The organism is Azospirillum sp. UFLA03-27, from assembly GCF_059803775.1.
The window spans coordinates 1-45,617 of record NZ_JAUQTX010000014.1; the positions used below are offsets into that span (position 1 = coordinate 1).

At 69.3% G+C, this 45,617-nt stretch carries 40 protein-coding genes, 1 tRNA gene and 1 pseudogene; 21 read left to right on the plus strand and 21 right to left on the minus strand.

Translation table 11 applies throughout. The features are described 5' to 3' along the window. The first annotated feature begins 93 nt into the window (after positions 1-93). The 7 genes from Q4I23_RS03760 (at position 94) to Q4I23_RS03790 (ending at position 6,435) form a co-directional block, all read left to right on the plus strand. Positions 94-1,017, plus strand: a complete 924-nt coding sequence (locus tag Q4I23_RS03760) for an ABC transporter permease (RefSeq protein WP_498525350.1) — start codon at positions 94-96, stop codon at positions 1,015-1,017. Positions 1,018-1,020: 3 nt separating this feature from the next. After that, positions 1,021-1,860 carry an ABC transporter permease gene (locus tag Q4I23_RS03765; protein ID WP_498525351.1) on the plus strand — a complete coding sequence of 280 codons (840 nt, stop codon included), beginning with the start codon at positions 1,021-1,023 and terminating at the stop codon, positions 1,858-1,860. 17 nt (positions 1,861-1,877) lie between these two features. After that, positions 1,878-2,624: an aspartate/glutamate racemase family protein gene (locus Q4I23_RS03770; RefSeq protein ID WP_498525352.1), complete on the plus strand. Its 747-nt coding sequence runs from the start codon at positions 1,878-1,880 to the stop codon at positions 2,622-2,624. 14 nt (positions 2,625-2,638) lie between these two features. Continuing rightward, a complete protein-coding gene (locus Q4I23_RS03775; RefSeq protein WP_454017789.1) occupies positions 2,639-3,481 on the plus strand; it encodes a GNAT family N-acetyltransferase in 843 nt (280 codons plus the stop codon). Between the two features lie 132 nt (positions 3,482-3,613). Beyond that, positions 3,614-4,006: an RcnB family protein gene (locus tag Q4I23_RS03780; protein WP_498525353.1), complete on the plus strand. Its 393-nt coding sequence runs from the start codon at positions 3,614-3,616 to the stop codon at positions 4,004-4,006. Positions 4,007-4,109: 103 nt separating this feature from the next. Next, positions 4,110-6,068: an O-linked N-acetylglucosamine transferase, SPINDLY family protein gene (locus Q4I23_RS03785; RefSeq protein ID WP_498525354.1), complete on the plus strand. Its 1,959-nt coding sequence runs from the start codon at positions 4,110-4,112 to the stop codon at positions 6,066-6,068. 112 nt (positions 6,069-6,180) lie between these two features. Continuing rightward, complete coding sequence (locus tag Q4I23_RS03790; protein ID WP_237905971.1) at positions 6,181-6,435, plus strand: hypothetical protein; 255 nt, start codon at positions 6,181-6,183, stop codon at positions 6,433-6,435. Here the strand turns inward: Q4I23_RS03790 and Q4I23_RS03795 are convergent. From Q4I23_RS03795 to Q4I23_RS03840, 10 genes are all read right to left on the minus strand, one after another. Then, complete coding sequence (locus Q4I23_RS03795; protein ID WP_498525355.1) at positions 6,405-7,475, minus strand: response regulator; 1,071 nt, start codon at positions 7,473-7,475, stop codon at positions 6,405-6,407. The genes Q4I23_RS03790 and Q4I23_RS03795 overlap by 31 nt on opposite strands. 230 nt (positions 7,476-7,705) lie before the next feature. Further along, entirely contained in the window at positions 7,706-8,455 is a 750-nt protein-coding gene (locus Q4I23_RS03800; protein WP_498525356.1) for a response regulator transcription factor, read from the minus strand. Between the two features lie 49 nt (positions 8,456-8,504). Further along, entirely contained in the window at positions 8,505-11,243 is a 2,739-nt protein-coding gene (locus tag Q4I23_RS03805) for a response regulator (protein ID WP_498525357.1), read from the minus strand. 577 nt (positions 11,244-11,820) lie between these two features. Next, positions 11,821-12,582 carry a hypothetical protein gene (locus Q4I23_RS03810; protein ID WP_454017783.1) on the minus strand — a complete coding sequence of 254 codons (762 nt, stop codon included), beginning with the start codon at positions 12,580-12,582 and terminating at the stop codon, positions 11,821-11,823. 148 nt (positions 12,583-12,730) lie between these two features. After that, positions 12,731-13,504: a hypothetical protein gene (locus Q4I23_RS03815; RefSeq protein ID WP_498525358.1), complete on the minus strand. Its 774-nt coding sequence runs from the start codon at positions 13,502-13,504 to the stop codon at positions 12,731-12,733. Between the two features lie 21 nt (positions 13,505-13,525). Further along, positions 13,526-14,779 carry an ATP-grasp domain-containing protein gene (locus tag Q4I23_RS03820; protein ID WP_498525359.1) on the minus strand — a complete coding sequence of 418 codons (1,254 nt, stop codon included), beginning with the start codon at positions 14,777-14,779 and terminating at the stop codon, positions 13,526-13,528. Continuing rightward, positions 14,776-15,561: a GNAT family N-acetyltransferase gene (locus Q4I23_RS03825; RefSeq protein ID WP_237905964.1), complete on the minus strand. Its 786-nt coding sequence runs from the start codon at positions 15,559-15,561 to the stop codon at positions 14,776-14,778. Before Q4I23_RS03825 ends, Q4I23_RS03820 begins: the two co-directional genes overlap by 4 nt. A gap of 1 nt (position 15,562) precedes the next feature. Continuing rightward, the gene (locus Q4I23_RS03830) at positions 15,563-16,615 is read right to left on the minus strand and encodes an ABC transporter substrate binding protein (protein ID WP_454017779.1); all 1,053 of its coding nucleotides are present in this window, start codon (positions 16,613-16,615) and stop codon (positions 15,563-15,565) included. Next, positions 16,612-18,588 (minus strand): MFS transporter, encoded by a 1,977-nt coding sequence (locus Q4I23_RS03835; protein ID WP_498525360.1) that lies wholly within the window; start codon positions 18,586-18,588, stop codon positions 16,612-16,614. The genes Q4I23_RS03830 and Q4I23_RS03835 overlap by 4 nt, the downstream gene beginning before the upstream one ends. Then, a complete protein-coding gene (locus Q4I23_RS03840; protein WP_454017777.1) occupies positions 18,585-19,424 on the minus strand; it encodes a hypothetical protein in 840 nt (279 codons plus the stop codon). The genes Q4I23_RS03835 and Q4I23_RS03840 overlap by 4 nt, the downstream gene beginning before the upstream one ends. Before the next feature lie 343 nt (positions 19,425-19,767). On the opposite strand from Q4I23_RS03840, the gene Q4I23_RS03845 reads away from it, so the two are divergent. The 4 genes from Q4I23_RS03845 to topA all read left to right on the plus strand — a co-directional run bounded on the left by Q4I23_RS03845 (position 19,768) and on the right by topA (position 26,197). Beyond that, a complete protein-coding gene (locus Q4I23_RS03845; protein WP_498525361.1) occupies positions 19,768-20,751 on the plus strand; it encodes a response regulator in 984 nt (327 codons plus the stop codon). 148 nt (positions 20,752-20,899) lie between these two features. Continuing rightward, on the plus strand, positions 20,900-22,087 hold the full coding sequence (locus Q4I23_RS03850) for a helix-turn-helix domain-containing protein (RefSeq protein WP_498525362.1): 1,188 nt from the start codon (positions 20,900-20,902) through the stop codon (positions 22,085-22,087). 85 nt (positions 22,088-22,172) lie between these two features. Then, entirely contained in the window at positions 22,173-23,294 is a 1,122-nt protein-coding gene (dprA, locus tag Q4I23_RS03855) for a DNA-processing protein DprA (protein ID WP_498525363.1), read from the plus strand. Between the two features lie 53 nt (positions 23,295-23,347). After that, positions 23,348-26,197: a type I DNA topoisomerase gene (topA, locus tag Q4I23_RS03860; protein WP_454017773.1), complete on the plus strand. Its 2,850-nt coding sequence runs from the start codon at positions 23,348-23,350 to the stop codon at positions 26,195-26,197. Positions 26,198-26,319: 122 nt separating this feature from the next. On the opposite strand, the gene Q4I23_RS03865 is transcribed toward topA, so the two are convergent. Further along, positions 26,320-26,667: a hypothetical protein gene (locus Q4I23_RS03865; RefSeq protein WP_454017772.1), complete on the minus strand. Its 348-nt coding sequence runs from the start codon at positions 26,665-26,667 to the stop codon at positions 26,320-26,322. 106 nt (positions 26,668-26,773) lie between these two features. Then, a complete protein-coding gene (locus Q4I23_RS03870) occupies positions 26,774-27,232 on the minus strand; it encodes a hypothetical protein (protein WP_454017771.1) in 459 nt (152 codons plus the stop codon). 156 nt (positions 27,233-27,388) lie between these two features. On the opposite strand from Q4I23_RS03870, the gene Q4I23_RS03875 reads away from it, so the two are divergent. Then, on the plus strand, positions 27,389-28,240 hold the full coding sequence (locus Q4I23_RS03875; RefSeq protein WP_498525364.1) for a fumarylacetoacetate hydrolase family protein: 852 nt from the start codon (positions 27,389-27,391) through the stop codon (positions 28,238-28,240). 32 nt (positions 28,241-28,272) lie between these two features. Then, complete coding sequence (locus tag Q4I23_RS03880; RefSeq protein WP_498525365.1) at positions 28,273-29,556, plus strand: hypothetical protein; 1,284 nt, start codon at positions 28,273-28,275, stop codon at positions 29,554-29,556. 205 nt (positions 29,557-29,761) lie between these two features. Here Q4I23_RS03880 and Q4I23_RS03885 read toward each other — a convergent pair whose 3' ends face one another. From Q4I23_RS03885 to Q4I23_RS03895, 3 genes are read right to left on the minus strand one after another with little or no spacing between them, the layout of a single operon-like run. Then, the gene (locus Q4I23_RS03885) at positions 29,762-30,775 is read right to left on the minus strand and encodes a TRAP transporter substrate-binding protein (RefSeq protein WP_498525366.1); all 1,014 of its coding nucleotides are present in this window, start codon (positions 30,773-30,775) and stop codon (positions 29,762-29,764) included. A 30-nt stretch (positions 30,776-30,805) separates the two neighbouring features. After that, positions 30,806-32,086: a TRAP transporter large permease gene (locus Q4I23_RS03890; protein ID WP_145623786.1), complete on the minus strand. Its 1,281-nt coding sequence runs from the start codon at positions 32,084-32,086 to the stop codon at positions 30,806-30,808. Positions 32,087-32,120: 34 nt separating this feature from the next. Beyond that, a complete protein-coding gene (locus Q4I23_RS03895) occupies positions 32,121-32,660 on the minus strand; it encodes a TRAP transporter small permease (RefSeq protein WP_454017768.1) in 540 nt (179 codons plus the stop codon). A gap of 459 nt (positions 32,661-33,119) precedes the next feature. Between Q4I23_RS03895 and hexR the strand changes: the two genes are divergently transcribed. After that, a complete protein-coding gene (hexR, locus tag Q4I23_RS03900; RefSeq protein WP_454017767.1) occupies positions 33,120-34,004 on the plus strand; it encodes a transcriptional regulator HexR in 885 nt (294 codons plus the stop codon). 289 nt (positions 34,005-34,293) lie between these two features. Continuing rightward, entirely contained in the window at positions 34,294-35,283 is a 990-nt protein-coding gene (dusA, locus tag Q4I23_RS03905; protein ID WP_498525367.1) for a tRNA dihydrouridine(20/20a) synthase DusA, read from the plus strand. On the opposite strand, the gene Q4I23_RS03910 is transcribed toward dusA, so the two are convergent. Then, on the minus strand, positions 35,264-35,722 hold the full coding sequence (locus tag Q4I23_RS03910; RefSeq protein ID WP_498525368.1) for a DUF3429 domain-containing protein: 459 nt from the start codon (positions 35,720-35,722) through the stop codon (positions 35,264-35,266). The genes dusA and Q4I23_RS03910 overlap by 20 nt on opposite strands. Positions 35,723-35,726: 4 nt before the next feature. Further along, positions 35,727-36,341, minus strand: coding sequence for a glutathione peroxidase (locus tag Q4I23_RS03915; RefSeq protein ID WP_454017764.1), 615 nt, complete (start codon positions 36,339-36,341; stop codon positions 35,727-35,729). A 178-nt stretch (positions 36,342-36,519) separates the two neighbouring features. Here Q4I23_RS03915 and Q4I23_RS03920 point away from each other — a divergent pair, with 178 nt between their 5' ends. Both Q4I23_RS03920 and Q4I23_RS03925 read left to right on the plus strand, forming a co-directional pair. Beyond that, on the plus strand, positions 36,520-37,671 hold the full coding sequence (locus Q4I23_RS03920; RefSeq protein ID WP_454017763.1) for an MFS transporter: 1,152 nt from the start codon (positions 36,520-36,522) through the stop codon (positions 37,669-37,671). A gap of 362 nt (positions 37,672-38,033) precedes the next feature. Next, the gene (locus tag Q4I23_RS03925) at positions 38,034-38,267 is read left to right on the plus strand and encodes a hypothetical protein (protein WP_237905945.1); all 234 of its coding nucleotides are present in this window, start codon (positions 38,034-38,036) and stop codon (positions 38,265-38,267) included. 1 nt (position 38,268) lies between these two features. Here Q4I23_RS03925 and Q4I23_RS03930 read toward each other — a convergent pair whose 3' ends face one another. Beyond that, positions 38,269-40,914, minus strand: coding sequence for a DUF3772 domain-containing protein (locus tag Q4I23_RS03930; protein WP_498525371.1), 2,646 nt, complete (start codon positions 40,912-40,914; stop codon positions 38,269-38,271). 277 nt (positions 40,915-41,191) lie between these two features. Between Q4I23_RS03930 and Q4I23_RS03935 the strand changes: the two genes are divergently transcribed. After that, on the plus strand, positions 41,192-41,374 hold the full coding sequence (locus Q4I23_RS03935) for a hypothetical protein (RefSeq protein ID WP_237905943.1): 183 nt from the start codon (positions 41,192-41,194) through the stop codon (positions 41,372-41,374). A gap of 428 nt (positions 41,375-41,802) precedes the next feature. Here Q4I23_RS03935 and Q4I23_RS03940 read toward each other — a convergent pair whose 3' ends face one another. After that, entirely contained in the window at positions 41,803-42,006 is a 204-nt protein-coding gene (locus tag Q4I23_RS03940) for a hypothetical protein (protein WP_498525369.1), read from the minus strand. A gap of 200 nt (positions 42,007-42,206) precedes the next feature. Here Q4I23_RS03940 and Q4I23_RS03945 point away from each other — a divergent pair, with 200 nt between their 5' ends. The 3 genes from Q4I23_RS03945 (at position 42,207) to Q4I23_RS03955 (ending at position 44,965) form a co-directional block, all read left to right on the plus strand. Further along, positions 42,207-42,413 carry a hypothetical protein gene (locus Q4I23_RS03945; RefSeq protein WP_041812279.1) on the plus strand — a complete coding sequence of 69 codons (207 nt, stop codon included), beginning with the start codon at positions 42,207-42,209 and terminating at the stop codon, positions 42,411-42,413. Beyond that, positions 42,410-42,721: a hypothetical protein gene (locus Q4I23_RS03950; protein ID WP_454017759.1), complete on the plus strand. Its 312-nt coding sequence runs from the start codon at positions 42,410-42,412 to the stop codon at positions 42,719-42,721. The genes Q4I23_RS03945 and Q4I23_RS03950 overlap by 4 nt, the downstream gene beginning before the upstream one ends. 66 nt (positions 42,722-42,787) lie before the next feature. After that, the gene (locus tag Q4I23_RS03955; RefSeq protein ID WP_498525370.1) at positions 42,788-44,965 is read left to right on the plus strand and encodes a hypothetical protein; all 2,178 of its coding nucleotides are present in this window, start codon (positions 42,788-42,790) and stop codon (positions 44,963-44,965) included. 116 nt (positions 44,966-45,081) lie between these two features. Here the strand turns inward: Q4I23_RS03955 and Q4I23_RS03960 are convergent. Both Q4I23_RS03960 and Q4I23_RS03965 read right to left on the minus strand, forming a co-directional pair. Next, positions 45,082-45,168 (minus strand) — tRNA-Leu (locus Q4I23_RS03960). Positions 45,169-45,425: 257 nt separating this feature from the next. Beyond that, positions 45,426-45,617: pseudogene (locus Q4I23_RS03965) on the minus strand (alpha/beta hydrolase); the annotation flags it as partial.

The following is a 45,617-nucleotide window of genomic DNA, read 5'->3' on the forward strand; positions in this document are numbered from 1 at the left end:
CCCTGACCCTCCCCCGCCCAGCGGGGGAGGGTCAGGGTGGGGGCAAGACTCTCCCACACCACGCACTCCCCCACGGCACCGGACCCCTGCGCCATGACCGTCTCCGCCGTCCCATCCGAAGCGTCCAGCGCGTCCGCGGCACCGCGGGGCAGCGGGGTGCGCCGTTCCGTGCTGCGCCGGGTCGCCCCCTATCTCCAGGCCGGGCCGCTGGCGCTGACGCTGCTGGTCTTCCTGCTGATCCCCATCCTGACCATCGTCGCGGTCAGCTTCTGGGACTACGACAGCATCCGCATCTACCCGGACTTCGTGCTGACCAACTACGAGGAGCTGCTGACCTCCCCGGTCACCTGGAAGACCTACCTGAACACGGTGAAGTTCGCGGCGCTGACCTGGGTCATCACGCTGCTGATCGGCTTCACGGTGGCCTATTTCCTGGCCTTCCACGTCCAGTCCACGACCTGGCAGATGGTGCTGTTCCTGGTCTGCACGATCCCCTTCTGGACCTCCAACATCATCCGCATGATCTCGTGGATTCCCTTCCTCGGGCGCAACGGACTGCTGAATTCCGGGCTGATCTCCGCCGGGCTGATCGACCAGCCGCTGGAGTTCCTGCTGTTCTCGGACTTCGCGGTGGTGCTGGCCTTCGTGCACCTCTACGCGCTGTTCATGGTGGTGCCGATCTTCAATTCGATGATGCGCATCGACCGCGCCCTGGTCGAGGCGGCGCGCGACGGCGGCGCCAGCGCGGCGCAGGTGGTGTGGAACGTCATCCTGCCGCTGGCCAAGCCGGGCATCGCCATCGGCTCGATCTTCGTGGTCACGCTGGTGATGGGCGACTTCATCACCGTGCGCCTGATGAGCGGCGGGCAGAGCGCCTCCATCGGGCTGATGATCGCCAACGAGATTTCGCTGCTCCAGTACCCCGCCGCCGCCGCGAACGCGGTCGTGCTGCTGGCCGTCGTCCTCATCATGGTCGTGGCGATGCTGCGCATCGTCGACATCCGCAAGGAGCTGTAAGCGATGACCGGCACCGGCACCCGGCGCGGCCTGTCCTTCTACCTGCTCGCCGCCTTCTTCGGGCTGTTCGTCCTGTTCCTCTACGGGCCGATCGCCACCATCACCATCCTGTCCTTCCAAGGGCCGGAGGGTGGGTTGACCTTCCCGATGAACGGCGTCTCCCTCCACTGGTTCAGGAACCTGTTCGAGCAGCAGGCGGTCGGCGATTTCGGCGGCTCCTTCCGCCGCTCCATCGCGCTGGGGCTGACGGTGATGGTGCTGACGGTGCTGTTCTCGCTGCTCGCCGGCTTCGCCTTCCGCCGCCGTTTCCTGGGCAGCGGGGCGCTGTTCTATCTGGCGGTGGCGAGCCTGATCGTGCCGTCGATCCTGGTCAGCCTGGGCATCGGCCTGCTCTTCAACATCCTGGGGATCGAGCCGACCTGGTACGGCTCGGCGCTCGGCGCGCATCTCACCTGGACGCTGCCCTTCGGCCTGCTGATCGTCTTCGCCATCTTCAACCGCTTCAACCCGGCCTACGAGGAGGCGGCGCGCGACCTCGGCGCCACGCCCTGGCAGACGGTGCGCCATGTGGTTCTGCCCATCCTGCTGCCCAGCCTGATCGGCGTCGGGCTGTTCGGCTTCACCCTGTCCTACGACGAGTTCGCGCGCACGCTGATGACCGCGGGGTCCTTCAACACGCTGCCGCTGGAGATCTACGGCATGACCACCAACGTCACGACGCCGGTGCTCTACGCGCTGGGCACGCTCACGACGCTGTTCTCCTTCGCCGTCATCGGTCTGTTCCTGGCCGGGGTGATGATCCTGCGCCGCCGCCGGCTGCGGCGGACCGGCGCCGCCGCTTGAGACGCAGAGAGCCAACCATGCGCATCCTGGTCGTCAACCCGAACACCACCGCCTCGATGACCGAGAAGGCCGGGGATGCCGCCCGCGCCGTCGCCGCGCGGGGGACGGAGATCGTCGCCGCCAACCCCGCTATGGGTCCCGCCAGCATTGAGGGCTATTACGACGAGGCGCTCGCCGTTCCCGGCCTGCTGGAGGTGATCGCCGCCCACGGGCGCGCCGCACCCGGCATCGACGGCGTGGTGATCGCCTGCTTCGACGATGTCGGGCTGGACGCCGCGCGCTGCCTGTCCGCCGTCCCGGTGGTCGGCATCTGCGAGGCGGCGATGAAGACCGCCACCTTGCTCGGCGGGCGGTTCAGCGTGGTCACCACCATGCAGCGCTCCGTCCCGGCGCTGGAGCATCTGGCGGAGCGCTACGGTGTCTCCGGACGCTGCCGGGTGCGCGCCGCCGGGGTGCCGGTGCTGGCGCTGGAGGACCCGGCGTCGGGCGCCGTGGAGCGGGTGCGCGACACCATCCGCCGGGCCATCGCGGAGGATGGGGCGGAAAGCGTCGTTCTGGGCTGCGCCGGCATGGCCGATCTGGCGCGCGCCCTGACCGCCGAGATGGGCGTGCCGGTGGTGGACGGCGTCACCGCCGCGGTGAAGCTGGTGGAGGGATTGGCCGTGCTGGGCTTGCGCACCGGCAAGACCGGCGGTTACGCTTTCCCCCTGCCCAAACCCTACGCCGGGGAGATGGCGCGCTTCGCCCCCGCCCCGCAGCCCTGAACCGGAGGGACGCCATGGAAGGCTACCGCGTGCGCGTGATGAGCCGGGCCGAGTTGGATCTGGCAGTGGAATGGGCGCGGGCGGAGGGCTGGAACCCCGGCTTGCACGACGCCGGGGCCTTCCACGCCGTGGACCCCGAAGGATTCCTGATCGGGGAGCTGGACGGCGAGCCGGCGGCCTGCCTCTCCGTCGTCCGCTATCCCGAGAACTTCGGCTTCCTCGGCTTCTACATCGTGCGGCCCGGGATGCGCGGGCGCGGCCTCGGCTGGGACCTCTGGCAAGCCGGGCTGAGGCATCTGGAGGGCTGCACCGTCGGGCTGGACGGGGTGGTGGCGCAGCAGGACAATTACCGCAAGTCCGGCTTCGCGCTGGCCTACCGCAACATCCGTTACGGCGGCGCGCCGCCCGCCGGGACCTCCTCCGCCGCGGCGCTGGTGGACGCGCGGACGGTGCCCTTCGACCGGTTGCTGGACTGGGACCGCGCGCTGTTCCCGGCGCCGCGCGCCGGCTTCCTGTCCAACTGGATCGCCCTGCCCGGCGCCTCCGCGCTGGCCGCCGTGGTCGACGGGGAATTGCGGGGCTTCGGGGTGATCCGCCCCTGCCACAGCGGCAGCAAGATCGGCCCGCTCTACGCCGCCGACCGCGGCACGGCGCGCGATCTCGCTCTGGCGCTCGCCGCCACGGCGGGCGACGGCCCGATCTTTCTCGACGTTCCGGAGGTCAACCGCGACGCCGTCCTGCTGGCGGAGGAGTTGGGACTGAGCCCGCAGTTCGAAACCGCCCGCATGTATCTCGGCCCCGCCCCGGCCATCGACACCGCGCGTCTGTTCGGCGTGACGACCTTCGAACTGGGGTGAAGACGGGCAAAGCGTCACCGTAACAGTCCGTTACCAAACAGGGGGCCGCCGGACACACGCCGGCAACAGGGCGCGCGCAGCATCGGGGCATCGGGATCACGATCCCGGCCTGACGAGAAGAGGGACACCCCCATGTCGCGCACCCTGATCGCCGCCATGACCACCGCCCTGACCGCCGCCACCATGCTGGTCGGCCTGGGCACCCAGGACGCCTCCGCCGCTGGCTGGGGACCGGATCATCGCGAATCGCCGCGGATGGAGCGGGACCATCGCGGCCCCGATTTGCACCGCCCCGAATCCCATCGCCCGCCGCCGCCGGTCCACCGCGCGGCACGATACTGGAAACCCGGCGACCGCCTGCCCACCGCCTACGCGTCGCGGCGCCACGTCATTGCTGCGCCCGCCGCTTATCATCTGCACCGGCCGCCGCGCGGCCATCACTGGGTCCGCGCCGGGTCGGACGCCGTTCTGGTGGCGTCGAGATCGGGAATCATGGTTCGGATCGTCCCCGGCCTGTTCCGCTGAGAACATCCCCTTCCTTCATGGACGCGACCTGGCCGGGCGGTCTACTCTCCCCCGAGTTGCACCGCCCTTCCCCGCGATGCCCGCTCCTCAAGATGGACGCTTCATGACGGACAGCCGCAGCCTCCGGCCCTCGCTCACCGATGTCCTGACCCTGCACAACGACGGCCGCGGCGACGAGGCGGAGCGGACATACCGCCAGATCCTGAGGCGTGAGCCGCGCAACCCCGACGCCTGGCATCTGCTGGGCGTGCTGCAGTCCGAACGGGGCGATCACGACGCCGGCATCGCCAGCATCCGCACCGCCCTGTCCATCCGGGAAGCGCTGGAGTACCATCTAAATCTCGGCTCCGCCCTGTTGGACTCGGGCCGTGTGGATGAGTCCCTGGACGCCCTGATGGCGGCGTTGCGCCTCGGGCCGAACCGGGCGGACATCCATTTTCGGCTGGGCAACCTGTTTCGCCTGCAGCGGCGGCCCAACGAAAGCGTCGCCGCCTACCGCCAGGCCATCGCGCTCCAGCCCGGCTTCGTGGAGGCGCTGAACAACCTCGGCTCCCTGTTCCTGGAGGTCGGGCAGACCGACGCCGCCGTCGCCGCCTTCACCGACGCCATCCAGGCGGCGCCGGCCAACGCCCAGTCCCACGGCAACCTCGGCTACGCGCTGGACCTGCAGGACCGGTTGGGCGAGGCGGCGGCGGCTCACCGCGTCGCCCTGGCCTTCCGGCCCGATTTCGCCCTGGCCTGGTCCAACCTCGGCAACGTCCTGAAGGGGCAAGGGCATCTGGAGCAGGCCATCGCGGCCTACCGCTCAGCGCTGACGCACCGTCCCGATTTCCCGATGGCGCACAGCAACGTTCTGATGGCCCAGCATTACTTGCCGGAGTGCGGAAACGCCGACTTCCTCGCCGCCGCACGCGACTGGGCCGAACGAAGCGGCGGGGGATTCCCGGTTGCCGCTCCGGTCGTCCGCGACGACCAGCCCCGTCCGCTGCGCATCGGCTACGTCTCCAGCGACTTCAACAGCCATCCCGTCGGCTATTTCCTGGAAAGCGTGCTGAGGGCGCACGACCGCAAGGCGGTCACCGCCTTCGGCTACGCCAACAACGGCCGGACCGACGATGTGACGGAGAGCCTTCGCGCCGCCGCCGACGGATGGCGCGCGATCGTCGGGATGGGCGACGCGGCGGTGGCCGACCTGATCCGGCGGGACGGCATCGACATCCTCGTCGACCTGTCCGGCCACACCGGGAACAACCGCCTGACCCTGTTCGCCCGGCGGCCCGCCCCCGTCCAAGTGAGCTGGCTGGGTTACTTCGGGACGACCGGCCTGCCGGCCATGGACTGGATCATCGCCGACCGCCACGTCCTTCCGCCAGGGGAGGAGCGGTTCTTCACCGAGAAGGTCTGGCGCCTTCCCGAGAGTTATCTGTGCTTCACCCCGCCGGCGGAAGAGGTGGCGGTCGGGCCGCTTCCGGCTCTCGGCGGCGGATCGGTCACGCTCGGCGCCTTCCACAACCGGGCCAAGATCACCCGTCCGACCGTCGCGCTGTGGGCGCAGGTCCTGACCGCGCTGCCGCAAGCCCGCCTGCTCCTGAAATCGCGGGAGTTCGGCGATTACGGCGTGCGGCAGAGCCTGCGCGACCAGTTCGCCGCGCACGGCATCGCGCCGAATCGCCTGCGCATGGAAGGGAAAACGCCGCGGGCGGACTATCTCAACAGCCTCAACCGCATCGACCTCGCGCTGTCCCCCTTCCCCTTCGGCGGCGGTACGACGACGGCCGAGAGCCTGTGGATGGGCGTGCCGGTGGTGACCCTGCGCGGCGACCGCTGGGCGGGGCGGATCGGGGTCAGCTTCCTGGAAACGCTGGGCCTCGCCGAGCAATTGGTGGCGGACAGCCCGGAGGACTACGTCGCCAAGACCGTTGCCCTCGTCGGCGACCTTGGGGCGCTGGCCGCCCTGCGCGCCAGCCTGAGGGAATCCATGCGTCAATCACCTTTGTGCGACGCGTCGGCCTTCGCCCGGTCGCTGGAGGATGCCTATCAGTCGATGTGGCGCGAACCGTAAGGGGGCCGCGGGCGTGCCAAAGGAAGTCCTTCCGATACGCCCTGGCACAACGGCGCCGAACATGCGTTGAAAGGACCGACGACGCAGCGGAAGCGAGGCCGAGACGCCGATGATGAAGGATCCCAAACAGATCGCCCGGGTTGCCCTGCAATCGGCCCGCGTCAATGTAGAGGTCTACGAGGCCTGCGGCCTGATCGACACGCCGTCGGCCCACGGCCTGCGCTACAAGATCGCCGTGCAGGCCAGCGATGTGAACGGCGACGAATGCCGTTTCCCCTCCTGCGCCTGCCCCTGGCCGGACTGTTCCCGCCAAGCGGAGGCCGGAGCGGCGGACGATCAGCCCAGCGGGCCGACCGTCTCCACGTAACGCTCCATGGCGGCGACGCCCTCTTCGGTCAGTTCGATGAAGACGCGGCGGCCGTCCTTGTCGTCGGCGATGCGCCGGACCAGCCCGCGGTCGTGCAGGTCGGTGATGCGGCGCAGCGCCGTGGTCTGAGCCACGCCGGACGCGATGCACAGCGACGACACGGAAATCCGCCGGCCCTGGAGATGATTGATCATCAGATCCAGCAGCATGTCCCAGCAGGGGTCCTCGAACAGGCCCTTGGGAAAGAACTTCTCGCGGGCGGCACGTTTGCGACGGATGGCCGTCAGGATGCCCAGGCTGTCCGGCGCACCGCCTTCCGGCACCGGTTCGCAAACGATTTGAGCCGCGCTCGTCATCGCCGCAGGAGAGGTTGCTGGTGCGGTCGCCGCGCGATGAGCCGCGACGAAGGGCATCACGCGGGCCGCCGCAGCCTCTCCGCGCAAGGCGCGCACCGTCTCGACCAGCGCCAGCCCGTGGCGATAAGCCTGCTCCAGCGCGTCGTCATGGCTGCCCATCGACACCGGCGGCCGATCCGGGACCGACGATGCGATCCCCTCCCCACCGCTGAGGACACGGGCGAGCGCGCGCTCGATCTGCGTCTCATCCTCTGGGTCGGTCACCACGTCGGCGGCGTCGAGCCGCAAGGCGCGCACCACGTCGTCCGCCTCGGGGTTGCGGGCGAAGAGGATGCAGGCGAGGCCGCGGTGGGTGCGGTGCAGCCGCTCCATCAGCGCCAGCCCGTCGAACCAGGGCGACCCGCCGTCCACGAAGACGACGCCGACGCTGCGGTCCACGTCGAGCAGGCCCAGAGCCGAGATCACGTCGCGCGTGTCCTGCACCCGGTGGCCGAGCCGCAGGGCGCAGTCGCGGATCCCGGCGATGGCCGCGCTGTCGTTGCCGATGATCAGAATGGAAGGCGCCGCCGCACAATTCGGTGCTGAGTAGCCCGCTGCCGTTTGACTGGCCGCCGTTTGACCAGCCGTCAAGTGACCAGTCAGCGTGAAGCGCTCCGCCGAACGCGAAACCAGGGACCGTTGCATGCCGCTCTCACCCGCATCAGATCGCGCGCCGGTTGACCGGCGGCTGTGTCAGGCCCGGCGCGGCGACCCGTTGCGGCGGAACTCTCCGCCACCTCCAGGTACCCGCTTGGAACCGTCAATCATTCGTTGGGTGATGTATAGCATTACCCCGTTCGAACGCGTATCAACGGCCGTTGATACTTTTCTGCCGGAGTAACGTGCGGTTTATTATTGCATATTAATCATTATCGTCAAGATTCATCAGATTCCAATGCATAACCGACCCCGCGGACGGTAACAATCGGCGAGGCCGCGCCGTCATCCAGCCGCATCTTGCGACGCAACCGGGTGATGAGCGTGTCCACCGTGTGCTCGCTGATGGAGCGGGGGTCGCGGTTGCTGATCACGTCCAGCAGATATTCGCGGCTGACCGGGTTGGGCCGCATGGCCGCCAACGCCGCCAGGATGTTGAACTCCCCCGTCGTCAAAGCGAGGTAGGAACCGTCTGGACGGAACAGCGCGCGGCGCACCAGATCCAGGCGCCATCCCCGGAAGGTCAGCGGCGCGTCGGGCGATGGCACCGCGGCGCTTTCGACGGGCGCGGACGGATTCGGAGACGCCCCGGAGCGGCGCAGCAGGTTGCGGATGCGGATCAGCAATTCCAGCAGGTCGACCGGCTTGGTCACATAATCGCCGCCGTGGGACAGACCGGCGACGCGGTCGGTCGGGCTGTCACGGCCGGTCACGAAGATCAGGGGAACGGTTTCCCCCAGCCGCAACCGCTCGGCCAGAGCCAGCCCGTCGCAATCCGGCAGATTGATGTCCAGCAGCACAAGGTCCGGCCGGTCCTGCGCGATGCGCTCCGTCAGTTCCGCCCCGTTCGCGGCCCGCAGCACCCGCAACCCCTGGTGCTCCAGATAGGTGGCGATCAGATCCTGCGTTTCGGGAGAATCCTCGACCACCAGCACGGTCCGCCCGACCAGCTCCGATCCGACGCTCATGCCGCCCTGCCCGCCGCTGCCGTTCCCCTCGCAACACTACCAGTCGCCGTCATACCAGCCCCGCCTCCCCCTTTTCGATGGCGCGCAGGGCGGCGTGAAGCCGGTCCCGCAACGCCGCCGCGTCCCCCTGCATGGAAGCGGCCCCCCCGCTCCCGCTTTCGACGGCCTGCGCCGTCCGCTCCAGCGCCCGCGCCGCGGCGCTCACCTCCGGAAAGCCATAGGTGCCGCCGCTGCCCTTCATGCGGTGGGCCGCATCGACGACCCGCCGGGGCGGCGAGTCCGCATCGTCGAGAACCGCCAGCACGTCCCGGCAGGCCTGGGCGAAGCGGTCCATCAGCCGCGCGCGGTCGGCGGTCGACAGCCCGCCGGTGGCGGGTCCTCCAGTGAGCGGCGCCCCCTGAACCGCCAAGGGCGGAGCGGGCGCGCAGGAACCCGACGGCGCGTGGCGGGCGAGCGCGTCCTGAAGCGCGTCGGGGTCCACCGGTTTCGCCACAACCTCGTCGACCCCGGCCTCCAGATAGTCAGCCCGGTCTTCCGGCGAGCTGTTGGCAGTCACCGCGATCACCGGCACCAGCGCCCGCTCGGCGTCCGGCAACGCGCGGATGCGCCGCGTCACCTCCACCCCGTCGATGCCCGGCAGCCGCATGTCGAGCAGAACGACGTCCACAGCCCTGATCGCCAGAACCGCCAGGGCCTCCTCCCCGCTCTCCACATAGACGGCGCGGTGGCCGCCGGGCGCCAGATACTCGCGAAGGATGGCCTGGTTCTCCGGTGCGTCCTCCACCACCAGAATGTCCAGGCTCCCCGGCAGCGGCATGGGAGCGGAGCGGCCCGGCGATGGATCGGCCACCGGCAACGGGCGTGTCGGCAGCGAGACCGTGAAGAGGGAGCCGCCGCCCGCCCGGCCTTCCAGGCAGACGTCGCCGCCCATCAGCCGGACAAGCCCGTTCACGATGGCGAGACCCAGGCCGGCGCCGTCGCGGCGGTTGCCTTCCAGGCGGTTTCCTTCCAGACGATGAAAGGGCTCGAAGATGATGGCCTGCGCCGCCCGCGGCACGCCGGGACCGCTGTCCGCCACCGTCAGGCACAGGACGACCGTCCCGCTGGCCGCATCCGGCGGCGCCGGCTTCGCGGTCAGCGACACCTCCACCCCGCCGCACTCGGTGAATTTCACGGCGTTGCTCAGCAGGTTCAGGACGATCTGGCGCAGGCGCAATGGATCGATCCAAAAGCGCGCCGCCCCCAGCCCGCTGATCATCAGGGACAGGGCGAGCCCCTTCTCCTCGGCGCCCGCGCGCATCAGCGCCACGGCGTCCTCGACCAGCGCCACCACGTCGGTGGGTTGGGGATGAAGCTCCATCCGGCCCGCCTCCAGCCGCGACAGATCGAGGATGGTGTCGAGCATCGAGACGAGATGCCGCCCCGCCCCGTCCGCGACGCGCAGCCGCTCGTCCATCTGGTCGGTCGGCCCCTCGCGGCGGATCACCCGCACCATGCCGAGAACGGCGTTCAGCGGGGTCCGGACCTCGTGGCTGAGGTTGGCGAGGAAGCGTTCCAGCGTCGCGGACTTGTCGGACAGGGCGCGGGTGCGCTCGGCGATCTGGCGCTCCAGCCCCTCGTTGAGGGCGGCCAACTCCTGCGACAGCCGGCGCTCGTTGAGGAAGGCCGTTTCCACCCGCCGCCCCAGCACCAGCGCGTGGCTGAACAGGAACAGCAGCGCGCCGTAGGGAACGAGGTCGATGCTCTCGAAGAAATGCGCGTACATCAGCGCGTCGTGCACCACCGACCCCAGGAAGGCCAGCGCCCCCGCCCCCAGCAGGAGCGCGCCGGAACGGCGGCGCAGTGCGGCCACGGCGAGGCGCCACGCGAAATACAGGGCAGACAGCACCAGCAGCAGGCTCGCCACATCGCGCAACCGGGTGAATTGCGCCGGTTCCGTCACCAGCACCAGGAACACGCCCGGCACCGCGACCGCCATCATAACGCGCCCCACCCCGCGGTGCAGACATCCGGGAAACAGCTCGCGCAGCAGGTGGAAGTAGATCGGGTAGAACAGGTAGATCGGCAGATATTCCAGCCGGTAGGCCCACACCTCCGACACACCGGGGAAGAAGACCCGCAGCAGCTCGCTGGTGCAGATCAGCCGCATGGCGCAGGCGGCCAGCAGCATGACAAGGAACAGAGGGGCCGCCGACAGGCGCCGGCGCAGGAAGGCGCCGATGAACAGCGCCATCAGGGACAACGACATCAACGCCCCGGCGTTGGTCATCAACTGCCGCTGCCACAGCCGCGACAGCCCGCCGTTGGCGTCGAGATAGATCGTACGCCCGATCCCGCCCTCGAAATGGAAGTGGTTGGACACCTCCACCGCCAGTTCGATCACCCGCTGGCCGCCATGCAGCGTAACGAAGCGCGAGACGGAGGAGGACTGCTCCTGCGCGGCGGCCAGGGCCGGAACACCGGCGGCGGCGACCGAGCGGCCGTCGACCCATACCCGCATGGCGGAATTGACCGGCGGCATCTTCAGCGTCAGCGGCGGCATGCCGGGCGGCAACAGGATCTTCAGGCGGAAGGTGGCGGCCCCCATCCCATCCATCTCCCGGCCGTCCGGGCGCTCGGCCCCGTTCCAGATCGCCGGCAGGGTGAAGGGCGTCCAGAGTCGGCCGTCCGGCTCCGGCAGCGGGTTCAGGGTTTCCTCGCCGGCCAGACGGTTCCAGGACACCAGCCATTCGCCGTCCAGCGACACCGGCCCGTCGAGATCGGCGTACCAGCCGCGCAGGTCGAGCACGCCGTGCTCCGCCTGCGGCAGGACGGTGGCCAGGGCCGGAACGGTGCCCGGAGCGGCACAAAGAAGAGCGAAAAGCAGAACAGCGCCCAGCCGTCGGGCGGCACAAGCAAAAATGGCGGTTACGGACGGCATGACGGCAGGCGGCAGAGGCACCGGGGCACAGTTCCTTCGACAGGCGCATGGCACAGGCCGCGGCCCGACCCGCAGGCCGAATGGCGCCCAACCAATCCCATCATGAGAGGTATCGCAAAACGGTCGTTACGGAAATACCGATGCACTCAGGCATTTAAAGCCGAAACCCCATAAACCCGAAACCGGCCACGCTGCGAAGTATAATCAGCCATTGGCGCAACAACGACTCAGAAATTCGCAACAAGCTTCATCGATCGTAAATCCTATAGGAATTGTGGTTTTAATCTTTCAATCGAGGATACGGCCCATACTTGCCGCCGACCGCCGGACACGGCGATTCCATCAGGGTTCTCTAATGGGAAAAGCGTCCGGAACCGCCTGAACACAGGCGAACTTCCGGACGCTCCCAACCATTGAGCCCGATGGGCCGCGGCGCTGGACGCGGTCAGGCCATAGCCTTCATCTGCTTGTCCATGCGGGCGAGCACGGCCATTACCTCCTTGCAGCGGCTCTTCACATCCTCGTCGGTCTCCGGGAGACCGTCCTGGGACGAGATGTTGCGCCAGTCCTTCAGGAAGGCCTTCAGTTCGGGCATTTTCGGCAGCTGGGTGCCGACGCCGCGGATGTCTTCCTTCCACAGGTCCTGATAGTCGCTCACGGTCTTCGCCGTCTTCAGCTTCTTCGCCAGCGACAGCATGTACTTCTCAAGGATCTCCCGACCCTTGGCCCGCACCTTGTCGGCCTTCTCGATGGCGTCCTTCATGCCCTCGTAGTCATCGACGATCTTGTCGCCGAGCGAGGATTGGTTGAAGGCGACGAAGAGCTGATCGGCGGCCTTGGCCACCTTCTCCGCGTGGGCGGTGGAATCCTTCGGAATCAGCTTGTTCGATTTGAACTTCTTCGCCGTCGCCTCGGCCAGATCGCGGAGTTTTTGGAGCTGGGTGCGCAGCGGCTCGACCGAGCGCTTGTACTCCGCCCGCGCCTCGTCCAGCAGCGAGTCGAGGTCGTCCAGCGTCGCGTTGCTGGGAGAGTTCACCGACACGCTCAGCTTCTTCCAGTCGATGGCGCTGTGCGCCTTGTCGACCGCCTTCATCGCGTCGCCGACGCCGGTCTTGCCGGCGATCTTGGCGATGGCGCCCTTCTTCTTGTCCCAGTCCTTCTGGGTCAGGATGTCCGGGATGTCGATGCGCTTCAGGGGACCACCCATGTCTCAGCTCCTCCGCTTAACCAAACATTCACCCTATCGGTCTGCATGGTAGGAGGCGGGCGCGCCCCTCGGAATCGGCGATTGCTCCTCTCCCACCACTACCGGAACCGAATGGGTCCAAAACGGCGGCTTCGCTCCCCGCCTCGTTTCAGCGGCCGCCCACCAGCTGCACCACACCCTTGCAGACGGTGGCGAACTCCTTGATGAGGTCGGTGATCTGGCGGGCGGTGTAGTCGGGCGGCACGCGCATCGGCGGCCCGTCGCCTCCCGATCCGGCCCAGGGGGCGAGCTTGCGGCGGTAGAAGTCGGGATCGGCGCGCAGCCCGTCCAGCGCCTTCGCCGCGGCGAGCTGGGTGGCGAGATCACGGGCCAGCGCCGGGAACAGCTCGTTGTAGGTGTCCGGCGTCGGCTTGGCGCGCACCTTGGCGACCCCGGCGGCGGCGCGGGCGAGCGCGCCGTTGATGTTCGCCTCCCACCGCTTCTGCGCGCGTTCCGACGAGGCGGCGTCCTTCTCGGCCTGGGCGGCCTGCGCCTTGAAGCGGTCGGCGTCCGCGCCGATGTTCGCCTCCAACTCGGCAAGGTCCTTTACGAGCGCCTTCATCGCCCGCTCGCAGGCCGCCGCCGCGGCCTTGTCGCCACGGCTCGCCGTATCCTCGTCCAGGGCCTTGTCCAGCGCGGCCAGATAGGCCTTGCGCGCCTTCACGGCGTCCTTTCCGGCGGCAGCAAGATTCTTGGCGGCCTCATCACCGGCGGTTCCGGCGCGGTGGACGGCATCGCCGGACTTCAGCGCCTTGACCAGCGCGGCGTCGCCGGTCAGCGCGGCGGCGACCGCCTTGGCGTCCTTCGGCCGATGCTTCGCCGTTGCAGCCTCGAAGCGCTTGCGGGCCGCGGCCCACCGCTGCTCGTAAGGGACATGCGCCATCGCCGCCCGCCCGCTCCGACGCTACGCGACAGTCGGCTGGAGGCGGTCCTCCAGGGAGCGGATGGCGGCCCAGTCGCGCTCGAACACGGCGCGGTCGGGATGCGCCAGATAGATTTTCGCCAGCACCTGCGTCAGATCCAGCGTCGGCACCACCTCATCCCCAACCCGCGGCACGAGGCCGTAGCCGCGCACGCTCGCCATCCCGTCCAGGATGGAGAGGTCCGGCAGCGCCTCCACCCGGCCGGACACCAGCACCGGCAGATAGAGGACCATCGCGTCGGCCTGGAACCGGTAATGGCCGTCGAGCAGCGGACCGACCGCCGCCGCACCGTCGAAGGCGTCGACCAGCAGATCGACCTGATCGTGCCCGGTGCCCGCCGCGATGCCGGTGGTGGAGCCGGCCGGCCCCATGGCGCGCGCCGCGATCTCCACCAGGGCCGGGCCACGGGCGGTCATCCGCACCTCGGCATGGCCGGCACCGTCGGTGATCTCCAGTGCGTCGAGGACCCGGCGGATGTAGCCCATCAACGCCTGCGCCACCGGCTCCTCCGGCGGCAGAAGCCGATAGTAGTCGTAGACAAAGGGCGACCCGTTCAGCGCCCGCTTGGCCGACAGCAGCACATCACTGACATAGTGGCGGCCACCACGGCTGACTGTGTTGACGACGTATTCAAGGCCGTCGAGGTAGGTCTGCACCAGCACCCGCTCGTTGGCCGAGCCGCAGAAGTCGCGGCTGCCCAGGATGGCGTCGACAGCGGCGCGCAGCTGCGCCGGGGTGTCGCAGAAATAGACATGGTCGGTGGAGGCGCTGGCCATCGGCTTCGCCACCACGGGCCAGCCCGCCTGTGCCGCCCACTCCACCGCCTCCGCGGCGCCGGTCGCCATGGTCTGGCGGGCGGTCAGCAGACCGGCGGCGGCCAGCCGCTCGATCATCATGAACTTGTTGCGGCGCGCGGCGGTCAGCTTCGGGCTGTTGCCCGGCGTGCCCAGAACGGCGCCCAGCGCGTCGGTCAACTCCACCGCGGACTCGTTGCCCGGCAGGATGAAGGCCGGGGCCAGCGGGCGCAGCGTCCTCGCCAGCGCGTCGAGGTCGCCGTCATTGAGGATGTGCGCCGCGAAATCGTCGGGCTGGTAACTGCGCAGCAGCGACGGGGCGAGGTCCGGGCGGCTCTGCACCGCGACCACGTCGTAGCCCCGCGCGCGCAGGCGTGGTGCCAAAAGGATGCCGGTGGAATAGGGATCGACGACCACCGCCGTTTTGAGCGGAGGGCTCATGGCGTGACCTCCAGCGCGGCATCCTGGGGCAGTGCCTGCACCGCCTCGACCGGGCGCGCGTAGGTGACCAACGGCACTGGACCGTCCAGCTCCACCGAACGCCCGACCCACCCGGCCTCGATCACCGCCCTCTGTTCGTCCAGCTCCGGCACGGCGAAGACACGCTCGCTGCCCGGCATCCAGGCGGGCGGGGCCGCTCCCAGATCGCGGTGCAGCAGGTAGCGCAGCCGACCGCTGGCGTGCATGACCAGCACCCGCCGCACCAGGAAACCGCCAGTCAGCAGGTTCGACAGGCTGCGCGGGTTGGACAGGGCGACGCGCGAGAATAGGTGAGGACGCCCGGCTCCCAGCGCGTGGAGCGTGCGCAGCGTCACCAGCAGCCGTTGCAGCCCGTTGCCGCGGAAGTCCGGATGGACCATGCAGCTCGCCATATGGGCGGTGGCGGTGACGGCGGGGCGCGTGCCCGGCAGGTCGTCCACGAAGGCCGGCATGCCCGGCTGCGGCAGGCCCAGGATGGCGCAGCCGATCAGCCGCCCCTCGGCCTCCAGCCCCAGAGTCACGCCGCGCTCGCCCAGATGCAAACCGGCGAATTCCGGCGTCTCCGGGAAATAGGCGTCGATGTCCGGCAGTTGCCCGAAGATGTAGCCGCGGAACGCCTCCAGCGCCGGCAGGTCGGCGGGGCCGAGGAAGCGGATGCGGTAGGGAACGCAGACCGGGGCGCCGCACCGGACGCGCAGCATGCCCGTGTGGACCGTCTGTTCGGGGGATAAGAGGACCGTCATGTCAGGCGTCCTGCACGATTTCGGCGATGTTGAGCAGGCGCATCGGCGGGTAGAGGTCCAGTTGCTTGGCCGCCCCGATGCGCAGCAGCAGGGAGAAGCGGTTCAGCGTCTCCACCGGGATGCCGTCGGCGGGCTTGGCCCCGGTCAGGATCTCCACCGCCTTCAGCCCGGCGAAGCGCCCGACGTTGACCGCCGGGCTGACCAGCCCCATCAGCAGGTTGGCCCGGCGGATCGGGAGTTCGGTGGAGCAGAAGGTGGCCAGCCGGTGGGCCAGCGCCTGCTCCGCCACCACCGCGTTGTTGTTGGAGGCGACCAGCGTGTCCGGCCCGATGTAGACCAGTTCCGCCCCGGCGCGCGCCGCGTCGGCGATCAGGTCGGGGATGGCGGCGGCGACCGGCGCGCCGGAGGCGTCGCGCGGCAGCGCGGCGTCGTGGATCTCCACCCCCTGGCGGGCGGCCTCCTCCTTCAGGTCGCGCACCGCGACGACCATGTTGTCCTCCGCCGGGTTGTAGACCGCGGCGATCTTCTTCCAGCGCCGGTAGGACAGCATCGTCTTCATCTGCACCGCGACCGGCGCGATGTGCCGCGTGCCGGTGACCGCGCGCCCCGGACGGTCGAGCGCGCGCACGACGCGTGAGGCCACCGGATCGGTGACCGAGGTGAAGACCACCGGCACGTCTGTCAGGAAGCGCGACGGGTCCGGATCGTCGTAGCGCCCGACCGCTCCCAGCGTCAGCGGGGTGAAGACCGTCACCACCAGATCGGGCTTGGACGCCCGGATCTCCGGCAGCAGCGCCGGCATGGCGGAGGCCTGCGGCACCTCGCGCACCTCCACCGTGGCGGACAGGCCGCTCGACGCGATGAAATCGCGCAGGCCCAGCACGTCGCCGACATCCTTGCGCGGGGTCAGCACGACGATGCGCGCCGGTTTGGCGGCGGTGAAGGTCCTGGCCGCCGGACCGAAGGATGGCTGCGCAAGGGCCGGAAAACCACCAGCGGCCAGCGTTCCGGCGGTGAGGGCTCCCGTCAGGACGGTGCGGCGGGACAGGCTCATGCGGGGGTCCTCTGCGGGAAGTCGGCGGGCGGGCGCGGGCGGAACAGGGCGCTCAGCAGCAGCTGCACGGCGACGCAGGCCGCCAGCACCGCGCCGATGCCCTTCAGCGCCCCGGCGTAGCCGTAATGGGCCAGGAACAGCCCGGCCAGGAAGGGCGCGACGACGGAGCCCAACCGCTCGATCAGGCGGAACATGCCGATCACCGTGGTCTCGCCCAGCGCCGCCCGCTCCTTGACGCAGACGTCGGCGAGCATGGCGAGCTGCGGCGCGCCGAGCATGGCGTGCGCCACCCCCAGCAGGGCGACCCCGGCCAGCGCCGTGCCGAGCGACCCCGGCATCGACAGCACCCAGGCCGCTCCGGCGGCGACCAGCCCGCCCACCACCAGGAAGCCGACGCGCTGGCCCGAGCGGTCCGACAGCTTCGCGGCCATCGGCGACACCACGATCATCAGCAGCCAGTAGAGCAGCAGCACGCGCCCGATCCAGGACTGGCTGACGCCCTGGTCATCCAGCGCCAGCGGCAGCAGGAAGAACAGCAGCGCCGTCAGCCCCAGCTTGGCCGGTACCGCGCTGAAGACAGCCAACCCGACGAAGCGCGGGTTGCGCAGGCACAGCACGGCGTCGGCCAGACGCAGGCCGCGGCTGGATTTGGCCTGGGCCGCGCGCACCCGTGGCAGCACCTGCCACGCCATGAAGGCGGCCAGCAGCGCCAGCCCGGCGGAGATCAGGAAAGTCGTGCGGAAACCCACCTGTCCGGCGATCACGCCGCCGATGGCCGGGCCGCAGACACCGGCGCTGAGGATGCCGCCGGCGTACATGGCGATGGCCTGGGCGCGCTGCTTGGGGTCGGTGGCGTCGATGACGAAGCCCTGCGCGGCGATGAAGACGCTGGCGTAGCCGATGGCGGTCAGGCAGCGCGCGACGATGAGCTGGATGAGGTCGGTGGAGAGACCGGAGCCGACCAGACCGACGAAGGAGAGCAGCGCTCCGCCGAGGAACACCGCCCGCCGCCCGCGCCGCTCCGACACGCTGCCGGCGATCGGCTGGCTGACCGCCCAGAGCAGCATGAACAGGGCGATGGGCGCGCCGATGACCATCTCCATCGACAGGCCGGGCACCGGTTCGAACAGCTGCTTGATGTAGACGGACAGGAAGGTGCGGGTCAGCTCCTCCGCCAGGGAGAAGATGAAGATGGCGAAGCGCAGCTCCACCACCCGCTGCATCATGCCGATCTTGGTCATGGCCTGCTCGGAGGCGGTCATGTCGGCCTTGTGCTGCACGCTGTCCAGCGCCCAGTCGACGGCGCGCGACAGCTCGCCCACCTCGTCGCGGTTGCGCAGGGCGACGCGCACGCCGAGATGCCCGTCGGCAGCCTGCTTCATCACCGCCGTCACCCGGCGCAGCGGCGCCGCGACGGAGGAGCCGACGACCAGCAGCAGAATCTCGATGTTGAGCAGGATGGCGACGATCAGCACGGAGCCGAGGTCGAACACCACCTCGTTCATGGCGGAGCGGACATAGCCGGAATCAACGCCGACATGCAGCCGCGCCTCCTCGTTGCCCTCCAGCGGCAGGACGGTGTCGAGGAACTGCGGGGGCTCGCCCTCCGGCGGGGCGTCGGCGACGGTCAGGCGGTTGCCGGACCGTGCCTCCTCGGTCCCGGAGAAGGCGTGGAGGCGGCCGCCGATCTCCAGCGCCAGATACTTGACGTCCGGGTTGGCGGCCAGCGCGTCGGACAGCAGCTCGTCCATCCCGACCAGCTTGTCCAGCTCGAAGCCGAGCGCCACCGCGCGGTCGATCTGCGCCACGACGTAGGACCCGACCACCTCGGCCTTGCGGGCCAGTTCCGGCTCGATCAGCGGGCGGAACAGCGTGTTGACGTGGTTGGTCTGGACGGCGAGGCTGACCAGCATCAGGACGGACACGACGCCCGTCAGCATCCAGTTCAGGCGGCGGATGAAGGACAGCTTCATGGCGTGACTCCCGCCGGGCGCGCGGTCTCCGCCGCCGGACCGGCGGGCTGTGGATGGTCCTCCTCCGCTCCGTGCTGCTGCTGTTCCAGGATGCGGTCGGCGAAGTCCTTCAGGCCGGGGGCGAAGGCCACCAGTTCCGGGGTCAGGTTGGGCGGCTCGCCCATGCCCAGCATGTTGATGCTGGCGGTCATCTCGCGCAGCCGCCGCTGGATCGGGCGCAGCAGCAGCCAGACCGCGACCATGGTGACGAGAAGCCCGGTCACCAGATTGATGCCGCCCGACAGCAGCAGGTCCGGGATGGTGCCGCGGATGCCCGCCTGCACCTCGCCCAGCGAATAGGTCAGGGCGACGCCGCCGGCGACACCGCCGAAGGCGTTGCGGATGCCGAGCAGAAGCGCCTGGCTGTCACCATCGGCGACAGCCGCCACCCGGTCGGACTTGCCGTCGCGGGCGAAGGCCGCCTTCCAGCCGGCGGGAATCGCGCCCACCGGCCCGCCGCGGCCCGCTGCCGCCAGCACCTCGCCCGTGTCGGTGAACAGGACCAAGCCGGTGATGCGGTCGTCCCGCGCCATCGCGCGCTGGATCAGCGCGTCGAGATTGCGCAGGGCGGTGATGGACACGCCAAGACTGACGGCGCCTTCGACCTCCCCCGCCAGCCCGCGCAGGGCGACGGTGAAGCGGGACGCCACGGTGTCCTCCACCATGCGCTCCATCTTCAGATAGGAGAGCGCCGCGGTGGAGAGCAGCGCGAAACAGAGCGCCACCTGCAGCAGCAAAATGATCTTGGTCGTCAGGGTCAGGCGCATGGGTCCGGTGCCGGCAAGGAGTGCAGCCACCTTACGCGCATCGCCCGCGCCGCCGTTTCCGAGACGGGTCCAGTCTGGAGAAGACCCCGGCGACATGGCTCCGCTCCGGCCCAACCCCGCCTGACGCGCACCTTCGCCCGCCGCACCGCAACCGAAAAGGGCAATCCATTGAATTTAACATATCAAACCAAGAATAGACGATAGCGCAATTCCGCCGTCTTATGCCGTTCCGCCTAATCCATCGAATTTTTATGGAATTTTGAGACATTTATCGATCGCTCTATTTTGGACCATGATTGCATCCATGATGGTTTGCTTTGCGTGGTAATCCTTAAGCACAGCATTCCATGCACCCAACGGGGGAAGGGCTTCGATGCGGATCGAGTTGGAGCGACCCTTGGCATGGCCGGTGCGCCCGGTCCAAACCAGCGCCGGCCTTCATGTTTCGGCGACGTCCATCCTGATCGCCTGCGCGGACCGTGCGCTGGGCATCGGCATGCACGACGCCTTCGAACGCAACGGCCACCGCATCCACGTGACCCACGACCCCATCGCGGCGCTCGACACGTTGGAGGCGGACGGCAGCATCGGCATCGTGGCGGTCGAGCTGGCTCTGCCCCATTTCGACGGGTTGGCCCTGGTCGAGCGGATGCGCAAGAGCGTGCAGCGGCATCTCCAGGTCATCGTCGTCGCGCCGAACGCCACCGCGGCGGACGTCGTCCGCGCCATGCATCTGCGCGTGGCGGATTTCGTCAGCGACCCGCAGGACGGCAGCCAGCTCCACGGCGCGCTCGCCCGCGCTTTGGCCGCCCAGCAGGCGGCGGCCACGCTGCCCGCCCCCGCCCCGTCCGCACCCGCCGGCAATGGCGAGTTGCATGGGGCGCTGGAGGACGCCTACCGCCACGGTCTCGCCCTCATCGAAGCGGTGAAGGCGCTGCGCGAAGGCCAGCCGACGCTGGCCGCTCCGGTCGCCACCCCCGCGCCCGCCACCCCATCGTCCACGCCCACCGCGGCGGGGGAGAACCGGCGGCTGGCGGTGTTGAGAACCCTCCAGCAATCCCGCGTCGCCCGCGACAAGTATTTCCCGAAGGGGCTGTTCGAGGACCCCTGCTGGGACATGCTGCTCGATCTGATGGCCAACCATCTGCGCGGGCGGCGGATTTCCGTGTCGTCGCTGTGCATGGCCTCCGGTGTGGCCCAGACCACGGCGCTGCGGCGGATCACCGAACTGCACGACCGCGGGCTGGTGCGCCGGATCGCCGACGAGAAGGACGGCCGCCGCGTCTTCATCGAACTGACCGAGCAGGGGATCGCCGCCCTGTCCGGCTATGTCGAGCACATCCAGGAAATGAGCTGACCGGGCCGGACCGGCGCGAATTGGCCCGGTCCGGCGGGTTTCCCGCCCAGACTGCTTCAACCGGGACCCGTCCCGGATCGACAGCGCACCCCGAACGCGGCCAACATCGCGGTAAGGAACGCCCTGCGCGCAGGACGGCGGAGACCCGATGGCCGACCAGAAACTGAAGGATGTGATCGTCGTCGCGACCCCCACCGAGGGGATCGGTCCGACATCCTCCCTGCCCACGCGCCCGGCGACGCCCAGCGAGGAGCCGGACCGCCAGCGCATGGCCGAACGGCTGCGCGCCCAGGGCTGGAGCTACCGCCGCATCGCGGAGGAGTTGCAAGTCTCCTACATCCTGGTGTCGCGCTGGCTTGGGGGTGACGGCGCCACCCCCGGTGGTCAGCGCACACTGCCACCCGCCGCAGTGGCGCCTTCCCCGCCGCCACCGGCACCCGGCGGAACGCGCACGACCAAGGCGAGCAAGGCCGCGAAGGCGGCGGCCACCGCAGCGGCGTCCAACGCCGACGAGGACGTTCTGGCGCTCCAGTTCCGCGCCTTCGAGCAGTACGTGCGCGAGGTCATCGACGCGATGGAGACGCGGCACGAGTCGCTTCTCCATCGCCAGGAGGAACTGATCCAGGCGCTCGACACGGAACGCGCCGCCGCCCGCGTGCGGGAGGAGGAACTGCTCGCCACCCTCGACCAGGAACGCCAGCGTTGGAGCGAAGCCGAGGATCGCTTCCGCGAGGAACTTGAGCGATTCAAGGCGGAGATGCGCCGCGGCCAGAGCGCGGCGAGCGGGGTCGCCGCCGCTGCCGCCACGGCCCTCGGCAGTGGCGACGAGGATGATGAGGAGGAATCCTCGGATTTCTCCGCCTTCAGCTTCGACGACGATGAGGACGAGGCCAAGGACGACGATGCGGGCGGCGGTAATGCCAACGCCTTCAACTTCGATGATGACGAGGACGAGGACGGCAGCGATCCCTTCAGCTTCGACACCGACGACACGGAGGAGAAGATCGAAGACGAAACGGCCGAAGCGACCGACTCGGCCGACAGCGCCGACGACGCCGGCGATCCCTTCAGCTTCGACGATGACGAAGCGGAGGAGACGGCCGAGGACGCCCCCGCCAAGACGGATGCGGAGCCGAGCGAGGACCCGTTCTCCTTCGACACGGACGACGATCCGGACGAGTCCATGGCCGAAACCGAGCCGGCCGCAACCGCAAAGGCCGACGCCGAGGACGATCCCTTCTCCTTCGACGACGATCCGGATCCGGAGCCGGAGCCGGAGCCCGAACCGGAGGCTCCGCCGAAGAAGAAGGGGCTCTTCGGCTTCTGGCGCAAATGACCGCTCTGTCGAGTCCTTGAGAAGAGCGCCGACGCACACGTTTGCGTGTTGATCGCGCCCCGATGCCGGTTGTATAAATGGTCGCATGATTCAACCGCGCCGCACCCTGTCCGCCGCCGAGCGGTTCGACTGGCTCCGACTCATTCGAACCGAGAATGTCGGGCCGATCACCTTCCACCGCCTGCTGGAGCGGTTCGGCAGCGCCGGCGCCGCGCTGGAGGCGCTGCCCGACCTCGCCAGGCGCGGCGGGCGGACCAAGCCACTGCGCATCGCGCCGAAGGCGGACATAGACCGCGAACTGGTCGCCAACGACCGCATCGGCGCGCGCCTGCTCTTCTCCTGCGAGCCCGACTATCCGGAGGCCATGGCGGCGCTTGACGACGCCCCCCCGGCGGTGTCGGTCCTCGGTCACCCGCATCTGCTGCAACGGCGCGTGGTGGCGCTGGTCGGGGCGCGCAACGCCTCGATGAACGGCAAGAAGTTCGCCGAACGGCTGGCGCGGGAGCTGGGGGAGGCCGGGCTGCTGGTCGTTTCCGGATTGGCGCGCGGGATCGACACGGCGGCCCACGCCGGGGCGCTCGGCAGCGGAACCGCAGCGGTGGTGGCGGGCGGCGCCGACGTCGTCTATCCGCCGGAGAACGAGAAACTCTACCGCGACATAGTGCAGCAGGGTGTGATCGTGGCGGAAAGCCCGGTCGGCACCACGCCGCAGGCCCGCCATTTCCCACGCCGCAACCGGCTGATCTCCGGCCTGTCGCTGGGGGTTCTGGTGGTGGAGGCGGCGCTGCGGTCCGGCTCCCTCATCACCGCGCGCATGGCGCTGGAACAGGGACGGGAGGTGATGGCGGTTCCCGGCTCACCGCTCGATCCGCGTTGCCAGGGCACGAACAATCTTCTGCGTCAGGGGGCGGCCTTGGTGGAGGGGGTGGACGACGTGCTGCGGGCGCTGGACAACCTGTCGCCGCCGACCCTGCGGGAGCGCCAGGGCGACCTGTTCGCCCAGGCCCGCCCCGCCGTTCCGTCCGAGGCGGACCTTGAATCGGCGCGCGCCATCATCCTGGAAAACCTCGGTCACACACCGGTTGCCATTGACGAACTCGTCCGCGGGTGCCAATTGTCCGCTCCGGTGGTGTTGACCGTGGTGCTGGAACTTGAGCTTGCGGGCCGTGTCCAGCGCCAGCCTGGGAATCAGGTGAACCTGATCTGATCCCGATCCGCACCGCCGGTGTATGGGATAGGCACTTTCAGGGGCGCGGACTCTTGCCGGGCAGCAACGTCGTCATCGTCGAATCGCCGGCCAAGGCGAAGACCATCAACAAATACCTTGGCTCGGATTACACCGTGGTCGCCAGCTTCGGCCATGTGCGCGACCTTCCGGCGCGCGACGGATCGGTGCGTCCGGACGAGGACTTCGCCATGGACTGGGAGCTGGGCGACCGCTCCAAGCGCCACATCGACGAGATCGCCAAGGCGGTCAAAGGGGCGGAACGCGTCTATCTCGCAACCGACCCGGATCGCGAAGGGGAAGCCATCGCCTGGCATTTGTCGGAGCTGCTGCGCGAAAAGCGGCTGATCGACGACTCCAAGGTCCAGCGCATCACCTTCAACGAAATCACCAAGACCGCCGTCCAGGCCGCGCTGGAGGCCCCGCGCGACGTCTCGCGGGAGCTGGTGGACGCCTATCTGGCCCGCCGCGCCCTTGATTATCTGGTCGGCTTCACCCTGTCGCCGGTGCTGTGGCGCAAGCTGCCGGGCTCGCGCTCGGCGGGGCGCGTGCAGTCGGTGGCGCTGCGCCTGATCTGCGAGCGCGAGTCGGAGATCGAGGTCTTCAAGCCGCAGGAATACTGGACCATCGAGGTGGGCTTCGCCACGCCGGGCGGCGCCTCCTTCACGGCCCAGCTCACCCAGCTCGACGGCAAGCGGCTCGACAAGTTCGCCCTGCCCGCCCGCGAGGCGGCCGAGGCCGCGGTGGCGCGCATCAGCCCGCAGGCCTTCTCGGTCGCGACGGTGGAGCGCAAGCAGAGCCGCCGCAACCCCTCCCCGCCCTTCACCACCTCGACCCTCCAGCAGGAGGCCTCGCGCAAGCTGGGCTTCGGCGCCACCCGCACCATGCGGACCGCGCAGCGGCTGTACGAGGGTGTGGACATCGGCGGCGAGACGGTGGGCCTGATCACCTACATGCGAACCGACGGCGTCAGCCTGTCGCAGGAGGCCATCGAGGGCGCCCGCAACCTGATCGGTTCCCATTGGGGCGAGCGCTACGTCCCGGCGCAGCCGCGCGTCTACAAGACCGCCGCCAAGAACGCCCAGGAAGCGCACGAGGCCATCCGCCCGACCGACCTGTTCCGCCGCCCGGAAGAGGTCGCTTCCTACCTGGAAGGCGACGAGCTGCGGCTGTACGAGCTGATCTGGAAGCGCACGCTGGCCAGCCAGATGGAAAGCGCGGTGCTGGATCAGGTGGCGGTGGACATCGCCTCGCCGTCCAAGGACGTCGTGCTGCGCGCCACCGGCTCGGTCGTCGTGTTCGACGGCTTCCTCAAGGTCTACCAGGAGGACCGCGACGACGGCGCCGCCGACGACGACCAGGAGCGCCGCCTGCCCGCCATGGAGCAGGGCGACGCCCTTGCCCGCGGCGACATCAGCCCGGAACAGCATTTCACCCAGCCGCCGCCCCGCTACACCGAGGCGAGCCTGGTCAAGAAGCTGGAGGAGCTGGGCATCGGCCGCCCGTCCACCTACGCCTCCATCCTCCAGGTGCTCCAGGACCGCAACTACGTGCGGCTGGACAAGCGGCGCTTCATTCCGGAAGACCGCGGCCGTCTGGTCACCGCCTTCCTGAAGAATTTCTTCAACCGGTACGTGGAGTACAACTTCACCGCCGACCTGGAGAACAAGCTCGACGAGATCTCTGACGGGCGGATCGACTGGAAGACCGTGCTGCGCGACTTCTGGCGCGCCTTCCACGTCGCGGTGGACGGGACCAAGGACCTGACCATCACCCAGGTTCTGACCACGCTGGATGAGGAGCTGGGTCCCCATTTCTTCCCGACCAACGCCGACAGCGACACGCCGGGCCACGACCCGCGCGTCTGCCCGGTGTGCAGCCAGGGCCGGCTCGGCCTGAAGCTCGGCAAGATGGGTGCCTTCATCGGCTGCTCGCGCTACCCGGAATGCCGCTACACCCGTCCGCTCGCCGTCGCCAACGACGAGAACGGCGAGGCGCAGGAAGGCCCGCGCGAGCTGGGCAACGACCCGGAAACCAGCCTGCCGGTCACCGTGCGGCGCGGCCCCTACGGCGCCTACATCCAGCTCGGCCCGCCCCCGGTGGCTGCCGCTCCGACCGAGGTCGTGGCCGAGGAGGCGCCCGCCGACGGCAAAAAGACCAAGGGCAAGAAGAAGGTCAAGACCGAGGAGCCGAAGCCCAAGCGCGTCTCCCTGCCCAAGGGCATGGCCGCCGCCGACGTGGATCTCGACACCGCGCTGAAGCTGCTCGCCCTGCCGCGCAGCATCGGCAACCACCCGGAGACGGGCGAGGACATCAGCGCCGGCATCGGCCGCTTCGGCCCCTACCTGAAGCACGGCAGCGTCTACAAGTCGCTGACTCCCGACGACGACGTGCTGACCATCGGCATCAACCGCGCGGTGGACCTGCTGGCCGGCGCCGCCAAGAAGGCGTCCGCTCCCGCCAAGACGCTGGGCGACCATCCGAAGACCGGCAAGCCGGTGACCACCGGGTCCGGCCGCTTCGGTCCTTATGTCAAGCATGGCTCCGTCTACGCCTCCATCCCCAAGGGCACGGAAGCGGACAGCGTGACGCTGGAGCAGGCGCTGGAGCTTCTGGAGGCCAAGGCCGCAAAGGACGCCGCCAAGAAGGGCAAGGCCCCGAAGGAGGCCGAACCCGCCGCGGACGGCGCCGAAGCGCCCGCCAAGGCCGAGAAGGCGACCAAGGCCAAGGCGACGGCGGCAAAGAAGGAGCCGGCCAAGAAGGACGCGGTGAAGAAGGCCGCTCCGAAGAAGGCAGCTGCCAAAAAGGCCGACACCGCGAAGGCTGACGCCGCGAAATCCGATGGGGACAGCGACGAAAAGCCTGCTGCCCGCAAACGGGCCTGACCGCGGGCAACGGACCGGATCCCGGTGGGCGCTTCGCGGTTGCCCACCGACAGACGCGCGCAGGTCCGTTCAAAACTGATCACGGGAAGAACGACGGCTCGACGAACGACCGTGCAGCCCCGTCAGGCGGTGGCGGCCGCCTTGGCCTTGGCCGCGTTGCGGCGGTGGCGCAGCTTGACGCGGATGCGCTCGACGGGGCTGAGCAGCCGGGGGTGGCGGCGCTTCAGCCGCACGAACAGGCGGCGGGCGTCCGCGGAGTTGCGCAGAAGGATCACCCCTCCGGCAAGCGCCACTGGAAAACCGAACGGTCCCGGCAACGGCGACATCAAAGCGCCCAAGCCGATCAGGCTCCACCCCGTGCCGATCAGCGCGAGTTGCCGGACGCGGGCAAGCGTGGGCTTGGCAGACGTAGGCCGGGCAAACGCAGGCTGGGCAAGCAGCGAGCGGCGGATGGCGGCGCGGCGATGCATCGGGGCTCCTCCTCCTGTGCCAGAAGCCATATGGGGGCGTCCTGGCATGGGGGAAGAGGTGGAGGGATGTGACTTTTCGAGGAAGAGGCCGGGCAAAAGGGGAGCGTCAGTGCAATGGCGCGGCGCTGCCGGGCGGTCCCAGGACAAACAGCGCGGCGGTCACCTCGGCCGGGGCCGGGGCCCATTCGAAGTCGCGCATCAGCTCGCTGCGCGCGGCGTCGGCGCGCTCCGCCAGGGCGTTGCAGTCGGTGCACTCCGTCCGCCGGGCCGGCTTGCGGCCGCGCCGGTCGGCGCAGCTTTCCAGCATCAGGCGGATCATCCGTTCCCGCTTGGCGGCGTCGACGAATCCCGACTGGTCGAAATACAGCTTCGTGAAGGCGACCTCGGTCACCGTCGGCGCCGCGCCCTGCTTGCCGACCAGCACCGCCGACACCAGTTCAACGCAGCGGCCGGCGTAATCGGGGATCGGCGCCGTGCCGTCGTCGGCACGGTCGTACTGACGGCTGGTCAGCTCGACCAGCCGTCCGGTCGGTTCCTTCACGAGGTAACGGCGCCACACCGGCATATCCGCCTCCCGTCTGGTTTCCCCATGGGCTGAAAAAAGGGTACACCAGACCGCACCGCGACGGAACAGCCCCTTTCCGGCTTCGGCCGGGACCGGACAGCACTCACCGGAGGAGAGGCGCGGCTCAACCTTCGGGAACGGGAAGGGTTTAGCCTGATGAAACTTCTGCGATTCGGCCCGCCGGGCCATGAGCGTCCGGGCCTTCTGGACCGCAACGGCGTGATCCGCGACCTGTCGGGCGTGGTGTCGGACATCGGTCCGGCCACCCTGACCGAGGACGGGCTGGCCCATCTGCGCACGCTCGATACCGACCGGCTGGCCCAGGTGCCGGACGGAACCCGGCTCGGCCCCTGCGTCGCCGGGGTGTCCAAGGTGGTCTGCGTCGGGCTGAACTACCGCGCCCACGCCGCCGAATCCGGCCTGCCCGAACCGGCGGAGCCGGTGCTGTTCATGAAGGCGACCACCGCCATCTGCGGCCCCAACGACCCGGTCCAGATGCCGCGGGGTGCCACCAAGCTCGATTGGGAGGTCGAACTCGGCATCGTCATCGGCCGCACCGCCCGCTACGTCGACCAGGCCGACGCCTTCGACCACATCGCCGGCTATTGCGTCCTCAACGACGTGTCGGAGCGCGCCTTCCAGACCGAAAGCACCGGCCAGTGGGTGAAGGGCAAGAGCGCCGACAGCTTCTGCCCGATCGGCCCCTGGATGGTCACCCGCGACGAGGTGCCCGACCCGCAGGCGCTGCGCCTGTGGCTGGAGGTGGACGGCCAGCCGATGCAGGACAGCACGACCGCCGACATGATCTTCGGCGTCGCCGAAATCGTGTCCTACATCAGCCGCTTCATGACCCTGCTGCCGGGCGACGTCATCGCGACCGGCACGCCGCAGGGCGTGGCGTTGGGCCGCGGGCCGAACCACCCCTGGCTCCAGCCCGGCCAGACCATGCGCCTGAGCGTCGAAGGGCTGGGCGAGCAGCGCCAGTCCGTCCGAGCCTTCGAAGGCTGAGCAGCGCCGGGACGGGAATGGGAGTGTCTTCGATGAAGCGAAAAAGCCGTCTGGCCGCGTGGCTGCTCGCCGCCGGTGTCGGCACCCTGGCGGCCTCCGGGGTCGCGTCCAGCGCCGCCCGGGCCGAGGATGGCGCCGCGGCGCTGGCCGGGAAGACCTGCGGGACGCTGGAGTCGCGGGTGGCGGAGATCCCCGGCTCCGGCCCGGTGTTCCTGCGCAGCTACGACAGCAGCTTCGGCGTCGGCCAGACGTCGGAACTGCCGCTGCGCGAGGCCGCCTTCACCTACGACAACGCGCTGGCCGTCATCGCCCTGGTCGCCTGCGGAAAGACGGAGCCGGCGCTGCGCATCGGCGAGTCGCTGCTCTCCGCCGCCACGCTGGACCGCGCGCGGCGCCAGGGGCGGCTGCGCAACACCTACCGCGCCGGTGCCCAGACCCAGAAGCCGATCCCACCCAACGGCTGGTGGGACGTCACCGCCAACCGCTGGTTCGAGGATGCCTATCAGGTCGGCTCCGCCACCGGCAACGTCGCCTGGGCGGGTCTGGCCCTGATGACTCTGGGCGAGGCGACCGGCGAGAAGCGCTTCCGCAACGGTGCGGCGGAACTGGCCCGCTGGGTGGTGGCCAACACCGCCGACCCGCGCGGGCCGGGCGGCTTCAACGGCGGCGTCCAGGGCTTCGACGACAAGCCGCAGGCCCTGACCTGGAAGGCGACGGAGCACAACACCGACCTCGTCGCCCTGTTCGGCTGGCTGGAGCGCAGCGGCACCCCTAGGGAAGGGGGTGGCGACTGGGCCGGGCCGGAGAAGGCGGCGCGCGGCTTCCTCGACCGCATGTGGGCGGACGGCGGCGGGCATTTCCCCACCGGCACGGCGCCGGACGGGGTGACGGTCAACCGGGCCACGTCCGGCCTCGACGCCCAGCTCTGGCCGCTGCTGCTGCGCGGCGCGCCGGAGGCGTGGCGGGCGGCGCTGGATTATGCGGAGAAGGCCCACGGCGTCGACGGCGGTTTCGACTTCAACGACGACCGCGACGGCATGTGGGTGGAGGGCACGGCGCAGGCCGCGCTGATCTACCGCCTGCTGGGGCGGTCCGACAACGCGCAGCGGCTTCTGGCCGAGGTCGCCAAGGAGGTCAGCCGCGGCGGCCATGTCTGGGCGACGCGCGAGGACAGCATCACCACCGGCCTCGCCATCGGGCCGGACAGCACCACGGACGATTTCCGCTACTACCGCCGCCCCCATCTGGCGGTGACGGCCTGGACGGTTCTGGCCGCCGTGGGCTGGAACCCGTTCACCGGTGAGCGGGTGAAGTAAAAAAATCCTTCTCCCCTCTGGGGAGAAGGTTGGGATGAGGGGGCGCCCGCAGGGCGGATACGCACTGCAATAAGGCTGCGTTTCCGGCCTGTGGCCGCCCCCTCACCCTGCCCCTCTCCCCGCTTTCGGCGGACCACAGGTCCGCCTGTCGCGTCAGCGCAAACTTCGTTTGCGCGTGAGCGGAGGGGAGAGGGAATTTGGTGGCTTACTTGCGGACCTTGTTGATCTCGCCCTGCAGTTCGTTCAGCAGGTCGGCGCCGCCGTCGGCGGCGAACTTGTCCATGGCCGGCTTGACCATCTCACGCATGCGGCCCAGCTCGGCGTCGCTCAGCTCGTTGATCTGCATGCCCTTGTCCTTCAGGTAGGCGATGCTCTGCTTCGACGCCTCGCGGCTGTCCTTGCGCTCGAAGTCGCGCGAGGCTGCGGCGGCCTCGGCGATGATCTTGCGCTCGTCGCTGGACAGGCCATCGTACCAGCGCTTGGAGGCCAGAACGATCCACGGGCTGTAGACGTGCTTGGAAATGGTCAGGTACTTCTGGACCTCGTAGAACTTCGAGGACTGGATGGTGGTGACCGGGTTCTCCTGGCCGTCCACGGTGCCCGTCTCCATGGCGGTGAACAGCTCGGAGAAGGACAGCGGCACGGCGTTGGCGCCGAAGCCGTTGAACATGTCGATGTAGACCGGGTTCTGCATGACGCGCAGCTTGATGCCCTTCAGGTCCTCGACCTTCTCGACCGGGCGCTTGCTGTTGGTCAGGTTGCGGAAGCCGTTCTCCCAGTAGACGAGGCCGACGAGGCCCTTCTCGTTCAGCTTGGCCGCCAGCTTCTGGCCGAACGGGCCGTCGAACACGGCGTCGGCCTCCTGCTCGTTGTTGAACAGGAAGGGCAGGTCGAAGACGGCGAAGTCCTTGACGATGCCGACCAGCGTGGCGGTCGAGCCGACCATCATCTCTTGCGCGCCACCGATCAGGGCGTTCTGCATCTGGATGTCGCTGCCCAGGCTGGCGTCGGCGAAGCCCTTGACCTTCAGCTTGCCGCCGGAGCGCTTGGACATCTCCTCGACGAAGAACTTCACGGCGCGGCCCTGGTTGCTGCTCTCCGACAGGCCGTAGCCGAAGCGGATCAGCCGCGGCTTGATGTCCTGGGCGGAGGCGGCGACGGGGGCGAGGATGGCGGCGGCGAGGCCGGTCGCCAGAAGAACGGAACGGAGCAGCTTCATGGGTCGGTTCTTCCCTGTAGCGTGTTGTGATTAATGGCGGAACAGAGTCAGCGGGGCCGTGACGATCTCCGGGACGGCGATCAGCAGGCTCAGCAGAATCAGGTAGGTCAGCAGGAACGGCCAGATGCCGCGCGTGGCGCTTTCCAGCGAGATGCGGGCGACGCCGCACACCACGTTCAGCACCGTGCAGACCGGCGGATGGATCAGGCCCAGCGTGCCGGTCAGGACGAACATCACGCCGAAATAGGTCGGGTCGATACCCGCCGCCGCGGCCAGCGGGGTCAGCACGGGGCCGAGCACCAGGATCGTCGGCGTCAGGTCCATCACCGTGCCCACGGCCAGCAGCAGCAGCGTGATGGCGACCATCAAGAGCTTCGGATGCTCCAGCAGCGGCGACAGCATCTCGTTCATCTGCTGCGGCAGGTCGGCCAGCGTCACCATGTAGGACGACACCAGCGCCGCCGCGCACAGGAACATCACCGTGCTGGTGGTGCGCGCGGCCTGGACCAGCAGCGGCACCAGATCCTTCAGCGTCACCTGCCGGTAGACGAACAGCGCCACGACCAGCGAGTAGACGGCGGCGACCACCGCGGCCTCGGTCGGGGTGAAGATGCCGCCGCGCAGGCCGCCGATGATGATGACCGGCAGGGCCAGCGCCCAGACGCCCTCGACCAGCGCGGTGCGGCGCTCGCCCCAGCTCGCCTTGGGCTGCAGCTTCACGGTCATGCCGCGCACCACGAACATCCAGGTGATGACCAGACCGGCGCCCATCAGCAGGCCGGGCACGATGCCGGCCATGAACAGGCCGCTGATCGAGGTGTTGGTGGTCACGCCGAAGATAATGAAGGGCATGCTGGGCGGGATGATCGGGGCGATGATGCCGCCCGAGGCGATCAGGCCGGCGGAGCGCGGCACCGGATAGCCGTTGTCGCGCATCATCGGGATCAGCAGCGTGGCGAGCGCCGCCGTGTCGGCGATGGCCGAGCCGGACAGGCTGGCCAGCATCACCGAGGCGCCGATGGTCACATAGCCCAGGCCACCGCGGATGTGCCCGACGAGGCTGACCGCGAGGTTGATGATCCGCTGCGAGATGCCCCCGGCGTTCATCAGCTCGCCGGCCAGGATGAAGAAGGGCACCGCCATCAGCGGATAGTTGTCGGCGCCGCTCAGCATGTTCTGGGCGACGAGCTGGGCGTCGAAGAAGTCGAGATGCACCATCAGCGCCACGCCCGTCAGCATCAGGGCAAAGGCGATGGGCATGCCGAGCAGCATCAGGCCGAACAGCGAGGAGAGGAAGACCGCAAGGGCCATGGAACGGGCTCCGCTTTCAGAAGGCCGGACGGTGTCAATGCTCGGCGATGGCGCCGCCCTGCGGGGCGGTGGCGCCGTGGGGGTCGCCGTTGCCGGGGATGTGCGCCGTCGCGTCGCCCGACAGGATTCGCCAGAGGTTGGCGAGGATCGTCAGCGCCATGGCGATCGCCGGGAAGAAGCCCGCGGCGGCGTAGAAGGCCATGGGGAAGCTGAGCACCGTGGAGCGCGTCTCCATCCCGATCAGAAGCTGGAACCAGCTTCCCTCGATGAACAGCCACAGCGCGTAGATCATCAGCAGATGGCTGATCACCGCGCAGGCCCGGCGGACGCGGACCGGCAGGCGCGACTGGAGGATGTCCAGCCCGAGATGCTGGTGACGGCGCAACGCCAAGGTGGCGCCCAGGAAGACCAGCCAGACGAACATCAGGCGGGCCAGTTCCTCAGCGGCGACGATGCCGCTGTTGAAACCGTACCGCAGAACCACGTTGCCGAAGACCAGCGCCACCATCACGGCGAGCATCAGCGCCATGATCCATTCGGTGACCATCTCCAGCGCTTCCACCATGCGCTTCATGCACACTCCTCGGCCCGCCTCGCGGCGGGGCTCACCTGATCGGAAGGGGCGGCGGCAGGGAACGACGCGGGAAGGCACGGGCGGCGCGACGCACCGGCAGCGGGGCCGGGCGGCGGGTCGGAGTTCCTCCCACTTGGTCTCTTGCCGGGGTCTCTTGCCGGGACCTTGAATTTTCTGTGTCGGAAAATAGAGGAGTCCCGCAACCGAGTGAAGAAGATTTTCTTCATAACGCCGTCAAAACCGCCGAACAATAGGCATAGCGACGAAAATTATCTTCACAAGCCGCCCTGCCCCGCATAGCTTGTGGGCCAAGGACTGCGGCGCGACGACGACGCGCCGACAGGTTCTGGTGCGCTATGCCGTTCGCGCCGGCGGTGGTACGGTCCGCCGCCCAAAGACGCCCCGGGACCAAGAATGCCGGGGACCAAAAACGCTTTTAGGGATGGACGGTCCGTTTCGATGCTCCAGCCGGTGAACATCCTCGATCACATCCGCGGCCGCCTGCCGGAGCTGAAGCGTTCCGAAGCCCAGGTCGCCGAGATGGTGCTGGTCGAGCCGCAGAAGGTCCTGGGGCAGAGCATCACCGTGCTGGCCCAGGCCGCTGGGGTCAGCGAGGCGACCGTCGTCCGCTTCTGCCGCAGCATCGGCTGCGCCGGCTTCCCGGATTTCAAGCTGCGGCTGGCCGAGGGGCAGGCCCGCGGCACCCCCTTCGTCAGCCAGGACGTGGCGCCGGACGACGAGACTCCGACCGTCGCACGAAAAATCTTTTCATCCGCCGCCGCCGCCCTGAACGACGCGGCCGGCGCGCTCGACATGGCGGCCGTCTCCCGCGCCGTGGAGCTGCTGGCCGACGCCTCCAGCATCCTGTGCATCGGCACCGGCGCCTCGGCGGTGGTGGCGGAGGACGCGGCGCACAAGTTCATGCGCTTCGGCATGGCGGCGCAGGCCAGCGCCGACCCGATGATGGTCCGCATGCTGGCGGTCAACCTGGGAGCGCGCGGCGTCCTGCTGGCGATCTCCAACACCGGGCGCACCGTGATGGTGACGGAACTGGCGCAGATGGCCCGCGACCTTGGCATCCCGGTCATCGCGATCACCGCGCCGGACTCGCCGCTGGCCGCGGTGTCGTCGGTCGCCATCGGCCACACCCCGGTCGAAGACGCGGAAATCTACACGCCGATGGCCTCCCGCCTCGTCCATCTGGCGATCATCGACGTGCTGTCCACCGGCGTGGCGCTGAAGCTCGGCGCCGAGGCGCGGCACCATCTGGCCAAGGTGAAAGCCGTGCTGTCCGGCACCCGCTCCTCCCACGGCAAGCCCGCCCGGGGTCGCCAGCGGGCGTAGCTTTTTCCCTCTCCCCTCTGGGGAGAGGGTTAGGGTGAGGGGGTTGTGCGTGTACCGGACCTCCCGCCACGCACACCCCCCTCACCGGCTCTCAGCGGATGCCGGAGGCATCCGCCTGCCACCGTCAGCGCTAGGCCTCTGGCCAGCGCGAGAGGCCCTGCGGGCCACCCTCTCCCCGGAGGGGAGAGGCTATTTATCCAAGGCGACGAAACAGCCTCCCCCTTGCCATCCGGCCCGGCTTGGTCCAATTGGTGCGCCGCCGTTCCCGATTCACAGACAGTACTCGCCCATGCCCGCCATTGCCCTCAGCGTTGCCCCGATGATGGAGCTAACGGACCGCCATTGCCGGAGCTTCCATCGCCTGCTGTCCAAGAACACGCTGCTCTACACCGAGATGGTCACCACCGGCGCCGTGCTGCACGGCGACCGCGAGCGGCTGCTCGGCTACGACGCGGCGGAGCATCCGGTGGCGCTCCAGCTCGGTGGGTCGGACCTGGCGGACTTGGCCGCCTGCGCCCGCATCGCGGAGGAGTGGGGCTATGACGAGGTCAACCTGAACGTCGGCTGCCCGAGCGACCGCGTGCAGTCGGGCCGCTTCGGCGCCTGCCTGATGGCGGAGCCCGATCTGGTCGCCCGGCTGGTCGGCGCCATGCGCGAGGCGGTGTCGATCCCCGTCACCGTCAAGTCGCGGATCGCCATCGACGAGATGGAGGAATGGCCGACGCTGGACCATTTCGTGCGCACCGTGTCCGCCGCCGGCTGCACCCACTTCATCGTGCACGCCCGCAAAGCGTGGCTGAAGGGTCTCAGCCCCAAGGAAAACCGGGACATCCCGCCGCTGCGCTACGACCTCGTGCACCGGCTGAAGCAGGAGAACCCGCAGCTCACCATCGCCATCAACGGCGGCATCCGCACCCTGGACGAGGCGGAAGGACACCTCGCCACGCTGGACAGCGTGATGATCGGGCGCGCCGCCTACGAGACGCCCTACATCCTGGCCGACGCCGACCGCCGCCTGTTCGGCGGGGAGCCCGGTCCCGACCGCTACGCGGTGGTCGAGGCCATGGCGGCCTATGCCGAGGAGCGGATGCGCCAGGGGGCGCCGCTGTCGGCGATCACCCGGCACATGCTGGGGCTGTTCCAGGGCCTTCCCGGCGCCCGCGCGTGGCGGCGCCACATCAGCGAGAACGCCCATCTCCCCGGCGCCGGACCGGAGGTTCTGCTGAAGGCCGCGGCGCTGGTGCCCCGCCGGGAAACGGTCACGCAGCCAGCGGGATGAGCGCGGCAAGCGTCAGGCAGACGACGATGGTCAGGCGGGTCCGCAGCGCGCCGAACCAGCGGGGGTAGCGTCCATCCGCCGCCGCGCTGCGGTCCACCGCCCAGGCGAGGAGGAAGGACAGGATCAGCGCCGGCACCGTCAGGCCGGACGGCAGCAGGGTCGCGCTCCACCCCAACAGCGACGGCGCGACTCCCCAGGCCAGCCACGCCGGCCCGCTCGTCTCGCCATCCCTCCCCGCGAGGATGCGGCCCCAGTGGATGGCGCCGATGAAGGACAGGATCGACACCGCGTAGACGACCACCGCCCGAACCACGGCAGCCTGCCCTTCGCCCTCCGTCATCCAGGCCAGCGCGGTGCCGCCGACGAAGGGAAGCAACCCGCCGTAGGACAGCAGCCGGACGACCGAGGCCCGGCGATCATCGATGGGCAGCGCGTCCATGCGCTTACGGCGTCGGAGAGGAGGAGGCCAGCGCCTTGTCCACCGCCGCGGCCAGCGTGGCGGACTCCGGCGTGACCGAGCTGCCGAACCATTCCAGCAGCCGTCCGTCGCGGCCGATCAGGATCTTGTGGAAGTTCCAGCGCGGCACACCCTGCGGCCCGGTGACCGCCGCCGCCCAGCGGTAGAGCGGATGGGCCTGCGGTCCGGTGACAGACTGCTTCTCCATCAGGGGAAAGTCCACGCCGTAGTTGAGTTCACAGAAGGATGCGACCTGGGCGTTGCTGCCGGGCTCCTGCCCGCCGAAATCGTTGCTCGGCACCCCCAGCACGACCAGCCCGCGCTCCCGCCGTCCGGCCCAGAGCTTCTGCAGCCCCTCGTACTGGCCGGTGTAGCCGCATTGCGACGCCGTGTTGACCACCAGAACCGCCTTGCCCCGGAAGGCATCGGGCGCGAGCTTGCCGCCGTCGATGGCCGGCAGAGGCAGCGCAGCCCAGTCGAGCGCGTCGGGCTCCGCCCGGCTGCCGTCCGCCGCGTCCGCGCCGGGGACGGCCGCGGACAGCATCAGGACGGCGGACAGCATCACGGCGGCGGATTGGGCGGTATCGCGGATCGTCGGCATGGCGGTCTCCCGTTCGGCGGCGCTGGTCTGTACGGCCACGTTCTATACGACGGCCGAAGCGCATCGGATCATGCACGCGCATGGGTGCCATGGCCATCTTGCCATGCGTCGGATGGGCGCCTCTGCTTTAGGGTTGTGCCCCCGCACGCCCCAGACCATAGACCGGCCGACGTCCCCCATGCGCCTTCTCATCCTGATGCTCGGCCTCGCCGGTTTCGCGAGCGCCTTTTCGCTGCGCACCACCGACCCGATGCTGACCGTCATCGCGTCGGACCTCGGCATCGGCGTGGCCGAGGCGGCCCTGCTCTCCTCCGCCTACACCCTGCCCTACGCGGCGATGCAGCTCATCCTGGGGCCGGTCGGCGACGCCATCGGCAAGACGCGGCTGATCCGCCTGTCGCTGGTCGTCCTGACCATCGGCGTGGCGCTGTCGGCGGTGGCGCCCGGCTATTACACGGTGCTGGCCTCGCGGATGCTGGCCGGCGCCTTCGCCGGAGGGATCATCCCGGCCTCCATGGCGCTGATCGGCGACCGGGTGGTCTACACGGAGCGGCAGTTCGCCATCAGCCGCTTCCTGCTGGCGGTGATCCTCGGCCAGATGTCCGGCTCCGCCGTGGCCGGCGCCCTGTCGGAGGTGGCGGGCTGGCGCACCGTCTTCGCCCTGGCGGCGGTGGTGACCGGCCTGATCGCGCTGACCGCCTTCCTGGTCCTGCGGGGCGAGCGGGAGGAGCGGCATCCCCTGTCCGTGGCCGACGCACGGGCGCGCTACGCCTCCGTCCTGGCGAATCCGGTGTCGGTCTGGGTCTTTGCGACGGTGGCGGCGGAAGGGCTGCTGATCTTCGGCGTCTTCCCCTTCGTCGCCCCCATGCTGTCCCGCCACGGGGCGGAGGGCGCGTTCGAGGCCGGGGTGACGCTCGCTGCCTTCGCCATCGGCGGAGTCGTCTACAGTTTCGTGGTGCGGCGCTTGCTCGGTACGCTCGGCCAATGGGGGATGATGGGGGCCGGCGGCCTCGTGGCCGGCGGGGCCTATCTGGCGATGCTCGCCCCGGTGCCCTGGCCGGTGGTGTCCCTGCTGTTCCTGGTCGCCGGCTTCGGCTTCTACATGCTGCACAACACCATGCAGACTCAGGCGACCGAACTGGCAGCGACGGCGCGCGGGTCGGCGCTCGCCCTCTTCGCCTCTTCCTTCTTCCTGGGGCAGGGGATCGGGCCGGTGGTCTATGGGGCGGTCGCCCATCAGGTCGGCCTGCCCGCCCTGTTCCTGTTCGGCGGCGTGCTGACCATGCTGCTGGGCGTCGGGGCGGTGCGGGTGATCCGCCGGCCAGCGTGACGGGTGGGCGTGACGGTTCGGCCCGACTGATATTTCAATATTTCGGATATCCCCAGATTCTGTGGATAACTCTGTTGGCGAATCGAGGGGTAACCGAAGGGACAGGCGGCCCCTCAAGGGGTCCGGCAGAAATGCCCGATTTTTAGGCACATTAGAAAACCGCGCCGATCAAGGATTTTCCACGCGCTGGCCTTGCTTTCACCCCCGGGCCGGCGGCTGCCCCGCCCGGCAACGGGAGTCAAGCGAAGGATGCGCGGCCCTGTGAACAACTTTTCTTGACAGATCTTGCGGGCCACGGCAAAGGGCTGCTCCAGGCGCCGAGACGGCTTGCGCGCCACCGGTCCGCGGAGCACTCTGGCGTTATGTTCACCGTCAGCGAGAGCGAAGCCGAAACGATCCGCCGGGCCTTCCACGACCGCGGCGAATGGTCCGCCGTGGTGGAGCTGCGCCGGCTGTTCCCGGTCTTCGCCAACAACCCGGAGGCGCTGCGCTGCGTGCGCGCCATCGCCGGCTGGCAGCCCCTCCCCGACCCAGCCACGGCTCCACCCAAGGTAACCCCGCTGCGGCGCCGCAAGCCGGCGGAGCCGCAGCCCTAAGTCAGGTGGCGGTGCGCGGCCCACGTTCGGTGAGGGTGTCGGCCAGCGGCACGACCTTGCCGCCGTCGGCCACCACCTGAAGCTCCGGAACGCCGGCGTGGGCGCGGCGCTCGGCCAGGAGAACCTCCAGCATCGCCTCGACCTTCGGCATGTGGACGGTTTGCTGGTCGAAGGGCATCTGGATGCCCTGTTCGCGGAACTGCTCCAGGATGCGCATGCGCAGTTCGTTGCGCACCGGGATGATGTGCTCGGTGTTGGCGACGAAGCAGCGCAGTTCGAACTCCGGCCCGCTCGGCCCGAAATCGCGGAACATCACCACCGGCTCCGGGTTGCGCAGCACCTGGGCGTGGCCGTAGCCGATCCGCAGCAGCAGCGCGTAGACCTGCCGGGCGTCGGTGTCGTAGGTGATGCGGACCTTGATCTCGATGCGGGTGGTCTTGTCCTTCAGCGTCCAGTTGACCACCGACTTGGAGATGAACTCCGAGTTCGGGATGATCACCGAGGCGCGCTGGAAGGTCTGGATCTCCGTCGCGCGCACACTGATGCGGCGCACGGTGCCCTCAAGCCCGTTGACGACCACCCAGTCGCCCACCTTCACCGGCCGCTCCACCAGCATGATCAGGCCGGAGATGAAGTTGCTGACGACGTTCTGCAGGCCGAAACCGATACCGACCGACAGGGCCGACGCGATCATGGCGAGGCTGGACAGGTCGAGCCCCAGCGTGCCGACCGACATCAGCACCGCCATGGTGGTGCCGAGATAGCCCACACCCATGCGGATGGAGTTGCGCACGCCGTCGTCCATGTTGACGCGGCCGAGGATGCGCTCGTCGAGCTGGCGCTGGATGAAGCGGGTTACCGCGACGACGACGCCCAGCACCATCAGCGCCGACATGATGTCGCCCGGCGCGATGCGCACGCCGCCCACCGTGACGCCGCTGAGGAAGCCGTCGGCCAGCCCCTTCATCTCCGACAGGGTCATGCCGGTCAGCGGCAGCAGGAAGAAGGCCGCCACGGTCAGCAACAGCCCGTCGATCACCGTCCGCCCGGCCTGCCCAAGCATCCGCCGGCCGCGGTCGGTGGCGATCACGATGTCGCGGACCTCGGCCACCTGCCCGCTGCCGCGCTCCAGCAGGACGCACAGCAGCTCGCGCAGGACGCCGCGCGCCACCAGAAGGACGCCGCCGATGATGAGCGTGGTCAGCATCAGCTTCGAGGCGTAGATCGCGCCGACCAGATAACCGGCCCCCGAGGCGACCAGCGAGGCGAGCGCCACCGCGCCGATCAGCAGGCGCAGCCGCAGCCCGACGACCCGCGGACGGACGGGTGGCGCCTCCTCGGCCTCCGCCGCGGCAGGGGTTGCGGCCGGCGGCGGCAGGGTGACGTCCAGTCCGGCCCCGGGCGTCGGCTCGGGGCATCCGCAATCGTCGGTCGCCTCGGCCTCCGGCTGCGGGGCGGCGAGCCAGAGGTGATCGGGGTAGAGGAACAGCAGCGACATGGCGATCAGCGCCATGGTCCCGAAGCCGGTGATCGAACGCAGTTCCGGCGGGGTGAACATCCCCTCCGACAGGGCGATGCCGGTGCCGGCCAGGGCCAGCCCGATCATGACGAGCGGGACGCGGCGGACCAAGCGCCGCGCGCTGTCCGGGTCGAGGTTGGCGAGCTGCCAGGAGGGATGGTCAGGCGCCAGGGTGGCGCGGGCGACGCCCGTCACCAGGAAATAGGCGGTCAGGCCCCCCGACACCCCGACCACCAGAGCGGTCAGCGGACCGGCGTCGGCTGCGTCGCGCAGCAGCCCGACCAGGGCGCCGCTCAGCACCAGCGTCGGCACCAGCGGCACCAGGCAGCGGGCCAGCGCCTCCACCGCCATCGCCACCACCCGCTGGCGGTAGCTGGGCCGCTCCTCCAGATCGCGGTGGCCGTAGCGGCGCAGCAGCACCCGGCGCACCGGCCAAGCGACCAGGAACAGCACGGCGGCGAGCGCGCCCAGACCGTACAGGCGGCCGCGCCATTCGTCGTCGCCCATCACGATGCCGAAGGCGCGTCCGATGCGCTCCTGCACATAGGCCGTCTGCTCAGGCAGCGCGGCCCAGGTGGCGGGCAGCAGCGGCACCGGACCGCGCCGGACGATCTGCTCGGTGAGCTGGGTCATGCGCTGGTCGGCGGCGGTGCGCAGCAGGATGTCGGCGCGCGTGACGATCAGTTCGGTCTGCTTGGTCCGCCCTTCCGCCTCGCCGATGGTCTGGGTCAGGCGCTTGCGCTCCGCGGCGATCCCCGCCTCCTCCGGCGGAGCGCCCTGGGCCGGCGGCGGACCAAGCGCGTCCAGCATGCGCTGGGCTGTGTCGCGGGCCGCCGCCGCCGCCGCGCCGGCTTCCCGGACCTCGTGCTGGATCTTGGCCAGATCGGCCCGCAGGGTCTCGTATTCCGTGTTCGCCAGATCACCCCCGGCGATGCGGTTGGCCGCCCTCTCCAACGCGTTCTGCCATTGCGGCAGCTTGGTCTTGAAGTCCGCCGCCGCTTCCGCCGCCGGAGCGGCGGACTGGGCCAGGGCTGATGGAATCACGGCACCCACCGCAAGCGCACCGCACAGCATCAGGACTGCCAGAAGCCGGCCAATCCGGCAGCGGAAGGCGGAGGAAATCTGCATCACCGTTCGAAATCTCTTGTTGGCGAAAGGCTGCGGCCCCGGCGAACCGGGAAAAGGGATACCTATACTCTTCGGCGTCGCGGCAAAAGTATGGCACGCCGTGTCACCAGGATGTGACAGAGAGGTTCGGAAGCGCGCATCCGTTCGAGGGAGACGGGGCGAGGCGCCTGTTCCGGGGTCCGGTGTTTCATGCACCTGCCTGCCGATTGAGCATGGCGTGGTTGCGTGTCTTGATGATACAGGTTGCGCATCGTCGCTTCATACGCACGTCATCATCATGGCCGGCCTGACCGACATCGACCGCACCCTCCTCCGCACCGCGCTGAAGGCCGCAAAGCGCAACGACGTCCCCTCTGTCGGGATGCCGACCGAGACGCTGGAACGGCTTCTGGAGTATCTGGCGGTCCTTGAAGGGGCGCAGCCCAGCACCCAGTCCGAAGGCGCCCCGGGGTCGAACTGACCCTTCAACCATTGCTTGGCCGGCAATGGCAGTACGTCTCACCCTGACACTGCATACTATCGTATGCCTACCAGCCGGCGCTGGACCTATGCAGCCACTGAACGGCACGTTGTGACATTGAATTCGAGTCGCAACCGATGCTCGACTAACCCTATCGAACGGAGTAAGACTTTGGGACCCACTCCTTCAGGCGGACGATCCCATTGTGCCAGTTTGCCACACCGGAATGCGGTCACGCCTGTCGCGCGATCAGGCTCGTCCGCGAACACAGCCGCGGACCCGTGGGCTTGGACGCGCGCGCCTATTTGATCCGGGTCGAGCGTCGGCTCATGCAGTTCCATTGCGGCGCTCCGCTGGGCATTCCAACGGAAGCGGCGCCGCCCCGCGAGGCCGCCGAGTAATCGGCCGTCACCCCCGCATACCGTCACTCAATCCCGCCCGCTGGGGGCATCGGAACGGCCCCGGTCCGGTTCGCGGCCCCGGTCCTCCTCCCCCTGACGGCCCTTATCCGTTGCCTCGTCGCGTTCACGCTGACGCTGCCATTGATCGAACTTCTCGGGGTCGGTCACCAGATCGATAACGGAAGGCTTCCGGTTGCCGTCGTCGCGCTGTGCGGGCATGAACACCTCCATCGCTGCGCCACACCTGTCCTTTTGCACATCAACAGCGCAAAGGGCCCGGCGCACCAAGCCCCGCAAGGGGAGAACCCCACAAGCACAGCCTTGCTCCTTTGGCGTCCGGTTTTTGACACAGCACACCCCCGCCCGAATCCTTAGCCTGCGACAACGATCAAGACACAGTCGGGGGCGGAATGCTGCGGTTGGGAACACGGGTGAGGTTTGCGGGCCAGGAGGCCCTCGTCGTCGCACGGACCCTTGCCGGTGAGCCGACCTACGACATCCGTCTGGCCGACGGCCGTCTCATCAAATACGCCGCCGAAAGCGACCTGGAACCGATCGAGGGGGATGGGTCCGCACCCCCGCCCGCCTCGGCGCGGCCATCCGGCGACGGCGGCTCCAACCAGGGGGGCATGCAGTGACCCGCGACGACTTCCCCTATTCGCTCCAGCCCTACGCGATGCCGGAGAACGGCGGCGACGGCGCGCAGCCGTCCGACGCCTGGACCCTGGTGCTGTTCCGCGCCGCCGACGAGGCGGAACGCCTGTGGTTTCGCGACCACGGATTCGTCATGGAGGGCCGCCGCTGGGTCCGCCATGCCCCTGTCCCGGACAGCCGTGCCGAGACGCCGGCCTCCGGCGATGCGTCCGAGGACGAGGACTTCGGCGATCGTGAGTCCGACGACAAGGCGCCGGGCACCGGCGGCCCCACTCCGGACGTCGCCGCCTGATCTTCCGTTCCGGCGTCCGCGGCCTTTTCCAGTGCCGGCGCCCCTGTTCGCGGACACGCACGCCCCATGCCCGACAGCCTCGACTTCGACCGGAACGACCTTGGTCCAAACGCACCCGGGCAGAACCATCTGAGCCCCGGCGATCTGAACCGGCCCGCTCCCTCCCCATCCGCGCCGCCCCCTTCCGTATCGCCGTCCACCGTTCCGCAGACCGCCCTGATCCGGCGGCTGCGCCGGGCGGCCTCCGGCAACGTCCCGGCGCCGGAAGGGGTGACGCTTCGTCAGGCCCAGCAGCGCGATGTCATGGTCGGCGCCCATCTGACCCTGAGCATCGATTGGGCGACGGAGGTGGAGGTCCGGCTGGGCGCCGAGATGGTGCGCTTCGCCATCTACTGCCGCAACGCCGCCGAACTGAACGCGACGCTGGCCCGCGACCTGGACGCCGAGGCGGCCTCGTTGGAGACGGCCCATCGCTTCGCCACGCTGCTCGGCCCGCTGGACGAGCGGGTGGAGGCGATGTCCGCGGCGGAGGAGCCGTTGCCGCCCCTGCCGTCGCTGCGCGGTCCCTACTATCTGCATGAGGTCTGCACCGGTTGCGACGGCGGCGGGGTGCGGGCCTGCGGCGGCGACGGCTGCCGCGGCGGCAAGATCCGCTGCACCCACAGCGCGACCGCCGAGACGCCGGATTGCCCGGACTGTGGCGGGCGCGGCCAGCACCGCTGCCCGGTCTGCACGGGCGAGGGTGTGGTCGCCTGCGAGACTTGCAGCGGGGTCGGGCAGTTCACCCACATCCATCACCCCCGCCTGACCGCCCACCCCTCCTACAGCCTGACCGCCCCGCCGGACGCCCCGGCGGCCGTGCGGATGGCGCTGGAGGAGGCCGGCTTCGCCGGTTTCGCGGCGCTCGCCAACCCCGCGCCCGCCACGGTGCGCCATTCCGGCACGCAGCTTCTCTACCAGCGCAGCGGCACGCTGACGGTGGTCGCCCTGTCCTGGGACTGCGACGGCGTGCCGTTCGAGGTGGAAACCGTCGGGCCGGACGCCGACTCCGCGCCCCTTCCCCCCTTTTTGGACACGGTGCTGGCCCCGGTGCTGGCGCGCATCGCGGCGCTGCCACCCGCCGACGCCTTCGCCCTGGCCGGCGCCTACCGCCTGACCCGCTCCATCGCCGAGGCGGTGCTGGACGGCCGGGAACCGGACACCGCGGCGATCGTGGCTGACCATGAGGGCTGCGTCAGCCCCGCCTTCGTGAAGGAAACCGCCGCCGTGCTGGCGGAGCGGTTCGCCGAGACCAGCCGCACCGCCGTGTCACGGAGCTGGATCGCCGCGGCGGGGCTGCTTGCCCTGGTCCTGCTTCTCGTGGCGAGCGTGGACGGTCCGGCTCTGCTGACCGGCGCGACGCCCGAGCAGCCGGCCCCGGCGGCGCTGCGGCTGGGCTGGGACATCGGGCTTCCCATCGCCGCCGGGCTGGGCCTGTGGGCGCTGGTGCGCGGGGTGGTGCGCGGGGCGCTGGCCGCCGCCTTCGGCGGGCCGGTCCGGGCGCCGGACCAGGGGTCCTGGCCGCTCGTCCTGCTGTCCGCCGCGGCGGCGATCCATCTCGGCCTGCTGACGCTGTGGAACGGCGGGCCGGGATTCAGCCGGCTGAACCATCGGCTGGATGTGGAGGCGATCACCCAGGGCCGCGCGCCGATGCCCACCCCGCGCGTGCTGACTCCGGAGGAGCGGATCATGGCCGCCCAGCGGGCGCTGGCCCGGCTGGGTCGCTACGACGGGGCGATTGACGGCAAGATGGGCGAAGGAACCCGGACGGGTCTTGCCAGTCTGACCGGACTGGTCGACACGCCACCGGGCGTGGCGCCCGAAGATCCGCTGGAGTTGGCGGTGGCCATCGCCGCCGACCGCATGGCGGTCAACGTACGGACTCCGGAGCTTCTGGTCGGGCCGGGCTGGAGCAACGCCACCCGCCTGCGCATGAAGCACGACGACCAGCCGATCGTCGCCGGGGCATTCCTTGGGGCGCTGGCCGCATCGGGCACGGAGCGGGCGGCGGCGGGCCAGGAGTGGGTTTCGGGAGATGGCCTGCGATCCGGGTTGATCACCGTGACCGGCCGCATCGCCGACCCGAAGGACCGCGGTCGCCTGTGCTTCGCGCTGACCCACGTCGTGACCACGCCGGCCGGCCGGGATGCCGGCGCGCCGCTGCGCACCTGCCGGACCGCCGGAAACTGGACCCTGGAGGAATGAGGCCTGGAGGAATGGGGAGGGAGATGAGGGGAAGGACCCGCTGCAGGCGGGCATGAAAAAGGGGCCTGAGAAGGCCCCGATTTTCGTATCCATCCGGCGATCCGCCGAAGGAAAGATGGTGCGGTCGAGAAGACTCGAACTTCCACAGCATTTCTGCCACAGCGACCTCAACGCTGCGCGTCTACCAATTCCGCCACGACCGCGACTTCATCATTCGAATGGACTGCGCACAACGGCTCAACCCATTGAATTTCTTTACTTTCCTAAGCCGGACGTTACGCGGCGCCGCGTCGGAATGCAACAACTTTCTCATGTTGAGAGCAACCCGACGACAGGCCGCATCGGCCCGCACGCGCACCCTTCCGAGCGCGCCGCGCCCTGTTATCGCATTCCCAGTGGATAAGCAAGCGGCTTGCGTTTACAGCCCGCTCACGGTGCCGCCGGGAGACGAGCAACGGGGTCAGGCGTCCAGATGACGGCGCACCGCATCGGCGGCCTGCAGAACGGCACGGTGGGCCTGATCGACCAGACGGGTCATGGTGGCGAAGGAGTGGGGAAGCCCGTCATGGACGGCGAGGCGATGGGAAACGTCCGCCTCGGCCAGCCGCTCCGCCAGACGGAGGGAGTCGTCGCGCAGGCAGTCGAGATCCTG

What these genes read in the sequence shown, in the direction of transcription:
- Q4I23_RS03760 (WP_498525350.1), top strand. Translation starts at nt 94, where the DNA reads ATGACCGTCTCCGCCGTCCCATCCGAAGCGTCCAGCGCGTCCGCGGCA.
- Q4I23_RS03765 (WP_498525351.1), top strand. Translation starts at nt 1,021, where the DNA reads ATGACCGGCACCGGCACCCGGCGCGGCCTGTCCTTCTACCTGCTCGCC.
- Q4I23_RS03770 (WP_498525352.1), top strand. Translation starts at nt 1,878, where the DNA reads ATGCGCATCCTGGTCGTCAACCCGAACACCACCGCCTCGATGACCGAG.
- Q4I23_RS03775 (WP_454017789.1), top strand. Translation starts at nt 2,639, where the DNA reads ATGGAAGGCTACCGCGTGCGCGTGATGAGCCGGGCCGAGTTGGATCTG.
- Q4I23_RS03780 (WP_498525353.1), top strand. Translation starts at nt 3,614, where the DNA reads ATGTCGCGCACCCTGATCGCCGCCATGACCACCGCCCTGACCGCCGCC.
- Q4I23_RS03785 (WP_498525354.1), top strand. Translation starts at nt 4,110, where the DNA reads ATGACGGACAGCCGCAGCCTCCGGCCCTCGCTCACCGATGTCCTGACC.
- Q4I23_RS03790 (WP_237905971.1), top strand. Translation starts at nt 6,181, where the DNA reads ATGAAGGATCCCAAACAGATCGCCCGGGTTGCCCTGCAATCGGCCCGC.
- Q4I23_RS03795 (WP_498525355.1), bottom strand. Translation starts at nt 7,475, where the DNA reads ATGCAACGGTCCCTGGTTTCGCGTTCGGCGGAGCGCTTCACGCTGACT.
- Q4I23_RS03800 (WP_498525356.1), bottom strand. Translation starts at nt 8,455, where the DNA reads ATGAGCGTCGGATCGGAGCTGGTCGGGCGGACCGTGCTGGTGGTCGAG.
- Q4I23_RS03810 (WP_454017783.1), bottom strand. Translation starts at nt 12,582, where the DNA reads ATGGGTGGTCCCCTGAAGCGCATCGACATCCCGGACATCCTGACCCAG.
- Q4I23_RS03815 (WP_498525358.1), bottom strand. Translation starts at nt 13,504, where the DNA reads ATGGCGCATGTCCCTTACGAGCAGCGGTGGGCCGCGGCCCGCAAGCGC.
- Q4I23_RS03820 (WP_498525359.1), bottom strand. Translation starts at nt 14,779, where the DNA reads ATGAGCCCTCCGCTCAAAACGGCGGTGGTCGTCGATCCCTATTCCACC.
- Q4I23_RS03825 (WP_237905964.1), bottom strand. Translation starts at nt 15,561, where the DNA reads ATGACGGTCCTCTTATCCCCCGAACAGACGGTCCACACGGGCATGCTG.
- Q4I23_RS03830 (WP_454017779.1), bottom strand. Translation starts at nt 16,615, where the DNA reads ATGAGCCTGTCCCGCCGCACCGTCCTGACGGGAGCCCTCACCGCCGGA.
- Q4I23_RS03835 (WP_498525360.1), bottom strand. Translation starts at nt 18,588, where the DNA reads ATGAAGCTGTCCTTCATCCGCCGCCTGAACTGGATGCTGACGGGCGTC.
- Q4I23_RS03845 (WP_498525361.1), top strand. Translation starts at nt 19,768, where the DNA reads ATGCGGATCGAGTTGGAGCGACCCTTGGCATGGCCGGTGCGCCCGGTC.
- Q4I23_RS03850 (WP_498525362.1), top strand. Translation starts at nt 20,900, where the DNA reads ATGGCCGACCAGAAACTGAAGGATGTGATCGTCGTCGCGACCCCCACC.
- dprA (WP_498525363.1), top strand. Translation starts at nt 22,173, where the DNA reads ATGATTCAACCGCGCCGCACCCTGTCCGCCGCCGAGCGGTTCGACTGG.
- Q4I23_RS03865 (WP_454017772.1), bottom strand. Translation starts at nt 26,667, where the DNA reads ATGCATCGCCGCGCCGCCATCCGCCGCTCGCTGCTTGCCCAGCCTGCG.
- Q4I23_RS03870 (WP_454017771.1), bottom strand. Translation starts at nt 27,232, where the DNA reads ATGCCGGTGTGGCGCCGTTACCTCGTGAAGGAACCGACCGGACGGCTG.
- Q4I23_RS03875 (WP_498525364.1), top strand. Translation starts at nt 27,389, where the DNA reads ATGAAACTTCTGCGATTCGGCCCGCCGGGCCATGAGCGTCCGGGCCTT.
- Q4I23_RS03880 (WP_498525365.1), top strand. Translation starts at nt 28,273, where the DNA reads ATGAAGCGAAAAAGCCGTCTGGCCGCGTGGCTGCTCGCCGCCGGTGTC.
- Q4I23_RS03885 (WP_498525366.1), bottom strand. Translation starts at nt 30,775, where the DNA reads ATGAAGCTGCTCCGTTCCGTTCTTCTGGCGACCGGCCTCGCCGCCGCC.
- Q4I23_RS03890 (WP_145623786.1), bottom strand. Translation starts at nt 32,086, where the DNA reads ATGGCCCTTGCGGTCTTCCTCTCCTCGCTGTTCGGCCTGATGCTGCTC.
- Q4I23_RS03895 (WP_454017768.1), bottom strand. Translation starts at nt 32,660, where the DNA reads ATGAAGCGCATGGTGGAAGCGCTGGAGATGGTCACCGAATGGATCATG.
- hexR (WP_454017767.1), top strand. Translation starts at nt 33,120, where the DNA reads ATGCTCCAGCCGGTGAACATCCTCGATCACATCCGCGGCCGCCTGCCG.
- dusA (WP_498525367.1), top strand. Translation starts at nt 34,294, where the DNA reads ATGCCCGCCATTGCCCTCAGCGTTGCCCCGATGATGGAGCTAACGGAC.
- Q4I23_RS03910 (WP_498525368.1), bottom strand. Translation starts at nt 35,722, where the DNA reads ATGGACGCGCTGCCCATCGATGATCGCCGGGCCTCGGTCGTCCGGCTG.
- Q4I23_RS03915 (WP_454017764.1), bottom strand. Translation starts at nt 36,341, where the DNA reads ATGCCGACGATCCGCGATACCGCCCAATCCGCCGCCGTGATGCTGTCC.
- Q4I23_RS03920 (WP_454017763.1), top strand. Translation starts at nt 36,520, where the DNA reads ATGCGCCTTCTCATCCTGATGCTCGGCCTCGCCGGTTTCGCGAGCGCC.
- Q4I23_RS03925 (WP_237905945.1), top strand. Translation starts at nt 38,034, where the DNA reads ATGTTCACCGTCAGCGAGAGCGAAGCCGAAACGATCCGCCGGGCCTTC.
- Q4I23_RS03930 (WP_498525371.1), bottom strand. Translation starts at nt 40,914, where the DNA reads ATGCAGATTTCCTCCGCCTTCCGCTGCCGGATTGGCCGGCTTCTGGCA.
- Q4I23_RS03935 (WP_237905943.1), top strand. Translation starts at nt 41,192, where the DNA reads ATGGCCGGCCTGACCGACATCGACCGCACCCTCCTCCGCACCGCGCTG.
- Q4I23_RS03940 (WP_498525369.1), bottom strand. Translation starts at nt 42,006, where the DNA reads ATGGAGGTGTTCATGCCCGCACAGCGCGACGACGGCAACCGGAAGCCT.
- Q4I23_RS03955 (WP_498525370.1), top strand. Translation starts at nt 42,788, where the DNA reads ATGCCCGACAGCCTCGACTTCGACCGGAACGACCTTGGTCCAAACGCA.